The sequence below is a fragment of the Mycolicibacterium sp. XJ879 genome (genome assembly GCF_053483935.1).
Genome location: NZ_JBEFTH010000004.1, coordinates 1 through 57,671, shown reverse-complemented (window position 1 = coordinate 57,671; position 57,671 = coordinate 1). Strand labels below are relative to the sequence as shown.

Sequence of the window (57,671 nt, the reverse complement as noted above, 5' to 3'; positions counted from 1 at the left end):
AGGCACGCCGATATCTGGATTCCACCGCGGCGACCGCGCAGGATTTCGCCGAACTCACCGTGAAGAACCGTGGGCACGCTGCACTCAACCCGTTCGCACAGCGGCGCGATGCGCTGACCGTCGACGAGGTGTTGGCCAGCCGAAGCATCGCGGGTCCGTTGACATTGCCGATGTGTTCTCCGATCGGTGACGGTGCTGCCGCTCTGGTCGTGGCATCCCGCCGCGTCGCCGAACGAAGCCCAGCACCGTTGGTCAGGTTGGTTGCCTCATGCTTGGTTTCCGGGCAGACCGACGGTGCGTCGCCCAGCGCGGAACGCCGAGCCGCGAACGCCGCATATGCGAGCGCCGGGATCGGGCCCGGGGACGTCGATGTCATCGAACTACACGACGCGGCGGCCCCCGCGGAGCTCACCATCCTGGAAGAGCTCGGCATCTGCCCGCCGGGTGAAGCGGTACACCTGTCTCGCAGCGGTGCGACGCGGCTGGGCGGACGGATCCCCGTGAACACTAGCGGCGGGCTGGTGTCCCGCGGACATCCGCTGGGGGCCACCGGATGCGCACAACTGGTGGAGCTGGTGACCCAGTTGCGCGGCGCCGCTGGACCGAGGCAGATTGCCGGTGCACGGGTCGGCTTGGCCGAGAACGCCGGTGGCCACCTCGGCCCAGACCCGGCCGCGGTGTGCGTCACGATGGTGCAGAAAGTCGACCGTCGCTGACCGACGCAGACTCAGTACTTCATGGTGCCGCGGTCGACGGCGATCTGGCTGCCCGAGATCGTCGCCGACGCGTCACTGGCCAGCCAGGACACCACGTCCGAAACCTCTTCGGCCGTCATGAATTCCTGCAGCCCCTTCTTACCCTGATGGTTGACCGGGTGGTACGGCATCGGCGCGAAGCTGTGAATGAAGTTCGGGTGCTTGGCGAACAACGCCATCATCGCGTCCTTCTCCACCATCGGCGTGTCGATCGAATACGGGTGGATGGAGTTCACCCGGATCCCGAATTCGCCCGCCTCCAACGCAAGTGAGTTCGTCAGCGCGGTCAGACCATGTTTGGACGCCGCGTAGTGGGCGTTACCCGGGGTGGCCTTGAGCCCGGCCGAGGAGCTGACGACGACGATCGAGCCGCCGTTGCCCGCCTCGATCATCGCCGGCACCGCGGCGCGCAAGGTGCGCCAGGTGCCGTTGAGGTTCACGTCGACGACGGTGTTCCACTGCTCCTCGGACATCTCCCAGATCCGGCCCCAGCTCAGCACCCCGGCGTTGGCCACCACGATGTCGAGCCGACCGAACTGCTCGACGGCGTCGGCCACCACCTGCTGCAGCGCGGCCAGATCGCGCACGTCGACCTGGCGGGCCAGCACCTTGCGACCGGTGGCCTCCACCGCGCGCACCGTCTCGGCCAGTTCCTCCGGGGTGGCCAGCGGATAGGTGATGGTCTCGGAGATCGGACCGCAGATGTCGATCGCGATGATGTCGGCGCCGTCGCCGGCCAACCGGATCGCATGCGCCCGGCCCTGACCGCGGGCCGCCCCCGTGATGAATGCCACTCGCCCGTCGAGGGGCCCGCCCGTTGCCGTCACGGGACCAGGCTAACAGCAGAACTGAAACGTGTTCTAGTCGACAGGGTCGCGGACGATCGGACACGTTGTCCAGGTGCATGGCCGCCCGCAGCTTCGGCATACCTGCCACGATCACCTGTGTCGCGGCCTCTTAGGCGAACAGCTTCGCGGTGACTTGGGTGATGGCTTGACGCGGCGTGCGCCGGGCGAAACCTACAGATCGGCGAGAATGTCTCGGCGCTTGGCGGTGTACTCGTCATCGTTGATCGCGCCGGTGGCGCGTAGCGTCTCGAGTTCCTGAAGGCGTTGCGCGGTCGACGGTTCCGGCGGGGTCAGCAACGGGGTGGAGGCCGCAGCGGCCGGCGCCGGCTTCTGCTGAGCCGCTGCCCGCCGCACCACCTCTTGAACCTGGTGTCGCGCACCGGGGTTAGACCGCAGGTCGATCATGTTGTCGAGGCTGATGTTGTGCGCCTTGAGGATCTGCAAGATCTCCATCAGCGGCTCGGCCCGCCCGGTCAGGTCGTAGGTCGTGTTGTCTTCTGCGACAGTGAAGTTGGCGGGCATCATTCCGCTGATTAGACTGCTGCGCTCCCAATCGATTTGGTATTCACCGGTCATCGGGTCCACGATGGCGACCAACTTCCGGCTCGTGATCATCGGGAGCCGGGAGATCGATGCGAGTACCCGGTCCTGGCTGGCGAACGGCGCGATACCGGGACCGGAGATCTGCAGGTCGAGCTTCACCAGGGGCTGCTCGTTGATCCGCGTCCCGGTTTCCTGGATGCCGACGACTTGGGCCAACGCCAGCACACCGGTCTGCTCGAGCGCGGCGGTCTTGGCCGACGACTTCACCCCCGCCGCGGTGATGCCCAACGCGATCAACACGTCGGCTGCGGTGATCAGCAGGCCGGTCCAGAACAGCCACTGCAGCATCGGGTCGGCACCCATCGCGAAGTAGACGACCAGAAAGATCGGCCCGACGATGCCGCACAGCAGCACGAACGCTTGGATACGGAGATAACGCCAGAATGTGGACATGGCCGAGCTCCCGTCGTCGCGCTGTCTCGGGTGCCAAGATAACCGCCGATCCGGCGGATGTGAGCCGTATCGTCGATCGCTTTGACCGCTACGAAGCCGGCGTCGTCGCGCCCAACGGCGTGACCGACGGTGCCTCCGGTGCGCTGGGGGCCGGTCCGAGGAGGTTGTACAGCGGCTGTGTCCACCGGTATCCGCCTGCGGAGGTGGTGTAGCTGGTGTGGATGAGCGTGGCGGCCGTCGACACTTCCTCGGCCTCGGGGTCGAAGTCGCAGACCGCATCGCCGAGTTCGCACACGCTGATCGTGCGGCTGCCGACGGCGGGCGGCAGCGGTCCCGGAGCGCTGGCCAGGATGGGCCAGTCCTGCGCGACGCCCATTCCGGCGCCGGGGACCGAGGTGACCGAGCCGATGTTGAGGGTCGGGTCGGCAGGGCGGCGGTCGCCGTCGGCGATCAGCAACGCCGCCGCCATGTTCGGCTGCGTGCCGAGGGTGTGCAGGTTGCGGTGCACCACCATCGCGCCCTGGGAGTAGCCGGCGAGCACCACCTTTGTCGTGGGGCAACGCTGGGTGAAGGCGGCGTACTGGGCGGCGAGCGCTTCGGCGCCGACGTCGACGCTGTCCATGAAGTCCATCCAGTCGCCGACGCCGCCCTCGTCGGGTACGGGCACTGCGGGGTATTCGACGGCCTCGGCCGTCATCGTGCGCCCGTCGCGCTGCAGCAACCGTTGCAGGTCCAGGTAGGACTGGTAGACGTCGTCGCCCATGCCGGCGTTGGTGGTCAGGTGGCCGTCGCGCTGTCCGGAACCCGCCGCGCCGAACCAGTGCACGTCGGGGCACGACGCTGGCTGGGCCTGGGCGACGGACGCGCCGACGAGAGCGGCGCCGGCAACGACGGCTGCACTGGCGAGCGTGGTGATACTGCGGAACAACAAACCCCAACCCTTCCATCCCCCGAACGGGACATTCGGGTGGTTAATCGGTTCGGCGGCCGCGGTCGTTACGCCTGTACGCCTCGCGAAACGCACACCAGGGTCGTGGTCGTCGAGGGGAGCACAGCCCTCTTGTACGCCTCGCGAACCACAACTGCGAAAACGGCGCCCACCCGAAGGTGAGCGCCGTTTTGCGCAGAGAACTACTTGACGATCTTGGTGACCCGGCCGGCGCCGACGGTGCGGCCACCCTCGCGGATCGCGAACCGCAGGCCCTCCTCCATGGCGATGGGCTGGATCAGCTTCACCGAGATGTCGGTGTTGTCACCGGGCATCACCATCTCGGTGCCCTCCGGCAGCGTCACCACACCGGTCACGTCGGTGGTGCGGAAGTAGAACTGCGGACGGTAGTTGTTGAAGAACGGCGTGTGCCGGCCGCCCTCGTCCTTGGCCAGGATGTAGACCTGACCCTCGAACTCGGTGTGCGGGGTGGTGGTGCCGGGCTTGATGACGACCTGACCGCGCTCGACGTCTTCGCGCTTGATGCCGCGCAGCAGCAGACCGACGTTGTCACCGGCCTGACCCTGGTCGAGCAGCTTGCGGAACATCTCCACACCGGTGACGGTGGTCTTGGTACTGGTCGGCTTGATGCCGACGATCTCGACCTCCTCGTTCACGTTGACCACGCCGCGCTCGACACGACCGGTGACCACGGTGCCGCGGCCGGTGATCGTGAAGACGTCCTCGACGGGCATCAGGAACGGCTTGTCGGTCTCGCGGACCGGGTCCGGAATCTTCTCGTCGACGGCCTGCATCAGCTCGACGATCGACTCGACCCACTTCTCGTCGCCCTCGAGCGCCTTGAGCGCCGACACCCGAACCACCGGGGCGTCCTCGTCGAAGTCCTGGGCGGCCAGCAGCTCGCGGACCTCCATCTCGACGAGCTCGATGAGCTCCTCGTCGTCGACCGCGTCCGACTTGTTCAGCGCGACCAGGATGTAGGGCACGCCGACCTGACGGGCCAGCAGCACGTGCTCGCGGGTCTGGGGCATCGGACCGTCGGTAGCCGCGACCACCAGGATCGCACCGTCCATCTGGGCCGCACCGGTGATCATGTTCTTGATGTAGTCGGCGTGGCCAGGGGCGTCGACGTGGGCGTAGTGCCGCTTGTCGGTCTGATACTCCACGTGGGAGATGTTGATCGTGATGCCGCGCTGACGCTCCTCGGGCGCATTGTCGATCTGGTCGAATGCGCGCGACTCGTTCAACTCGGGGAACTTGTCGTGCAGAACCTTGGTGATTGCTGCGGTCAGCGTGGTTTTGCCGTGGTCAACGTGACCGATGGTCCCGATGTTGACGTGCGGCTTCGTCCGCTCGAACTTCGCCTTCGCCACTGTGGTGTCCTCCTGGACTGTGTTGGTGCTTGGTAAGCAGTGTTGATCTTTACAGTTGTGCGGTCCCGCCAAACCGGCGGGTCAGAATCTACTGACCCGTCGCCTTCGCGCCATTCATGGCTCGGCTCCGGCCCAGCTCCGAGCTCCCACCTTGGCCGGGCCTCCGGCCGCCGCAGATTCTCACTGACCCGTCGCCTTCGCGATGATCTCCTTCGACACGTTGGCCGGAACCTCGGCATACGAGTCGAACACCATGGAGTAGTTCGCCCGGCCCTGGGTCTTCGACCGAAGGTCGCCGACATAGCCGAACATCTCCGACAGCGGAACATGCGCCTTTACGACACGAGCACCGCTCCGCTCCTCCATGGCCTGGATCTGACCACGGCGGGAGTTCAGGTCACCGATCACTTCACCCATATAGTCCTCGGGTGTGGTCACTTCGACCGCCATGATCGGCTCGAGGATCACCGGCTGAGCAGCCTGCGCCGCCTTCTTCAGCGCCTGTGAACCTGCAACTTTGAACGCCATCTCCGACGAGTCCACCTCGTGGTAGGCGCCGTCGAGCAGGGTGAGCTTCAAGTTCACCAGCGGGTAGCCGGCCAGCACGCCGTACTGCATGGCGTCCTGGGCGCCGGCGTCCACCGACGGGATGTACTCCCGCGGGATCCGGCCGCCGGTGACCTTGTTCTCGAACTCGTAGGTCGCCCCGTCCTCGCCGGTGAACGGCTCGATCGTGATGATGACCTTCGCGAACTGACCGGAGCCACCCGTCTGCTTCTTGTGGGTGAACTCGACGCTTTCGACCTTGCGCTTGATGGTCTCGCGGTAGGCCACCTGCGGCTTGCCGACGTTGGCCTCGACCTTGAATTCCCGCTTCATCCGGTCGACCAGGATGTCGAGGTGCAGCTCGCCCATGCCGCCGATGACGGTCTGGCCGGTCTCCTGATCCAGGTGCACCTTGAACGTCGGATCCTCTTCGGCGAGCTTCTGGATCGCCGTGCCGAGCTTCTCCTGGTCGCTCTTGGTCTTGGGCTCGATCGCCACCTCGATCACCGGATCCGGGAACGTCATCGACTCCAGCACCACCTGCTGGTTCGCGTCGCTCAGGGTGTCACCGGTGGTGGTGTCCTTCAGCCCGATCACCGCGTAGATATGCCCAGCCGAGGCCCGGTCAACCGGGTTCTCCTTGTTGGCGTGCATCTGGAACAGCTTGCCCAGCCGCTCCTTCTTGCCCTTGGTCGCGTTGATCACCTGCGAGCCGGACTCCACCGTGCCGGAGTACACCCGCACGTAGGTCAGCTTGCCGAAGAACGGGTGCACGGCGATCTTGAACGCCAGCGCCGAGAACGGCTCGTCCACCGAGGGCTTGCGGAGGATCTCTTCGTCCTCCTTGCCGGGGACGTGTCCGCGCACCGACTCGACGTCCAGCGGCGACGGCAGATAGTCGATGACCGCGTCCAGCATCGGCTGCACGCCCTTGTTCTTGAACGCGCTGCCGCACAGCACCGGGTAGACCTCGCTGGCCACCGTCAGCTTGCGGATGCCGCCCTTGATCTCCTCGAGGGTCAACTCTTCGCCACCGAGGTACTTCTCCAGCAGTTCCTCGTCGGCTTCGGCGACCGCCTCGACCAGCTCATTGCGGTACTGCTCGGCCTTCTCGGTCAGATCGGCCGGGATGTCGACGACCTCGTAGGTCTCGCCGAGCTTGGTCTCACCGCGCCAGACCTTGGCGCGCATCTCGACCAGGTCGACGATGCCTTCGAAGTCGGCCTCGGCGCCGATCGGCAGCTGGATCACCAACGGCTTGGCGCCGAGGCGGTCCTTGATGGTCTGCACGGTGAAGTAGAAGTCCGCACCGATCTTGTCCATCTTGTTGACGAAGCAGATGCGCGGCACGTCGTATTTGTCGGCCTGACGCCAGACCTGCTCGGACTGCGGCTCGACACCTTCCTTGCCGTCGAAGACGGCGACGGCACCGTCGAGCACGCGCAGGGAGCGCTCCACCTCGACGGTGAAGTCGACGTGGCCGGGAGTGTCGATGATATTGATCTGGTTGTCGTTCCAGAAGCACGTCACGGCCGCGGAGGTGATGGTGATCCCCCGCTCCTGCTCCTGCTCCATCCAGTCGGTGGTCGAAGCGCCGTCGTGCGTCTCACCGATCTTGTAGTTGACGCCGGTGTAGTACAGGATGCGCTCGGTCGTCGTGGTCTTACCGGCATCGATGTGCGCCATGATGCCGATATTGCGGACCTTGTTCAGGTCGGTCAGCACGTCCTTCTGTGCCATGCATTCCCTCCGGGAACTAAAACGGACTGAAGTCTGTCGTTGTCTTAAGTGCTCGCTGCGCTCGCGCGCCAAAGCGGAGCTTTGGCGCTCACCAGCGGTAGTGCGCGAAGGCGCGGTTCGCCTCGGCCATCTTGTGGGTGTCCTCACGCCGTTTGACGGAGGCTCCGAGGCCATTGCTGGCGTCGAGGATCTCGTTCGCCAGACGCTCGACCATGGTCTTCTCCCGGCGCTGCCGCGAGAAGCTCACCAGCCAGCGCAGGGCCAACGTGGTGGACCGGTCGGGACGCACCTCGACGGGCACCTGGTAGGTCGCACCGCCGACGCGGCGGCTACGGACCTCGAGTGCGGGTTTGACGTTGTCGAGAGCGCGTTTGAGGGTGATGACCGGATCGGTGCCGGTCTTGTCCCTGGCCTGTTCGAGCGCACCATAGACAATGCGCTCGGCCAACGATTTCTTCCCTCGGACGAGAACTTTGTTCACCAGTTGGGTGACCAGCTGTGAGCCGTAGACCGGATCGTTCACCAACGGACGCTTGGGCGCGGGTCCCTTCCGCGGCATCAGCTCTTCTCCTTCTTGGCGCCGTAGCGACTGCGTGCCTGCTTGCGGTTCTTCACACCCTGGGTGTCGAGCGAACCGCGGATGATTTTGTAGCGCACACCCGGCAGGTCCTTCACACGACCACCACGCACCAGCACCATCGAGTGCTCCTGCAGGTTGTGGCCCTCACCCGGGATGTAAGCGGTGACCTCAACCTGCGTGGTCAGCTTGACGCGCGCGACCTTCCGAAGCGCCGAGTTCGGCTTCTTCGGGGTGGTGGTGTACACGCGGGTGCACACGCCACGGCGCTGCGGGCTGCCCTTGAGGGCCGCAACTCGCACCTTGCTCGGCTTGTCACGGCGGCCTTTGCGGACCAGCTGCTGAATGGTTGGCATCTACCGGCTTTCTGTGTTCTCTGCTGTTGTTAAGTCTCTGTACTGCTGTTATGCCCCGCTCACGTACCCCGCGACCGGGTGTGTCGCGCGCGTCCGCCGTGACAATTCAAGGCATTGCCTAATTCTCAGGGCATGGCGACGCGCGAATTTGCCCAGCGTGCAGGCATGCCTGCGGAAATTTCCAGCCGCAAGCGCCTTATCTGCCAGGCACGATCGTCCACAATACCAGGGCAGCCCGCGCCGAAACAAACTCGTCCGACGGCCCCTTCGTGCAGGTCAACAGACTAGCTCAGCGCCGTTCCATACCTGAAGCCAGCCGCATCACCATGTCGGTGAACACCGCGTCGGTGTCGATGCCGTCCATCGCCCCGGTCATCTCCAGCAGCACGAAACCGTGCATCGCCGACCAGAACTCCAGCGCTGCATAGAACGCATCCTCGCCGCCCAACCCGTAGGAGGCCAGCACGTCGATCACCGGCGCAGCGGCCGCCCTGGTGGCCGCGGTGAACTCGGGGTCGTCGCCGCCCAGCGGCATCCGGGTGAACGCCGAGTACCGGCCCGGGTGGTGGTGGGCGTAGCTGCGGTAGACGCTGGCCATCACCATCACCGCGTCGTCGCGGGTGCGGCCCTGTCCGGCGGTGTTGAGCATCTCGATGATGTCGCCGACGACCCGCATCCGCACGGTTCGGCGCAGGTCGTCCAGGCTGTGCACGTGGTTGTAGAGCGACGGGCCCTTGGTGCCGAGCTGCTGGGCTAAGGCGTTGATGGTCAACGCATCCCAGCCTTCGCGGTCAAGGAACGTCAGGGCGGCGTTGACGATGGAATCGCGGCTCAGCCTGGCAGGTCGGCGTCCCGTTGGGCGGGCCGGTGGAGCGTGCGGCTCCGGCTCGGCTGCCATGCGGTTCTCCTAGGTCGACGCGGAACCCCGAAAAAGGGGCAGCGCCAAACTAACACCTCTAGTTTTCACTGGTCCGGTGCAACTCAGTTCACCCGCTCTTGGCTCAGGTGTGCCAGTTGTTCGGTGACCGCGCACAGGTCGGGCAGCACTGCCGGGTTCATCGTCTGGACCGACCACGTGATGACGTCACCGCCCTTGGCCACGTAGATGCTGCACGCATTGCCGTCGTAGGCCTTGAAGCCCTTGTTGTCATCGACCGACAGTTCCTCGATGGTGCGGCCGGCCCGCTGTTCCAGCGACCGCTCGGTGTCCATGTCGCTGCCGCGGTACCACCACGTCGAGATGCCCATGCCGGCGCCGACGCTGCCGAACACCGTGTTCTCCTGCCAGAAGCAGCCGGCGTCGCTGACCACGGTTCTGGTGAACATCGCCGGGCCGACGGCGTGGCCGATGTCGGCGTCGGTGATGCCGTTGCAGTCGACGCTGTGAAAGCCGCTTTCTGACCCGGTGGCCGTGGCTGTCGGCGCCGCCGGCGGGTCATCCGCCCCGCAGCCGGCCAGCAGGACCGCCGCTGCCACCAGCACGCCCCGCAGTCCCCCACGCATGGTCACATCTCCGACTGCAGGGTCGCCGACAGCAGCTTTGCGGCGCCGACGCACGGGTCGCCGCTGGCCTCGTCGCGCAGTTGAACCCACCAGCTCAGCACCCCGGCGCCGGCGGCGGCGGTCGCCGAACAGGCCGCGCCGGTGACGTCGCGTCGGGACACGAACGCCGGGCGCCGTTCGATGACGGTGTCGGTGATCTCGGCCTCACGCTGGTCGGCCAGCGCCCGTTCGCGGTCCAGGCTGCCGGATTCGAACCAGGAGAACGTGACATCGATCACGGCGCCGCCGCGCATCAACACGTATTGGCAGACGGCGCCGCTGTAGGGGCGCACGACGGAATCGGCGTCCAGGATCTGCTGCACGGTGTCGTCGGCGAGCAGACCGCAGCGGTCGTTGACGTAGCCGTAGTTGCGGTCGGAATCGGGCACGCCAAGTCGGGCCCGCTGCGCGGTCCCGCTAACGGTCGAAGAGCAACTTGCAACGGTCATCGCCGCCGTGACCGCTACGACAGCAACCTGATTGACACGCCAACGCATCGCATCTCACGCTACCCAGCGCCGACGCCGATGGCGACTCGTGCGAACCGCCGTCGTTCACACCGCACGCCACGTACGCTTACCGACCATGATGTCGACTGTTGTGGCCAGGACACTGACGGCGAGCCTGCTCGCGGTGCCCGCGCTGATCGTGGCAGCGCCCGCGGCGTCCGCGGAGCACGGCGACACCCACGTGACGGGTCTGGGCGTCACGCAGACCATCGACTGCAACGACGCCACGTTGTTCGTCAACGGCGCCAACAACCGGATCACCGCGTTGGGATCCTGCCTTGCGGTGACGGTTCAGGGCAGCTCGAACTTCGTGGTGGCCGACAACATCGTCAATGACGTGACCGTGTACGGCTGGGATCAGACCGTGCTGTACAAGAACGGCTCCCCGATCGTGTGGGACCGCGGGCGAGAGCTGGGCATGACCAACCACGTCGATCGGCTGGTCGCATGAGCATCCGCCTGTTCGCCACCGCAGCAGCCGTGTCGGCTGCCGTCGTGCTCGCCGGCTGCGGTTCGGAAAGCGCCGACACCAACACGCCGACCGCGACCGCGGGCACCTCGGGCGCTCAAGTCGAGGTCGGTAACACGATCAACTACGGTTCGTTCGGCACAACGGCCGACATCGACTGCGCCGACGGTAAATCGCTGAACATCGGCGGCTCGAACAACACGTTGACCGTCAAGGGCACCTGCGCGAACGTCAACATCGGCGGCGCGGACAACAAGATCACGTTCGAGCGGATCGACAAGGAACTCAGCGTCGTCGGGCTCAACAACACCGTCACCTACAGCGACGGCGACCCGAAGATCAACGACACCGGCCGCGACAACCGGATCAACAAGGCCTGACGCCTCTTTTCTACGCGTCGGCCCCGTGCCGTCCGGCGCCTGCGGCGAACCGCGCGGCGCCTTCCAGCGATTCCGCGGCGACGCGCGACATGCTGCCGAACTCGAAGTCCATCGCCTCGGCTTCGGGCATGCCCCACTGGTTCAGCATCGAGAGCCGGTCGGCGCGCATGCACTGCTGCGGCAGCTTGGCCAGTTCGGCGGCGAGTTCCTCGGCCCGTTGCCGCGCTTCGCCTTTGGGCACCACGCGGTTGGCCAGGCCCATCGCCAGGGCTTCGGTGGCGTCGACGGCGCGGCCGGTCAGGATCAGGTCCATCGCGCGGCTGTGGCCGATCAGGCGCGGTAACCGCACGGTGCCGCCGTCGATCAGCGGCACACCCCAGCGTCGGCAGAACACGCCCATCACCGCGTCGTCCTCCATCACCCGCAGGTCACACCACAGGGCCAGCTCGAGCCCGCCCGCGACGGCGTACCCGCTGATCGCGGCGATCACCGGTTTGGACAACACCATCCGGCTCGGGCCCATCGGACCTGGGCCGGTGCGGTGCACCGGGTTGGAGTCCGGGGTGCCGAACGCCTTGAGATCGGCTCCCGCACAGAATGTTCCGTTGTCACCGCACAACACCGCGACGGCTGCGGAGTCGTCGCGGTCGAACGCGTCGAAGGCCTCGTACAGCTGGGCGGCCGCTGGGCCGTTGACGGCGTTGCGCGCCTCGGGCCGGTTCATGATGACCGTCGTCACCGCGCCGTCGCGTTCGACCCGGACTCCACCGCTCATGTCGCCTCCATCAGTTGTTCACGTCGCGTGAGCGACAATCCAGTACTGTCGCGCCGCGAACTCAACTCCGCGGCGAAGTTCGTGTAGGCCTCGCGCAGCGCCGCACCGGGCCAGCCCCCGGGCAGCAACTCGGCGGGCAGCACGGGATCGGTCAGCAGATGCCGCACGATGCCGGCCGCCGCGACGAACCGGCCGGGAATGTCTGTGGCCCTGTCGATTTCGTCGAGCAGCTGATAGCCCACTGCGGCCCAGCCCGACAGGTCCCACAGCTGTGCGGCGAGGGCGACCGGGTCGTCGTCGCGGGCCCGCAACACCCGCACACGGTCCAGCACGTCGGCCGGTGACACCAAGTCAAGGTTGTCGGGGCGCAGCCACACCCCTTCGCGTAGTTCGGCGAACCTGTTGTGCTGCAGTGCGGTCCGCAGACACGCGCGGGTGCGGGCGTCGATGCCGACGCTGGTGATCACCAGCGTCGTCCAGTCGCCGTTCCACTCGCGCAGTCGTGGGTTCAGCGCGTCGTCCTGGCGGCGCTGCCGGGCCAGCAGCCGCTCGGACAACCGGTAGCCCTCCGGGGCACGCACCAGGTCTTTCGCGCTGACCATCCGGGTCAACGCGACCCGTATCGTCGACTCTTTGATGCCGAAATCGGCGGTGAGACCGATCAGTTCACTTGCGGTGGCGCAGGCCGGATGCGCGCCGAGCAGGACGCTCAGCACGACGGAGCGGGCCGTCATCCGCGAAAGCTTCGGCATCGTTAGACGTCCGATGCCTTCCGGCCGTGATCGCCGAACGGTTCGTCGCGTTGGCGCACGGCCTCACGGAAGCCGTGTTCGCGCGACTGCGCAACGAACGCGTGCCCCTCGGGGGTGTGCCGTGCGATGCCGTCGAACACGGTCGAGATCATGGCGCTGTTGGCGGTGCCCTGGTGGTAGAGGGCGGAGTTCATCGCCAGCTTGACCATGATGAGCTGGTTGATCGGCACGGCGGCGATCCGTTCGACCAGCCGCTCGGTGCGTTCGTCGAGATCTTCGGCCGAGGGCGCCTCGACCGCGAGCCCCCATTCGGCGGCCTGCGCGCCGGTGATCGAATCACCGGTCAGCAGCAGCCGTTTGGCGCGCTGGTCGCCGAGCCGGTGCGCCCACATCCCGGCCGCAGGCACCCCCCACACCCGGGTCGGCGGATAACCGATCTTGGCGTCGGCCGCCGCGATCACTTGGTCGGCGTGCAGCGCGATGTCGGTGCCGCCGGCCACGCAGTAGCCGTGGACCTTGACCACGGTGGGCTTGTCGGCGTGCATCAGGCTGGAGAAGCCGCGTACGAACCGGCTCATCATCTGGTAGTCGATCATCGGGTCCCAGGGTTGATCGGGCAGGTGGTTGACCGCCTGCGTCTTACCCGACAGCACGGTGTCGCGGTAGGGGCTGCCAGTTGATCCACCCGAGCCCGCCGACGAGGAGCCCTCGGCGTATGCCGAAAGGTCGAAGCCCGCGCAAAACCCTTCGCCCCGACCGGAAACCAGGATGACGTGCACGTTGGGGTCGAGGTCGGCGCGCTCTACCAGCGCCGACAATTCCAGCGGGGTGTCGGCGACGATCGCGTTGCCCTTCTCGGGCCGGTTGAACGTGATGCGGGCGACGCGACCCGTCACCTCGTAGGTCATCGTCTTCAGGTTGTCGAAGTCGACGGGCCTGATCGCGTGGGTCATCCCTTGACCAGCGCCCGCTCGAGGATCGGCGCGAGATCCAGTCCGGTAGGCAGGGTTCCGAACGCGCCGCCCCACGCACCGCCCATACGCGTCGCCAGGAACGCCTCGGCGACGGCGGGGTGGCCGTGTCGCACCAGCAGCGAGCCCTGCAGCGCCAGGCTGATGTCCTCGGCGACCTTGCGGCCCCGGTATTGGATGGTCTCGAGGTCAGACAGCGCGGGCCGCAGCGTTTCGACGTGTGCGTCCAGCCGCGGATCGTTGCCTGCGGTGGTGGCCAGTTCGTCGAACAGCACGTCGATGCACTCCGGGCGAGTTGCCATGGCGCGCAGCGTATCCAGCGCGCTGACGTTGCCTGATCCTTCCCAAATGCCCATCAGCGGCGCCTCGCGGTACAGCCGCGGCATACCGGAGTCCTCGACGTAGCCGTTGCCGCCCAGACACTCCATCGCCTCGGCGGCGTGCGGGGTGGCGCGCTTGCAGACCCAGTACTTGGCGGCGGCCAGGCCGATGCGGCGCAGCAGCGTCTCGCGCTCGTCGCCGCGCACCGCGGCGTCGGTGGCGCCGGCCATGCGCATCGCGAGAATCGTTGCGGCTTCGGCCTCCACGGCCAGGTCGGCCAGCACGTTACGCATCAGCGGTTGGTCGATCAGGTATTCGCCGAACGCCTTTCGGTGCTGCGCGTGGTGGATGGCGCGGGTCAACCCGTTGCGCATGCTAGTCGCGCTGCCCAGGGTGCAGTCCAGCCGGGTGAGGTTGACCATCTCGATGATGGTCTTCACGCCGCGACCCTCCTCGCCGACCAGCCACGCGATCGCGCCGTCGTACTCGACCTCGCTGGACGCGTTGGCGTGGTTGCCGAGCTTGTCCTTCAGGCGCTGCAGGTGCATCCGGTTGCGGCTGCCGTCGGGCAGGATCCGCGGCAACATCAAACAACTGAGCCCGCCGGGCGCCTGCGCGAGCACCAGGAAGATGTCGCACATCGGCGCGGAGGTGAACCACTTGTGCCCGCGCAATGAGTAGCTGCCGTCGCCGTTGGGGGTGGCCTGGGTGGTGCCCACCCGCACGTCGGAGCCGCCCTGCTTCTCGGTCATCGACATGCCCGCGGTGATGCCGGCCTTGGTGGTCGGCACCTTGAGCTCGGGGTCGTAGGTCCGGCTGGTCAGCAGTGGTTCGTAGACCGCGGCCAGTTCGGGGTTGTGGCGCAGTGCCGGCACGACGGCATACGTCATCGAGATCGGGCAGATGTGGCCGGGTTCGGGCGTCCACACCGATGTCTTGGCGGCCCGCACGACGTGTGAGCCGGTGCGGTCGTCGGCCCACGGCGCGGCGTGCAGCCCGTGCCCGATCGCCACCGTCATCAGCTCGTGGTAGGCGGGGTCGTACTCGACCTCGTCGACGCGGTGCCCGTAGCGGTCGTGGGTGTGCAGGATCGGCTGGTTGCGGTCGGCCAGCTCACCCCAGCGCTGCGCCTGCCTGGAGGAGCTCAGCGCACCAACCTCGAAGACCTCGTCCAGGCCCCACTCACCGCCTTCGCGGATCAGCGCCTCGGTGAGTACTGGCGACGTGGCCGGGTTGTAGTTCTGCAGGGGTGGGACCTGGTTGGTGACGACGTGCGTGTCTGGCATATCACCACTATTACACTTTCTCGACAACTGCACAATGCATGTAATGTGTCGGGAAGGGTTACGTCTTTCGCGCGGCCGAGACATAGAGAGCGCGGCCGGGGGCTCCGCTCAGCCCGAAGGCGATCGTGCTCATCACCAACACGAGGTACCCGGCGGCCAGCACCGATTCGTTCACACCCGCGCGTTCGGATTCCAACGTCAGATAGAAGAGCGCAGAGACGCCCACTGGGCCGAACCAGCCCAGGTAGAGCGCGTCGCGGACGCGCAGCCGCAACGGACGTTGCAGCACCAACAGGATGGGGATGCGTCGCAGCAGCAGCACGCCTACCGCCAAAAGCACTGCGGGCCAACCGAGTTCGAACCAGGCCTGCCACGGCAGGGTGATCCCGACCAGGACGAATAGTGGCATCACCGCGAACCGGTTGATCGCCTCGTCGATCGACACCTCCATTGCCCGTTCCCGGCCGCTGCCCACCGCGTTGAAGACAAGACCACCGACGAAGACCGCGAGAACGCCATCGGTGTGCGCGAGCCCCGCCGCCCCGAGAATCCCGAGCGCAAGTACCACCGTGAAGAACAACGCCGGCGCGGCGTCGGTCGCGCCGTATTCGTCGCCCCACCTGAGCGCTTTGCCGCCGGCCCACCCGATGGCGGCGCCGATCACGACCGCCCCGAACACCTGCCACAGTGACTCCCGGATCGCGGCACCGACGCCCATTCCGCCGGCAACAGCGACGGCGACCAGAACGAGCGGCAACGCCAACCCGTCGTTGGCGCCGGACTCCAGCGACAGCATCTGGCGGTTGCGCGCCGGAAGGTCCCGTTCGGCGTCATCGCCGGTCACCACCGTCGAGGCCAGCACCGGGTCGGTGGGACATAGCGCGGCGCCCAGCAGGGCCGCCAGCGCGACGGGGATCGACAGCACGAGCCACCCCAAGGCGGCCGTCACGACCGCCATCACCGGCATCGCCACCAACAGCAGCACCGTCACCGGGCGCCACATGCGCCGGATATCGCTGATCGGATACCGCAGCGCCACGGCCATCACCGACACCGCCAACAGGATCCGGCTCGTCTGGTGCAGCAACGACTGCTCTTCGGTGACGAGCGGAATGCGCACCACGTCGAGCACCTGCGGCCCGATCAGCACTCCGGCGGCCAGGCCCAGCAGGGGCTCGGAGAGGGGTAGTCGACGCATCTTGGCCGACAGCGCCGCGACGACGACGCCCAGCACACCGACGACGGTGAGCAGGACGTCCGTTCCCACGTCAGCGGCTGTCGAGTTCGGCGACGACGTCGCGGCGGCGCGGCTCGGGATTCACCACAGGCTCGGGTTCAACTGCGGGCTCGGCGGGTCGGCCGTATAGCGGGACCATCTCGACCGAACGTTCCGCCGAGCGCAACGCCCTCCCCCGTCGCCACGCCTCGTAACGGTGGAGAAGGACGATGATCGCGGCGGCCAGCGCCCAGCCGAGCAGGATGTCGATGACGTAGTGCTCGGCGGTGTACACCAGCGTGAAGGCCATCAGCAGCACATAGGCCACCAGCAGTGGACGCCACGCTCCGTGCACGCGACGCCACAGGAAGGCCGCGACGGCCGCGGTCATGCCCGCGTGCAGGGACGGTATCGCCGCCACCAGGTTGACGCTGGCTTGGCCCGCGTCGAGCAGCGCGCTGGCGGTGTGCATGTTCAGGTTGCCCCAGCCGCGGCCGACAATCCGCTCGATCCACTGGTTCGCCCCGTCCTGGCTCGTTTGCATCGCGCCGAGGACACCGCCGTCGGGCACGCCGCGCGCCGAGCCGAACATGCAACGCGCGTAGGCCGGTCCGCCTTCGACGTCGGCGGGAGCGCACCGGGCTGCTGCCCACGGCGGCGCGGCCGGCACCACGGCGTAGATGGCCAGGCCCACGAAGTTCAGGCCGACGAACAGGCGAACAAACGCCTTCCACTCCGCACGGTCACGCAGCCACAGCACCCCGGCCACCACGTACGGCAGGATGAAGAACGACATGTAGACGCAGCTCAGAACCACTTCCCACCACGGCGGATGCCCCTGTTTGAGCTGCTCCTGAAGCCACACGGTCGGTACGGTGCCGAAGAACAGCCAACGATCGGCGTCGACGGGCCACTCCCACAGCGTCGGTCGCCCGATCATGTCCGCGGCGCCCCTGCTCAGGTCGTAGGCGATCAGGATCAACGCGAACGGCAGCCAGTCGCGGATGACATAGAACATGCGGCGGACCTGACCGATGCTCGCGGCCAGCAGACCGGTGGCGATGTAGAGCAGCACCAGCTCACGGTTGAACGCAAAACCGTCGGTGACCGTGCGATATAGAACGACCGCAGCCCATATCGCAACCGCGATCCAGCGCGCATATTTGAGTCGGCGTTCCCGCGTCTGGTTCGCCTCTGGGGCACGCTGCGACGCAATTGACGACTGGTCAACCGCAGACACTCCGTTGAATCTAGTTCACCGGACCGTTACCGCGGGTTCGACTGGGGTTCGGTTATCAGGTCGTGACGTGTTCGCGCAGAAAGGCGATGTCGTCTTTGCGGCCTTCGTCTGCGGTTTCGCAGATGACGGGGGCGCCGGCGGCCTGCACCACCGCGACCAGCAGTTGCGGGTCGATCTTGCCGGTGCCGAAGTTGGCGTGGCGGTCGGCGCCGGATCCCGCCGCGTCTCTGGAGTCGTTACAGTGCACCAGGTCGATGCGCCCGGTGATGGCCTTGATCCGGTCGACGGCGTCGATCAGCTTCTCCCCCGCGGCCCAGGCGTGGCAGGTGTCGAGGCAGAAGCCGATGCCCTTGTCGCCGATGTGGTCCCACAGCCGGGCGATGGTGTCGAAGTGGCGGGCCATCGCGTGGTCGCCGCCTGCGGTGTTCTCGAGGTAGACGGGCACGTCGGTTTCGAGGTAGTCGAGTGCCTTGACCCAGCGTTCGAAGCCGGCTTCCCAGTCTTTGTCGTCGGCGTGACCGCCGTGCACGATGACGGCCGTCGCGTTGATCTCCGACGCCGCGTCGCAGGTGTCCTGCAGGATCTTGCGCGACGGGATGCGCACCCGGTTGTTGGCCGACGCGACGTTGATCAGGTACGGCGCGTGGACGTAGAGCGGGACGCTGGACACCTTGAGGACCTCGGCGTCCTCGCGCGGCTTGGGTTTCTTCCAGCTCTGCGGGTTGCCGAGGAAGAACTGCACCGCGTCGGCGCCGTCAGCCTGCGCGGCGGCCAGGGGGTCGTCACCGTGGACGTGCGAACCGATGAGCACGACGCCAGTCTAGGTGGGCGGTCCGACAGACGGCCGCGTGTCACGGCCAACGGCCGGGCGGGTTCGCCGGCCTGGTAGCAGGTTCCGATATCAGTGCTAGGGGCGAGATTGCAGCCAGGGCTGCTGACGAGGACCAACAGCCCTGAGCGCATTCTCGGCCGTAGCAACAAATTCCGTTGGTGACGCCAACGGCGGGAGGCGCACCTTGCCTGCCGGCGCCCGCCCGCGCTATCGTCGAACCGTACCGTTCGGTTCGGCTCCGCGGGAGGTTCGGGATGCCCCAGGACGACATCAAGGTCCACCAGATCAGGGCGGCCGCGCACACGTTGTTCCTCAAACACGGCTTCGCCGGCGTGAGCACCGCGGCGTTGGCCAAAGCGGCCGGGGTCTCCAAGGAGACGCTGTACTCCCGCTACCCCAACAAGGACGCCGTGCTCGCCGATGTGCTGGAGCACCTCATCGCGCTCGGCCAGCTCGACGCCGACGTGGACATCCCCGCACCGGCCAGCATCGCCGACCTGCGCGACGCACTGCGGTCGCTCGCGACCGAACTCGGTGAGCAGCTCATCACGCGCGACTACATCGAACTGGTACGCATCGTGATCGCCGAGACCCCGCGACTGCCGCACGTCGGCGAAATCTTCCGACAGTCGGTGCCGCGGCGGGCCTTTCAGCTGACCGGCGCGCTGCTCACTGCGGGCAAGGACGCCGGCCTGATCGGTGACATCGACGTCTTGACAGCGGCGCGAATGTTCCTGGGTCCGCTGGTTTTACACACGCTGATCAACGTGTTGCTGGTGGCTCCCAGCGAGGACTCGGCTGTGCAGCCCATCGACGTCGATAGCCACGTGGACCTGCTCCTCGCGGCGATCACTTCGCCAGACTTCAAGGAGAACTCATGAACTCCGATGTACTCGTCGTCGGTGCCGGCCCGACGGGCCTGACGATGGCGGCCGAACTGGCCCGTCGCGGTGTCAAGGTGCGCGTCATCGACGCCGCCGCTACCCCGACCACCGAGACCAGATCCCTTGGCGTGCAACCCAGAACCCTCGAGCTGTTCGAGCGCCTCGACTTGACCGACGCCGCGGTGGCAGCGGGAACGCGCGTCACTGACTTCAAGGTGTTCAGCGAAGGTAAACAGTTCCTGCACCTGAACGTGGACGGCTTGGACAGCCCGTACCCGTATCTGCTGATGCTGCAGCAGCCACGCGTCGAATCGCTGCTGCGGCAGCGCCTCGACAGCCTCGACGTCTGCGTCGAGCACAGCACCGAGCTCACCGCGCTGAGTCAGAATTCCAGTGCGGTGCAAGCGACGCTGCGACACGGCGACGGAACCACGGAGACGACGCGGACGTCGTGGTTGATCGGCTGCGACGGCGCCCACAGCACGGTGCGCCACCAGCTCGGCGTGCAGTTCGTCGGCGCCGCGTTCGAGGAGAACTTCGCGGTGGCCGACGTCCGCATGGACTGGGCGCTGCCGCACGACGTGTTTCACGCGTTCCTCAACCGCGGAAACTTCGCCGCCTACTTCCCGATGCCCGGTGGACTGCACCGGCTCACCATCGCCTACCGCCCCGGCGAGACCCCGACCGGCGACGTGACCTACGACGAACTCCAAGCCGCCGTCGACCGCGGCGCACCTCCGGGCGCGCGCATCGCAGAAATCCACTACGCGGGTCGCTTCCAAATCAACCAGCGCAAGGTCGCCCGCCATTCGGTGGGCCGGGTCTTCCTCGCCGGCGACGCAGCACATGTGCATTCCGTGGTCGGCGGCCAGGGCATGAACACCGGCATACAAGACGCGTTCAACCTGGGTTGGAAGCTCGCCGCGGTCGTCAACGGCCATGCCCACCGCCGGCTGCTGGATTCCTACGCCGACGAACGCTCTCCGGTCGCGCGGCGGTTGGTCAAGGGTACGCGGCGAGCGACACGGATGACATTGTTGCGCAATCCAATTGCTACGGCTGCGCGACGCCACATCGCCCCGCACATCACCCCGCGCCCGGCCCTGCAGCGTGTGTTGCGTCGCGCACTGACCCAGCTCGACGTGTCCTACCGCGACGGCAGCGGCGGCAGCAACGACGACCGCATCGCCGTCGGCGACCGGTTCCCCGACATCGGGCTGCTGCACCCAACGAAGTTCACGCTGCTGGTACACGGCACTGTACCGCCCCGGTTGGCCGACTACTCCGCGCTGGTCGACGTACGCCACGTTTCCGACGGTGTTGGGCTGACGCTGGTCCGGCCCGACGGCTACATCGCCGTGCTCGCCGACGACGCGGATGCGGTATCGGCCTATCTCGAAACGACCCTCGGACAACGGAGTTTCGTATGAAGGCGATCAGGATGCACGGCTACGGCGCCGAAGCGCACCGCGCTATCGGTGACCGAAACGCCGTCGGCGCCACGGTCCTGGTGCCGTACGAAGAGGAGTCACCGCGGCCGCAAATCGCAGCGCCTCTACCGGACCCCGCTGTGGGCGTTTCGGCGACAGGGCGGTTTCGTCATCGCCTTGACGTACGGCTTTGAGGCCGACTGGGTGCGCAATGTGCTGGCGGCCGACGGCTGCGAGATCGAGGCCCGCGGCCGTCGTTATCAGGTCGGGTCGCCGCGCGTCTACCACGACGAGAACGCCACGGATATGCCCGCGTTCATCCGCTTCATGCTGCATCGTGCGCGAATCCGGATAACCCGGGTTCGACGCGCGCCCCTAGGCTCGGAGCGTGGCATCTGGAAGCGACCGGGCACCGTTCTCGTCGTGGGCTGACACGGTCGCCTCCGCCCGTTCGACACTGCAACGACGCGCACTATCCAATCTGTCGCGTGCGCCCCGACCTGCGCGGCAGGCCGGCCGGCTGATCGTCCGCACGGTCAACGACACACTGCGGGACCGGGTACCCGGGCTGGCCGCCGAGGTCGCGCTGTTCTCGCTGATCTCGCTGCCGTCGCTGCTGATTGCGGTGCTCGGCTCGCTGGGGTTCATCGCGGGAGCGCTCGGCCCGGAAGGCACTGAGCAACTGCACCGGCTGCTGCTGGAGGTGCCCAGCTCCTTTCTCGCCGAACGAACCTTCGAGTCATACCGTCGCGTGGTCGAGGCCGGGCTTGCCCAGTCGCGCGGAAGCGTGATCTCCATCGGCATCCTGCTCAGCCTGTGGACGGGCTCGCGGGCGGTGAACCGGTACCTGGAGACGATCACCATCGCCTACGGGGTCGAGCCCCGGCCCGCATGGCGGCGACGGCTGCTGGCGATGGGGCTGACCATCGCCGGGCTCCTCGGTGCCGTGGCGATCCTGCCGCCGCTCGTCCTGGGACCCGACCTCGTGGCGTGGGTGACGCCCGACCCGTTGACCGACAGCACGTTGCGCACATTGGATCTGCTGTTCTGGCCGGGGGTGGCGCTGCTGATCCTGGTCGGGCTGGTCACGCTGTATCACTTCGGTGTGCCGTGGCGAACCCCTTGGCGCCGCGACATACCCGGGGCGGTGCTGGCGATGGTCCTGTGGCTGGTGGCCTCGGCAGGCCTGCGCGCCTATCTGGCGGTCAGTGCGCGCGACGACGCGGTCTACAGTCAGCTCGCCGTGCCGATCGCCGTTGTCCTGTGGCTCTACATCACGGCTTTCGCGGTGTTGCTCGGCGCGGAGTTCAACGCCGAGATCGAAAAGATGTGGCCGCACGACAAGCATCCGTGGCGGCTGCGCCGACGCCGAAATGCAAATTAGCCCGCCGAGTGTGGGCGCGCGTAACGCGAAACCGGCTCGGGGCGTGCGGGTAACCCACGTTCGCGCCCCCCTGCCGCCGAAGCAACGAAAACCCCCGGGGCGAACCCCGGGGGTTTTCGCGTCAACAACTACCGGTAGTCGCTGTAGCCATAGTCGTCCAACGGCACCGCCGCACCGGTGGCCTGGCCGAAGTCCGGGCTGTAGTACTGATCCTCGTAGGACGGGATCGTGTACGCAGCGGCGCGGGCCTCTTCGGTCGGCTGCACCTGGATGTTGCGGTAACGGTTGATACCCGTACCGGCCGGGATCAGCTTGCCGATGATCACGTTCTCCTTCAGACCCATCAGCTTGTCGCTGCGGCAGTTGATCGCCGCATCGGTCAGCACGCGAGTGGTCTCCTGGAACGACGCCGCCGACAGCCACGAATCGGTGGCCAGCGACGCCTTGGTGATACCCATCAGCACCGGACGACCGGCCGCGGGCTCGCCGCCCTCGGCGACCACCCGACGGTTCTCGGACTCGAACTCGGACCGCTCGGTCAGCGAGCCGGGCAGGAACTCCGTCGCACCCGAATCGATGATCGTCACGCGCCGCAGCATCTGCCGGACGATCACCTCGATGTGCTTGTCGTGGATCGACACGCCCTGAGCACGGTAGACCTCCTGGACCTCCTTGACGAGGTGGATCTGCACCTCGCGCGGGCCCTGGACACGCAGCACCTCGTGCGGGTCGGCGGAGCCTTCCATCAGCTGCTGGCCCACCTCGACGTGGTCGCCGTCGGCGAGCAGCCGCTCGGTGCCGTCCTCGTGCCTGAACACCTTCAGGCGCTGACGACGAGACAGCTTGTCGTACACCACTTCTTCGCCGCCATCGTCGGGAATGATGGTGATCTTGTAGAAGCGCTCGCCCTCCTCGAGCTGTACCCGACCCGAGACGTCGGCGATGGGCGCCTTGTCTCGCGGGATGCGCGCCTCGAACAGCTCCTGCACGCGTGGCAGACCACCGGTGATATCGCTACCGCCGGTGACGCCGCCCTGGTGGAACGTACGCATGGTCAGCTGCGTGCCGGGCTCGCCGATGGACTGCGCGGCGACGATGCCGACGGCCTCGCCGATGTCGACGAGCTTGCCCGTCGCCATCGAACGGCCGTAGCACTTGGCGCACACGCCGGTGCCGGTGGCGCAGGTCAGCACGGAGCGGACCTTCACCTCGGTGATACCCGCGGCCAGCAGTGCCTCGATGGCCGGGTCGCCCAGGTCGTGGCCGCGCTCGACGACCACGTTGCCCTTGGCGTCGACGGCGTCGGTCGCCAGCGTCCGTGCGTAGGCCGACGTCTCGATGTGCTGATCGCGCACCAAGCCCGCATCCTTGCCGCTGCCCTGCAGTTCGGCCAGCGTGACGTTGATGCCACGCTCGGTCTCGCAGTCGGTCTCGCGAACGATGACGTCTTGGCTCACGTCCACCAGACGGCGGGTCAGGTAACCCGAGTCGGCGGTGCGAAGCGCGGTGTCCGCCAGACCCTTTCGGGCGCCGTGGGTGTTGATGAAGTACTCCAGCACCGTCAGGCCCTCACGGAACGAGGACTTGATCGGACGCGGGATGAACTCACCCTTCGGGTTGGTCACCAGACCCTTCATGCCGGCCAGCGTGCGGGTCTGGGTGAAGTTACCCGTGGCGCCGGAGTCGACGATCAGGATGATCGGGTTGTCCGACGGGTAGTGGCTACGCAGCGCCTCACCCACCTCTTCGGTGGCGGTCTGCCAGATCTTGACCAGCTCGCCGTTGCGCTCCTCGTGGTTGAGCTTGCCGCGCTGGTACTGCTTTTCGATCGCGTCGGCTTCCTTCTCGTAGCGCTCGAGGATCTCCTGCTTCTCCGGCGGCACCAGCACGTCGGCCATCGACACGGTGACACCCGAGCGGGTAGCCCAGTAGAAGCCGGCGTCCTTGAGCTTGTCGACGGTCTGCGCCACCACGATCATCGGGTACCGCTCGGCCAGATCGTTGACGATGCGGGCCTGCACCTTCTTGTGCATCTGCTCGTTGACGAACGGATATTGCACCGGCAGAAGCTCGTTGAACATCACCCGGCCCAGCGTCGTATCGGCCGTCCAGGCATCGCCCGGATTCCAGCCGTCGGGAAACAGTTCGGCCTCGATATCGGCGGGCGGACGCAGCTGCGTCAACCGCACCCGGATCTTGGCGCGCACCGACAGCGCACCGCGGTCCATCGCCATGATGGCCTCGGCGGGTGAGCTGTACACACCCGACTCCGGGGAATCCTTGGCGGCAGGCGTGTATTCGCCGGCCTCGCCGTCGATCATCGTGGTCAGGTAGTACAACCCGGTCACCATGTCCAGACGCGGCATGGCCAGCGGGCGGCCCGACGCCGGCGACAGGATGTTGTTCGAGGACAGCATCAGGATGCGAGCCTCGGCCTGCGCCTCCGCCGACAGCGGAAGGTGCACGGCCATCTGGTCGCCGTCGAAGTCGGCGTTGAAAGCCTCACACACCAGCGGGTGCAGCTGAATCGCCTTGCCCTCCACCAGCTGTGGCTCGAACGCCTGGATGCCGAGGCGGTGCAGCGTCGGTGCGCGGTTCAGCAGCACCGGATGCTCGCCGATCACCTCTTCGAGCACATCCCACACCTGCGGACGCTGACGCTCCACCATCCGCTTGGCGCTCTTGATGTTCTGCGCGTGGTTCAGGTCGACCAGACGCTTCATCACGAACGGCTTGAACAGCTCGAGTGCCATCAGCTTGGGCAGACCGCACTGGTGCAGCTTGAGCTGCGGGCCGACCACGATGACCGAACGGCCCGAGTAGTCGACGCGCTTGCCGAGCAGGTTCTGACGGAACCGACCCTGCTTACCCTTCAACAGGTCCGACAGCGACTTCAGCGGGCGGTTACCCGGCCCGGTGACCGGACGGCCGCGCCGGCCGTTGTCGAACAGCGCGTCTACCGACTCCTGAAGCATGCGCTTCTCGTTGTTGACGATGATCTCGGGCGCACCCAGGTCGATCAGCCTCTTGAGCCGGTTGTTGCGGTTGATTACGCGGCGGTACAGGTCGTTGAGGTCCGACGTGGCGAACCGGCCACCGTCGAGCTGCACCATCGGGCGCAGCTCCGGCGGGATCACCGGAACCGCGTCGAGCACCATGCCCATCGGCGAGTTGCTCGACTGCTGGAACGCCGCGACCACCTTGAGCCGCTTGAGCGCACGAAGCTTCTTCTGCCCCTTGCCACTCCGAATCGTCTCGCGCAGCGAATCGGCCTCGGCCTCGATGTCGAAGTTCTCGATCAGCCGCTTGATGGCCTCCGCACCCATCGCGCCGGTGAAGTACTCGCCGTAGCGGTCCTGCAGCTCGCGGTAGAGCAGCTCGTCGACGATCAGCTGCTTGGGCGCCAGCTTGGTGAAGGTGGTCCAAATCTCCTCGAGCCGGTCCAGCTCACGCTGGGCGCGGTCGCGAAGCTGACGCATCTCGCGCTCGCCGCCGTCGCGCACCTTGCGGCGCACGTCGGCCTTGGCGCCTTCGGCCTCCAGCTCGGCCAGGTCGGCCTCGAGCTTCTGCGCACGGGCCTCCAGATCCGAATCACGCTGGTCCTCAACGGCCTTGCGCTCCACGGCCATTTCGGCCTCGAGCGTCGACAGCTCGTTGTGGCGCATCTCGTCGTCGACCTCGGTGATGACGTAGGCCGCGAAGTAGATGATCTTCTCGAGATCCTTGGGCGCCAGGTCGAGCAGATAGCCGAGCCGCGACGGCACACCCTTGAAGTACCAGATGTGGGTGACCGGTGCGGCCAGCTCGATGTGGCCCATCCGCTCACGACGCACCTTGGCGCGGGTCACCTCGACGCCGCAGCGCTCACAGATGATGCCCTTGAAGCGGACCCGCTTGTACTTACCGCAGTAGCACTCCCAGTCCCGAGTCGGTCCGAAGATCTTCTCGCAGAACAGGCCGTCCTTCTCCGGCTTCAGCGTGCGGTAGTTGATGGTCTCCGGCTTCTTGACTTCACCGTAGGACCAATTCCGGATGTCCTCCGCAGTGGCAAGGCCAATCCGGAGCTCATCGAAGAAGTTGACGTCTAACACGTAACTCCCTTTCCCCTTGCGGGTTTAGAAACTAACTAACTAGTGCCCGCGGCGGTGCCGCGACTGTGCTCAATGCTCTTCGCGCAAGCGCTCATCGCTAAGCCAAGTCCTCGACAGAGGCAGATTCGTTGCGCGACAGGTTGATTCCCAGGTTCGCCGCAGCGCGCTCCAGGTCCTCGTCGTCGCCGTCACGCATCTCGATCGCCGCGCCGTCACTGGAGAGCACCTCGACGTTGAGGCACAGCGACTGCAGTTCCTTGAGCAGAACCTTGAACGACTCCGGAATGCCCGGCTCGGGGATGTTCTCGCCCTTGACGATCGCCTCGTACACCTTGACCCGGCCGACGGTGTCGTCGGACTTGATGGTCAACAGCTCCTGCAGCGTGTACGCCGCGCCGTAGGCCTGCATGGCCCAACATTCCATCTCGCCGAACCGCTGACCGCCGAACTGCGCCTTACCGCCCAGCGGCTGCTGGGTGATCATCGAGTACGGCCCGGTGGAACGCGCGTGAATCTTGTCGTCCACCAAGTGGTGCAGCTTGAGGATGTACATATAGCCAACCGTCACCGGGTACGGGAACGGTTCACCGGAGCGCCCGTCGTACAGCATCGCCTTGCCGTCGGAGTCGACCAGCTTCTCGCCGTCGCGGTTGGGCAGCGTCGAGGCCAGCAGGCCCAGCAGCTCGTCACCGGTGGCGCCGTCGAACACCGGGGTCGAGACGATGGTGTTCGGCTCGGCCTCCATCAGATCGTCGGGCAACTGGTCGGCCCAGTCCGGCTTACCTTCGACCTTCCAGCCGCTGTGCGCGGCCCAGCCCAGATGGGTCTCCAGGATCTGGCCGATGTTCATCCGTCGCGGCACACCGTGGGTGTTGAGGATGATGTCCACCGGCGTGCCGTCGGGCAGGAACGGCATGTCCTCGACGGGCAGGATCTTGCCGATGACGCCCTTGTTGCCGTGGCGTCCGGCGAGCTTGTCGCCGTCGGAGATCTTGCGCTTCTGCGCGACGTAGACGCGCACCAACTCGTTGACGCCGGCGGGCAGCTCATCGTCGTCCTCGCGGGAGAACACGCGGATCCCGATGACCTTGCCGGACTCACCGTGCGGCACCTTGAGCGACGTATCGCGGACCTCGCGGGCCTTCTCACCGAAGATCGCGCGGAGCAGCCGCTCCTCCGGGGTCAGCTCGGTTTCACCCTTCGGGGTGACCTTGCCGACCAGGATGTCGCCGTCGCGGACCTCGGCGCCGATGCGGACGATGCCGCGCTCGTCGAGGTCGGCCAGCACCTCATCGGAGACGTTCGGGATGTCCCGGGTGATCTCCTCGGCGCCCAGCTTGGTGTCGCGGGCGTCGATCTCGTGCTCCTCGATGTGGATCGAGGTGAGCACGTCCTCTTCGACCAGGCGGTTGGAGAGGATGATCGCGTCCTCATAGTTGTGGCCCTCCCACGGCATGACGGCGACGAGCAGGTTCTTGCCCAGCGCCATCTCACCGTTCTCGGTGCACGGCCCGTCCGCGATCACCTGGCCGGCCTCCACCCGGACGCCGGCGTCGACGATCGGGCGCTGGTTGGCGCAGGTGCCGTGGTTGGACCGGGCGAACTTACGCATCCGGTAGGTGTGCCGGGTGCCGTCGTCGGCCATCACCGTGATGTAGTCGGCGGAGACCTCCTCGATCACGCCGGCCTTGTCGGCGACGACGACGTCACCGGCGTCGATCGCGGCACGCAGTTCCATGCCGGTACCGACCAACGGGGCCTCGCTGCGCACCAGCGGAACCGCCTGGCGCTGCATGTTGGCACCCATCAGGGCACGGTTGGCGTCGTCGTGCTCGAGGAACGGGATCATCGCCGTCGCGACCGACACCATCTGGCGCGGTGAGACGTCCATGTAGTCGACCCCGCTCGACGAGATCTGCTCGACCTCGCCGCCCTTACGACGGACCAGCACGCGCTCCTCGAGGAAGCGACCCTTGTCGTCGATCGGCGAGTTGGCCTGCGCCACGACGTGGCGGTCCTCCTCGTCGGCGGTCAGGTACTCGATCTCGTCGGTGACGATGCCGTCGCGCACCTTGCGGTACGGCGTCTCGATGAAGCCGAACGGGTTGACCCGCGCGTACACCGAAAGCGACCCGATCAGGCCGATGTTGGGACCCTCCGGCGTCTCGATCGGGCACATCCGGCCGTAGTGGCTGGGGTGCACGTCGCGGACCTCGAGGCCGGCGCGCTCACGGGACAGACCGCCGGGGCCCAGCGCCGAAAGGCGGCGCTTGTGGGTGAGCCCGGACAGCGGGTTGTTCTGGTCCATGAACTGCGACAGCTGGCTGGTGCCGAAGAACTCCTTGATCGCCGCCACGACGGGACGGATGTTGATCAGGGTCTGCGGCGTGATCGCCTCGACGTCCTGGGTCGTCATCCGCTCGCGCACGACGCGCTCCATGCGCGACAGGCCGACGCGGATCTGATTCTGGATGAGCTCGCCGACCGTGCGCAGACGACGGTTACCGAAGTGGTCGATGTCGTCGACCTCAACGGGCACCTCGGCGCCGCCGGGGACCGTCATCGTCTGATCGTTCTGGTGCAGGCGCACCAGGTACTCGATCGTGGCGACGATGTCCTCTTCGGTGAGCGTGGTCGTGGTGATCGGCTCGCCGGGGTTCAGGCCCAGCTTCTTGTTGACCTTGTAGCGGCCGACGCGGGCCAGGTCGTAGCGCTTCTCCTTGAAGAACAGGTTCTCCAGCAGGGTCTGCGCGGATTCCTTGGTCGGCGGCTCGCCCGGACGCAGCTTGCGGTAAATGTCGAGCAGCGCCTCGTCGGTTCCGGCGGTGTTGTCCTTCTCCAGCGTCGACATCATGATCTCGGAGAAGCCGAACCGCTCGGTGATCTGCTCGCTGGTCCAGCCCAGTGCCTTGAGCAGCACGGTGACGGGCTGACGGCGCTTGCGGTCGATGCGCACGCCGACGGTGTCGCGCTTGTCGACGTCGAACTCCAGCCACGCGCCGCGGCCGGGGATCACCTTGACGCTGTGCAGCGTCTTCTCGGTGGACTTGTCGATCGTCTCGTCGAAGTACACGCCGGGCGAGCGGACCAGCTGGGACACCACGACACGCTCGGTGCCGTTGATGATGAAGGTGCCCTTCTCGGTCATCATCGGGAAGTCACCCATGAAGACCGTCTGGCTCTTGATCTCGCCGCTCTCGGCGTTCATGAACTCGGCCGTGACGAACAGCGGGGCCGCGTACGTCATGTCCTTGTCTTTGCACTCGTCCACCGACGCCTTGACGTCGTCGAAGCGCGGATCGGTGAACGTCAGCGACAAGTTGCCCGCAAAGTCCTCGATCGGCGAGAGCTCGGTGAGCACCTCTTCGAGGCCACCGACCGGGTTCACGTCGCCGCGGCCCTTGGCCTTTTCTTTCCACTCATCCGAGCCGATCAACCACTGGAACGACTCGGTCTGCACATCAAGAAGCCCCGGAACCTCGAGCGGTTCATGGAGCTTGGCAAAGGTAATTCGGTTGGGTGCTCCTGGGACGGAGTTATTGGGGTTAGCTACAGCTGTCTTGTTTGGGCGGGACCCTGCCAAGATGCATCCTTCCAGCACCTCATGCGACTATCTGGAAGACCGGTTGAGCCGGTTTTCCCGAACGGCCGCGATATCTGCATCGGTTCGGCTGGCCTCTCCAGGAACCACAGCCTCCCGAACAAGCGGCACGCGACTAGATCACCGAGCGGAGCTCAGGCTAGGACAGCGGTGTCAAGTGCGGGTTTAGGTGGGCAGGACGCAGCCAGCGCAACGTCCAACAATAGCGCAGGACGGCGCATTCCTCAACCACCGTGTGCGTAATCACAGGGGTCGCTGGCTGGCGTCATAAACCCTTGCACACATGCTGTCCAACAGACTGGCGCGTCGTGGCCTTTCCGTCAAGAGATAACGCGGTGTTTGGTGTGGAGTTTTGGGTTTCAAGCGTGCTGGAGTACCACCCCGTTGTGCGTGCTATGACCGAGATTGATGTGAGGGCTGTGCGCAACCCTGGGCGCAATCTCGCCCATAGCAACCCGGACAGCACATCAGGCAATCACGCGGCAATCGAGGACGAGCACGATTCCGCCGCCGCCGCACCACCGATGGAGGCGGCGGTGCACGCCGGGCTGAAGCGGAAGATGCCGTCACCCAGCTGGACGAACGGTTGCAGCAGGTTGAGCGGGAACAGCTTGGTCAACGGGTTGGGCAGCCCGACCATGACGGCCAGGCCGCCAGGGTTCCGCATCTCCAGCCGCTCACCGGGCCCCAGGTCATAGACCCCCGTGGCCTGGTCGCCGGCGAACATGTCGTTTGCCCAGGTCACCATCAGGTGCCGGGCCGCCGCCACGTTGCGCGGCTGGGAGAACCCGGACACCGCCTGCTGGGCGAACTGGATCAGCGGGTTGCCGCCGCGCATCGTGTCGACGTGCGAGCCGCCTTCCAGCGTGACGCCGACGAACTGACCGGGCCGGGCGTCCAGCAGCGCGGTGCTGCCGACGCCGAACTGGTTCCAGAAGTAGCGCGGTGCGGCGATCTGATAGATCGGGATGTCGAGCGGCACCTTCCGCAAGGCGTCGGTCATCGAATCGTCCAGACCGACACCGTCGAGCAGCACCACACCGGCCAGCCGGTCGGCCGTGCCGTTGTCGGCCATGTAGCCGGCCGCTCCCGACACCGCGCCGCCGCCCAGCGAGTGGCCCATCAGCACCACCCGGTCGGGAACCGGCCCGGTGTAGCCGGTGCGCGCGACGCTTTCCGCCAGCGCGGTGTTGTCCTCGTTGAACAGGTCGGCGATGGCCTCGTGCATCGACGGGGCGCCGAGCCAGCAGGCGTCGGCGGCCAAGAAGTTCGAGGTGATCGACGGCGCGACGACGATGCTGTCGGTCTGGGTGGCCAGCGCCGCCGCGGTGTAGCTGTACCACGGGCCCGCGGCCAGGAAGCCGTGCTGCAGGTAGATCATCCGGTCCGGCGGACTCTCCTCGGCGCCTTCGGGGAAGTACCAGTCCACCGGCACATTGGTGCCCTCCCCCGGCGCGCAGCCGCAGTCGATCCGCAGCGTGGTGCTGCGCACCGTCACCGAGCTGCCTAGCGGAAGCGTCGCCGATCCACCGAACACCCGGATCGCCGCGGCATAGATGCCGAAGACGACGGTGCCGATGAAGTCGAGCACGGTGGTCAGCGGGTTGCGGAACGCGGTGGCGCTGACGGCAGGCGCCGCGGCGGCGAACGTGATCGCCTCGACCTTCGGGATGGCCTTGAGCTCCGCGGCGACGTCCTCGACGACGACGGTGGCGCGCTGTGCGGCCGCCGGTGCGACGTCGGTTTCGGCGGCCTCGTCGTCCTCGGCGGCGACGGCGGTGCTGTCCTCGCGCTCGGTGTCGACGGGGGCTTCTTCTTCGGGTGCCTGCTGGGCCACGGGCCGGGTCGTGGGTTGCGCGGCCGCGGAGGTGTCGACGCCGCGGTCGTTGTCGGAGCGGTCGTCGGCACGCTCTTCCTCGACGACGGGCTCTTCCTCGTCGACGAGCTCCTCCTCGTCGACGGCCGGCTCTTCCTCGTCGACGACGGCGGGCTCGTCGTCGGACGGCTCCTCGTCGACGGCAGCGGGCTCCTGCTCGGTGGGCTCGCCATCCTCGGTGTCGGCCGCCGAATCCTCGCTATCTTCAGTCGAACTCGACTTCGACGACTCCGAGGTGCTGGTCGAACTCGAGGTAGTACCGGAGTCGTCGTCGGCGACCGCTGCGCCCGCGCCGGCGAGCATCGCCGCCACCATCGCGCTGGTCACCACGCCCGCGCCGAACCATTTCAAGATCGAGTCGCCCATGGGTAGCAAATCTATTGCGCGCAACGACGCCGAAAGGGACAAACGGGCGGAAAAATGCGAGTAGATCTCGCCTCTTCGTCGGTCTCCGGTCGGGGTTAGGCCCAGCTAGGCCCGCGTGACGCGCACCGGCACACCGGTCAGCCTCGCCATCCCGGCCAGGCTCTCGATGTCGTCGGGGTCGCTCGACATCAGCTTGTTGACGTTGGCGCCGCCCGCATCGTTGGCCAACCGCCACCCGCCCGAGCCCGGATGCCCCCAGCCGTGCGGGACGGCGACCACACCGGCGACGATGTCCTTGGTGACCATCACCGGCAGTTCGATCTCACCGCTGACCGAGGCGATCCGCACGACGTCCCCATCGGCGATGTCGGCCGCCGCGGCGTCGTCGACGTGCATGCGGGCGTGCTGGGTGCGTTCGCCGCGCATCAACAACGGTGAGTTGTGCATCCACGAGTTCTCCGACCGAGCCTCCCGCATCCCGATCAACCGCATCGGATAGCCAGCAGGCGCGCTGCGTCGCGTCAACTTCGAGACTTCGGCGCTGATCTCGTCGTGGCGCAAGTGGACTCGTCGGTCGCGATACACCACGACCTCGCGCAGCACCCCGGCGCGCAGGTTGGCCGCCAACACCTTCCCGTGCGGGTGTGCCCGCGTCAGCGCCGCGAAGCTCAACCCGCCGCGCCGCAGTCCGAACCGGTCGCCGCCTTCCCCCAGCCGGATCAGCGCATCGACCAGCAGCCGCGGTGAAAGCCGAACACCGAAGACTCCCACCGCTTTTCGCGCCAACGCCAGCATCGCCAAACCAGGTGTGCGACGCCACAACCGCCGGGTGAGCTCGTCGATGATCTCCCACTCTGCGCGCGCCTGCCCCACCGGCGCGATCACCGCCTCGGTGGCCTGCCGAAACGGCGTGGGCTGCAGCGGCTGGAACGGAAGCGGGAAGTCGTCGCGTTCATACATGCTGGCGGCGGGCAACACATAGTCGCAGTGTGCCAATGTCTCGTTGACGTAGAGGTCGATGCCCACCATCAGATCCAGTCCGGCCAACGCGGATTCGAGTTCGTCACCGTCGGGCACCGACAGCACCGGGTTGCCCGCGCTGACGAACAACGCCTTGACCTGCCCGCGCCCGGGCGTGGTGATCTCCTTGGCCATCACCCCGGCGGGTTCGGACCCGAGCACCGAAGGAAACCCGCCGATGCGGGAACGCCTGCGGTGATAGACGGAGCGCAGCAACGCCGCACCTGCCTTGTTCAGCCACCGCTCCGCAGGCAACCCGTACCGGCCGAACATAGCGCCGCCGGGCCTGTCGAGGTTACCGGCGACCAGGTTCACCGCATCGAGCAGATACGTTGTCAGCGTGCCGTTTTCGCCGGTGCTGGTGCCGACGCGCCCGTACACCGCGGCACGTTCGGTGCGCACCAGATCGTGGGCCAGGGTGCGTACCGTATCCGGGTCGATCCCGGTGTGCAGCGCGGTGACCTCTGGGGCGAACGGTCGGGCGAGTTGCTCGAGCCAGACGACGCCGTCGGCCTGACGCGACAACCGGCCCCGGTGCACGAGGTTCTCGGCGAACATCACCTGCAGCAGTGACAACAGCAGGTAGGCGTCGCCGTCGGGCACGATGCCCAGCCATTCGAACGCCGCCGCGGTTTCAGTCTTGCGCGGATCGATCACCAGCACCCGCCCGCCACGCTTGACGACGTCCTGCATGCGGTCCTTGATCCTCGGCAGGGTGAGCACACTGCCATGGGACACAACGGGATTGGCGCCGATCACGACGAACAGGTCGGCGCGCAGCACATCCGGCACCGGCAGCGCCAGCGGGGTGCCGTACAGCAGTTGGCTGGCCACGAAGCGGTTGTTGACGTCTTGTGAGCCCGCGGTGAACAGATGCATGCGCGGGCCCAAGCCGAGCATCAACGAGGTGAGGCTCAACGTGTGCGAGTAGCTGAACGCGCCGGGATTGCCGAAGTACCAGCCGATGGCGCCCGCGCCGTGCGCACGACAAAGATCGGCGAGCCGCCGCGTGATGTCGGCCATCGCCGCATCCCACGACACCGGCTCAAAGCGGCCGTCGGCGCGCTTGCGCAGCGGGGTGGTGACGCGGTCGGGGTCGTTGACAACTTCGGTGAACGCGATGCCCTTCTGGCAGGCAAAGCCTTTCGAGACCGGATGGTCCTTGTCGGGGCGCAGTTCGACCAGCCGCCCGTCCTCGACGGTCGCGATCATGCCGCACAGCGGCTCGCAGATCCGGCAGAACGTGGGCAGGTACTGGCGGGTCATTCCGACCCCGTCGTGGGGCTACCTTTCGGCGGTGGGGATGGCGCCGGTCGGGGCGTCGTCCTCGACGGCATGATGGCGGGCGGTCTCGGTGTCGCCGAACTCGCTGGCTGGGTACTGGTGCGTGCCCTCGAGGTCGTCGCGGATGGCCTGCTGCGCCTTGGGCGGCAGGGTGTGCAGGATCTCGCGCACCCGAGCCTGGCGGCGGCCCACGGCGCGACGCTCCGGCATACCCGGCGTCGCCTGGATCTGCGGCGGCACGCCTTCGATCTCCTCGACACCGCCGTCGTGGTGGCCGGCGTCGAACATGGCCTGCTCTTCGGCCATCGTCGACTCGTCCTTCTCCTCCGACATACCGATCGGGCCGATCCGGCGGCCGTTGAGGAACTGCTTGACGACGGGCTCATCGCTGGTCAGCAGCACTTCGCGCGGCCCGAACATGACCAGCTTCTTACGGAACAGCATGCCCATGTTGTCCGGCACGGTGCGGGCGATGTTGATGTTGTGCGTGACGATCAGGATCGTGGCGTCGATCTGCGCGTTGATGTCGATCAGCAACTGCGACAGATAAGCAGTACGGACCGGGTCCAGACCGGAGTCGGGCTCGTCGCAGAGGATGATCTGCGGATCGAGCACCAGCGAGCGGGCCAGCCCGGCGCGCTTGCGCATACCACCGGAGATCTCGCCGGGGAACTTGTTCTCGTCGCCGGCCAGACCGACCAGCTCGAGCTTCTCCATGACGATGTTGCGGATCTCGCCTTCCTTCTTCTTGGTGTGCTCACGCAAGGGGAAAGCGGTGTTGTCGTAGATGCTCATCGAGCCGAACAGCGCGCCGTCCTGGAACATCACACCGAACAGCGTGCGGATCTCGTAAAGCTCTTTGGCGGTGCACTGGATGACATCGGTGCCGTCGACGATGATCTTGCCGCGCTCGGGGCGCAGCAGTCCGATCAGTGACTTCAAGAAAACCGACTTACCGGTACCCGACGGGCCCAGAAGCACGCTGACCTCACCCGGCGGCACTTCAAGCGTCACGTCTTCCCAAATTCGCTGGGGGCCGAAGGACTTGGTCAACCCTTCGACCTGAATGCCAATGCCCACGCGAGATCCTTCCGCCCTATTTTTGCGCCACACGGCTCCCACCTGTGGCTTGAGTCACTGTAGCGCACGTCGGTATCCGGCACTGCGGTTGTGTCCCGACCAATATCACCGCCTCCGGCGATCGACACTCTCGACACGTACACCCGCCCCGGAAATTCCATGCTAAATCGTTTGCTGAACCGGCTCCACCATGTCAATTTACTGGTACGTCAATGCGTTCGGTACGTTGCCACGCCGGCCCGGATTCCCAGCACGGCGGCGTGGCGACCCCACCGGGTGCGGTCCTCGACGTAACGAATCGCGCCCCGTTCGACGGCCGAACTGATCTTGCTAGCCGCTCGGTTGAATGCTCAGTACGCAGCGCCAAGCTCGGCTAATATCCGCGGTGCGGTGGATCACAGTCGGGCGCACTCCATGAAGCGCATCACATATTGACGGGCTGGTCGGCGCATGAATTCGGGGGTCCGATCGGTGCGCCGCGGTAGATCGGAGCCGACCAGAGGGAGACGCATCGTTGTCGCAGCAGTCCGTGTGTGACCCGCCCGGGGTGCCCGAGCGTGCCGTCGTCGCCGACTCCGTGCGCGGCTACGTGCGCACCCACCCCGTCGCCGCGATCGAGACCACCGGCAACCAGGTCGTCCTCGGGCTGCGCTGCCTGCAGTACCTCTTTCTCGACATCGTCACCGGCCGCTTCGCCTGGCGCGAGTTCGTCCGACAGGGCGCATTCATGTCGGGCACCGCAGTCATTCCGACGCTGCTGGTGGCGATACCGATCGGCGTGACGCTGTCCGTGCAGTTCGCGCTGCTGGCCGGCCAGGTGGGCGCGACGTCGTTGGCCGGCGCGGCGAGCGGGCTCGCGATCGTCCGGCAGGGCGCGTCGCTGGTGGCCGCGGTCATGATGGCCTCGGCCGTCGGCTCGGCGATCACCGCCGACCTCGGCTCGCGCACCATGCGCGAGGAAGTCGCCGCGATGGAAGTCATGGGGGTGTCGCCCATCCGGCGCCTCGTCGTCCCGCGCGCGGCCGCGGCGATGTTGGTGGCCGTCGGGCTCACCGGCACGACGTGCTTTGTGGGCTTCTTCGCCAGCTACCTGTTCAACGTCTACTTTCAGCACGGGGCGCCCGGAAGTTTCGTCAGCACGTTCTCCGCATTCGCGACGGTCGGTGACCTGATGCTCGCCTTGTTCAAGGCGGTGCTGTTCGGGTTGATCGTCGCGGTGGTCGCATGCGACAAGGGTCTGCGCACCAAGGGCGGGCCCGCGGGCGTGGCCAATTCCGTCAACGCCGCGGTGGTGGAGTCGATTCTGGTGCTGATGCTGCTCAACGTGGCGATCACCCAGGTCTACGTGCTGATGGTGCCGCAACATGGGCTGTGATCCGTGACGCCCTCGACGTATCTCGTCCCCGGTACCCGACCGCTCGTGGCATCCGTCCGTGCAGTCACGCGGACGGTGCGACGGCTCGGTCACATGCTGTCGTTCTTCATCGAGTCGATCGCGTCTATCCCGATTGTGTTGCGCCACTACCGCGCCGAGTTTCTCCGGCTGCTCTCCGATGTCACCTGGGGTAACGGTTCGGTCGTCGCGGGCGGCGGAACGGCGGGCGTCGCGGCGGTGCTCGGTATCGCCGCGGGCGCGATGATCGGCATCGAGGCCTACAACATGCTCGGCATGATGGGGCTGGGGCCGGCGACCGGCTTCGTGTCCTCGCTGGTTTCGACGCGCGAGCTCATTCCGATGATGGCGGCGCTGGCGTTCGCCATGCAGTCCGGCTGCCGGTTCACCGCCCAGCTCGGCGCGATGCGCATCAACGAAGAAATCGATGCCCTCGAGGCGCTCGCCATTCGGCCCATCCCGTTCCTGGTGTCCACCCGGATGCTGGCCTCGGCGGTGGCGGTGGTGCCGCTGTACGTCATGTGCCTGTGCCTGGGATATCTGACCGCACAGGTGGTGGTCAGCCTGTCCGGTGGCGGCTCGACAGGGGCTTACCTGCACTACTTTTCGTTGATGCTCAGCGGCGCCGACATCATCTACTCGGTGCTCAAGGCGGTGGTGTTCGTCTGGTTGGCGTCGACGATCCAGTGCTACTTCGGCTATTTCGCCGCCGGCGGACCCGAGGGCGTCGGCGTCGCGGCCGGACACGCGATGCGGGCGGCGGTCACCACCGTGGTCGTCGTCAACATGCTTCTCACGATGGCGATTTGGGGCGCTGCCTCCGGTGCGAGGTTCGGCGGCTGAGCATGGGAAACTCGATCGAACCCAACGGCCGCGGCTGGTCTGACCGCCAGCTTCTGGTCGGCGGCGTGGTCGTGCTGGTGGCCGCGACGTTGATCACCGGCGTGCTGTTGGCCAAATCGCAGGGCCACCTGGATCGCCATGTCCGGGTGACGGCCGAACTGGTCAACGTGGGCGACGGCTTACCGGAGCGCGCCGACGTCAAGTTCCGCGGGGTGCTGGTCGGGGCGGTCAGCAGCGTGGCACCCGCGCTCGACGGCCGACCCAACATCGTCACGATCAACCTCACACCCGATGCGGCCCAGGGTATTCCGAGCACCGTCACCGCCCGGGTGGTGCCGAGCAACGTGTTCGCCGTCTCCTCGGTGCAGCTGGTCGACAACGGCGGTGCGCCGCCGCTGCACAACGGCGCCGTCATCGCCGAGGACACCAAACTGCCCACGGTGCTGTTCCAGACAACGATCGACCGGGTGCGCCAGATCCTGGCGGCCACCCAGCGCGACGGCACCGACCCGCCGGTCGGGATGATCAACCTGCTCGCCGAGGCCACCGATCACCGCGGCGACGCGCTGCTGAGTTCGGGGGCGCGCGTGCAGCGCATCCTCACCGAGCTGAACCGGTTGATCGCCCGCAGTTCCGATGAGCCGTCGACGGTTTCAGCGCTGAGCGAGATGGCCGACACATTGTCCGCGACGGTTCCCGGGCTCCTCGACTCCATGGACAACGCCGTGGTGCCGATGCGCACACTCGCCGAGAAACAGGCGGAGTTGCGCAGCCTGCTCGCCGCCGGCCTGGACACGTCGGCGACCGCGGCCACCGCGTTCGACAACCACGCCGACCGACTCATCGGCATCACCACCCATCTGGAACCGGTCCTCGGCGTGCTGGCCATGAACCATGACGAGTTCCTGCCGATCGCCACCCGGCTCACCCGCCTTTCCGAGAAGGCCATGACCGACGCCTGGGACGCCGAACAGCAGGTCTTCAGCGGCAACTTCATCGTGTCGTTCACGCCGCTGCGCACCTATGTTCGCGCCGACTGCCCGCGCTACGGCCCGCTCGAGGGACCCAGTTGCCACACCGCTCCGGAGACGCCGCAGAAGTTCGACATTCCGCAGGTGCTGCTGCCCGAAAGCTACGAGGCCCCGCCCGGCCTGGCTCCGCCGCCCGGAACGCTGCCGGCGTCGTACGGTGGCAACGTCGGGCCTGTCGGCAGCATCGGTGAGCGCGAACAACTTTCGACGATCCTGGGCGAGGACGCGAACAGCGCCCAGCAGGTCCTGCTCGGACCGGTGGCGCGCGGCACCGCCGTGACGGTCAGCCCCGCTCCCGACGGCGACGGTGGCCGATGAGGTTCCGTGGCGCGCTGATCGGGTTTTCCGCATTCATGGTGGTGGCCATGGCGCTGACCGTTCTCGTGTACGGCACCCTGCGTCGCGACCCCGACGGTCCCACGGACCGCTATTCGGCGTTGTTCACCGACGTCACCGGTCTGCGCGGCGGCGACGACGTCCGCGTCGCCGGCGTGCGCGTCGGGCGCGTCGACGCGGTCACCCTGGCCGGTGACGTCGCGCAGGTCACCTTCCAGATCGACAGCGAACAGTCGATCTACCCGGACACCGTCGCCTCGGTGATGTACCAGAACATCGTCGGCCAGCGCTATCTCGGGCTGTCCCGCGACCGCAGCAACGCACCCGCACCGCGACTAGCCCCTGGCAGCCAGATTCCGTTGCAGCGCACCGAACCGTCCTTCGACGTCGGCGCCCTGCTCAACGGTTTCGAGCCGCTGTTCACCCTGCTCGATCCCGCGCAGGTGGACCGGTTGACCACCGCCATGATCGACGCCTTCCAGGGCGATTCGGTCGACGTCGCCCAGTTCGTCGCCCAAACCGCCGAACTCACCGCCACTTTCGCCGGCCCCGACGAAATCCTGGGCGATGTGATCGACAACCTCGACACCATCGTCGGCGACCTCGCGGCCCGGGACGCCAACCTCGACGGGATGATCACCTCGGCGCACGCGATGGTGTCCGAACTCAACCACCGGCGCACGCACCTCATCGCGTCGGCCGGCCCGTTGAACCGCACCGCCGCCCGGATCGCCGCGATCGGGGACGCGGTCTACCCGCAGATGTCCGAACTGCTGCACCGTGAACCGGGTTTCGCCCAGCACCTCGCCGGAATGCCCGACCAGTTGGCCTATCTCGGCTCGAACACGCCGCTGCTGCTCAAGGGCCTGGCGCGGATGTCCGGCGACGGCGCGTACGCAAACGCTTACGGCTGCAGCGTCAACCTGATGGGCTTCTTCCCCGGCCTCACCGAGCTGGTGCCCAAGATCGTCGAACTGGCCTCGCCGGGCAACGACGTGCAGAACTCGCCGAAATGCAGGCCCACCCGATGAAACTGAAGACACGCACGCCGCGGCTGGAGTCCTACCACCCATTCTGGATCGGGCTGGTGGCGCTCGTGATGGCCGCCGTCGTGGTCGCCGCCCTGCTGATCGCGCGCACGGCAGGGTTCGGATACACCAGCTACCGCGCGGAATTCGCCCAGGCCGCGCAGCTGCGCGTCGGCGACAACGTCAGCATCGCAGGCATCAGCGTGGGCGAGGTCAGGTCCGTCGCGTTGGCCGGTGACCGCGTCATCGTCGCGCTGCGGGTACGCGACGACGTCACGTTGGGCGCGCACACCCGGGCGGCGATCAAGCTCACCACGCTGCTGGGATCGCGCTACGTCGAGCTGCGCCCACGGGGGGAACAACCGCTGCAGGACAAGTTGATTCGCTTGGAGTACACCGAGGTCCCCTACGACCTGCAGGCGCTGCTGACCGACTCGACGTCGACGTTCGAACAGGTCGACACCGATCGGCTCGCATCCGCGCTGACCGTGCTCTCCGACCAACTCCACGGGTTGCCCGAAGCGTTGCCGCAGGCCATGACGAACCTGCAGAATCTGTCGGGGATCATCGCGGCGCGCCGCGACCAGATCGGCACCCTGCTGCAGGCCAGCGCCACGCTGACCGCCACGCTGCGCCGCCAGCAGGCCAACCTGGGCCAGCTGGTCTTTCAGGGCCGGGACCTGTTGGCGGAGTTCGTGTCCCGACAACAGTCGTTCCGGCAGCTGATGGCGTCGCTGACCCAGCTCGTCGACCTGTTGAGCAGGGCCGTGGTCGCCGACCGGCCCGCCGCCGAGAAGCTGGTCGACGACCTGCTGGAGCTCAGCGCGATGGCCGCCGAGCACGACGATCTGTTCCGCAACACCCTGCAGGCGCTGCCGATTCCGATCCGCAACCTCACCAACGCCACCGGTACCGCGCCGGCGGTCGACATCTTTCCCGCGAACGGCATCCTGATCGACGACTGGATGTGCGCGATCAGCGGCCGCGCCACCCAGTTCGACCTCGTCGAGTACTTCAAGGACTGCGGATGAAGAAGTTCATCCTCGCCTGCGTCGTCGGGGTGCTCGCGGTGGCGGCCATCGGCTACCTCACCGCGGCGAAATCGGGCATTGCGTCGCGGCCCATCACCGTCACCGCCCACTTCGACGAGGCCTCCGGCCTGTACCCGGACAACGCCGTCGAGGTGCTCGGCATGCAGGTCGGCACGGTGCAAAGCGTCACCGCCAAGGGCTCCTACGTCGAGGTGGTGCTGAACATCGACGAGGACGTCCAGATACCGGCCGACGTAATGGCCGCGACCATCTCCAGTTCGATCCTCACCGACCGCCGGGTCGCGCTGTCCCCGGCCTACACCGGTGGTCCCGTGCTCGAGGACCACGACGTGATCCCGCTCAACCGGACCCGCACACCCGTCGGCTTCGACCGCGTACTGGCCACCATCGACCGGCTCATGGCCGCCATGCACGGCGACGGTCACGGCGGCGGGCCGCTGGCCGATCTGGTCAACATGGGCGCCAAAACCGTTGCGGGCAACGGCAACGACATCAAGGGCGCACTCGATCAGTTGTCGCAGGCGTTGCGGATGACCTCCGACGGCGCGCAGACCGAAGATGACCTCACCACGATCGTCACCAGCCTGAGCGCGTTGGCCAAGGCGGCGTCGGACAACGACGCGACGATCCGCGAGTTCGGTTCGTTGGTGCGCGCCACCAGCGCGGTGCTGGCCGCCGAGAACTTCGGTTCGGGCACCACCGGGAGTCGGGCCAACGAGGTGCTCGAGGCCGCCGCCGATCTGCTTGAGGAGAACCGGGACACGATCCAACAGGCCGTCACCAACAGCGATGTGTTGCTGACCGCGACCAACGACCACAACCGTGAACTCGCCGAGACGTTCGACCTGCTGCCGTTGTTGTTGGACAACGTCTACAACGCGATCGACGCGAACAACGGGGCGATCCGCGCCCATGCCCTCGTCGACAAGATGATGTTCGACAGCCAAATGACCAAAGAGGTCTGCAACATGATGGGTCTGCGCCAACTCGGCTGCAGCACCGGCACATTGCAGGACTACGGTCCCGACTTCGGGTTGTCGTACATGCTCGACGGCATGGCACGGATGGGGCAGCGATGACCCTGCGACTTCGCCGGTGCGCCATCCTCGGCCTCAGCGCTGTGCTGGCCCTCAGCGGTTGCGCCGCACCGAGTCTCGACCGCATTCCGCTGCCGGCACCCTCGGTGGGTGCGGAGTCATACACGTTGACCGCGACGTTCGCCAACGCGCTGAACCTGCCGCTGAAGGCCAAGGTGCGCCTCGGCGGCGCCGACATCGGCCAAGTCGTGTCCATGAAGTCCGAGGACTACACCGCGGTGGTCACGATGGAGATCCGAAAAGGGGTGCAGCTGCCCGTCGGGTCGATGGCCGAGCTGCGCACCGCCACCCCGCTCGGCGACGTCTACGTCGCGGTGCAACCGCCAGAAACCCCGGGGCAGGCACTGCTCGCCGACGGGGACAACCTCGGGTTGGGCTCCACCGGGTCCGCGGCGACGGTCGAGGGAGTGCTCAGCTCGGCGGCCGTCCTGGTCAACGGCGGCGTCGTACGCAACCTGACCAAGTTGGTCAACGGCATCGGAAGCGCCGCAGGTGACAACGGCGACGCCTTCCGCGACCTGGTGCGCCAATCCAACCAGCTCACCGAGACACTCAGCGCACGCTCGCAACAGATCCGGACCTCCCTGGACAACACCGCAACGCTGATCGACACGGTCAACAGCCGCCAGCACAGCATCAACGAACTGCTTGCCGCGTCGTCGCCGGCGATCGGCGCCGTCGACACCCGCGAACTGATCGGCCTTCTCGACACCACCGGTGCCATGTCGCGCCAGCTGTCGCGGTTCCCGTCGCTTCAGGGCACCGACACCCGCAGCATGGTCGCCGACATCAACGCGCTCTCAAGCGCTTTCAACGACGTGGTGGTCAGCCCGGACACCAGCATGCTCGCGATGAGCCGGATGCTGCCGCCGTTCGTCAAGGCGACCTCGGGTACCGCGATCGCCGGGAAAGGCAACCTGGCCAAGCTGGCTCTCGGCAGCATGCCGGATATCGGCTACCTGGGTGACCCGCAGTTCCACGGTCCCAAGCGGGCCGACTGGCACTTCATGGTCGGCAGCCTGAAGTACACCCTGTTCCGGTTGCAGGAACGCGTCGTCGGGCAGGGACCGTGATCGACCGGGCCGCCGCGGTGTGGTTGACGACGTGGGTGGCGGTCCGCCGCAACCGGTTTGCGCTGTCGGGGCTGTCACTGGTCGTCATCTTCGTCGTCAGCGTCGCCTACCTGACGTTCGGCGCGCTGCGGATCAACCCGGCCCGCACCACGATCCAGGTGCGGGTTCCGCTGACCGAATCGGGTGGGCTGCTGCCGAATCAGGACGTCACCGTGCGCGGTGTGCCGGTCGGACGCGTGGAATCGGTCGTGTTGGCCGACGGCGGGGTGACCGCGGTCGCCTCGATCGACGCGCGGGCGAAGATCCCGGTCGACAGCGCGGTGCGGGTGTCGGGTTTGTCGGCGGCCGGTGAGCAGTATCTGGACTTTCGCCCGCTCGCCGATTCCGGCCCGTATCTGGCCGACGGCAGCGTGGTCGACCCGGACCGCACATCGGTGCCGGTGACGTTGGCGCAGGCGTTGGCCAACGCGAACGGCGCTCTGACACAAGTGGATCCGGACAAGTTGGCGGTCATCCGCCGCGAACTCGGTGTCAGCGCCGAGGGCCCGCAGAAGCTGGCCGACATCCTCGACGGCGGAACGTTTCTCATCTCGGCGCTGGACGGGGTGCTTCCGGAGACGGTGAGCCTGCTGTCCACCAGCCGGGCGGTGTTCACGACGGTGGCCGACGTCGACCCGGGGTTGGCCGCCACCGGGCAGAGCCTGGGCGCGCTGTTCGCCGGGATGGCCCGGATGGACGGCGGATTCCGCACGCTCGTCGCGCGCGCCCCCGACAACCTGCGGGGCATCGACCACCTCTTCGCCGACAACTCCGAGACCATGGTGCGGCTGTTGGGCAACCTCGCCACCGTCGCCGAACTGTCGTATGTGCGGGTGCCCGCGTTGCACGCGCTGTTCCCCGACCCCGCCGTTCGCGGTTCGATGCTGGAGAACATGTTGACGGTCTTTCACGACGGCGCCGCCTGGGGTATCGGCGATATGTACCCGCGCTACGCATGCGATTACCAGGTGCCGCGCCATCCGCCGTCGTCCGCGGATTACCCGGAGCCGCGCCGATACACCTACTGCAACGACCCGGACCCGTCGGTGCTCATCCGCGGGGCGCGCAACGCGCCGCGGCCCGCCGGCGACGATACCGCCGGGCCCCCGCCGGGCGCGGATCTGGCCGCGACCACTGATCCCACCCCGCGCGGGCGGTGGACGATCCCGACGCCGTACGGGGGTCCGCCGTTACCGCTGGCGGTTCCCGGCGATGCGCCGCTACCGCCGGGCGCCCCGCCGCAGCCCCCGGGTTGGCCGATCCAGGTGCCCTAGAAACGCCGAACCGCCCGGGATCGTGGTGATCCCGGGCGGTGCGAACCGTTGAACTACTTGACGGTGACCGTCGCGCCGGCGGCCTCGAGCTTGGTCTTGGCCTCCTCGGCGGCGTCCTTGGCGACCTTCTCCAGCAGCGGCTTGGGCGCGCTGTCGACCAGGTCCTTGGCCTCCTTGAGGCCCAGGCCGGAGACGATCTCGCGGACAACCTTGATGACGCCGATCTTCTTGTCGCCGGCGCCCTCGAGGATGACGTCGAACTCCGACTGCTCCTCGGCGGCCTCGGCGGGCGCGCCGGCAGCAGCGCCGGGAGCGGCCGCCACGGCGACCGGGGCGGCAGCGGTGACGTCGAACGTCTCCTCGAACTTCTTGACGAACTCGGAGAGCTCCAGCAGCGTCAGTTCCTTGAACGCGTCGAGCAGCTCGTCGGTGGACAGCTTGGCCATGATGGGTCCTTCCTAGTTTGTTGCGATTTGTGGAGTCCTGGCCGCGCTCAGCGCGGTTGCGGCTCCCCAAGTTGGGTGGTTACGCGGCTACGCCGCCTCTTCGGAGCCAGCTTTCTTCTCTTCCAGTGCGGCAGCCAGCCGGGCGACCTGCGACGCCGGAGCGGCGAACAGGCCGGCGGCCTTGGACAGGTTGGCCTTCATCGCGCCGGCCAGCTTGGCCAGCAGCACCTCGCGCGACTCCAGGTCGGCGAGCTGCTCGACCTCGGCGACGGACAGCGGGCGGCCGTCCATGTAGCCGCCCTTGATGACGAGGGCCTTGTGGTCCTTGGCGAACTTCTTCAGCGCCTTGGCGGTGTCGACGGCCTCGCCCTTGACGAACGCGATCGCGGTGGGTCCGACGAACAGCTCGTCGAGCCCCTCGATGCCCGCCTCCGCCGCGGCACGCTTGACCAGCGTGTTCTTGGCGATCCGGTAGCTGGCGGAATCCCCGAGCGACCGCCGCAGCTCGGCCAGGTTGGCGACCGAGAGCCCGCGGAACTCGGTGACGACCGTGGCCGTCGACGAGTTGAATCGCTCGACGATGTCGGCAATCGCGGCGGCCTTGTCCTCCGTGGCCATGCATGCCTCCTCGTGGTTGGTGTTGGGCGTTCCGCCTCAAACCGCCCCGAGAATGACGAACGCCCCGACGCAGACAGGTCGGGGCGCACACGAATACAGCGTTAGCCTCGTCCTCCTGCGTGGGCCGCCGGGTAATCCCGGACCTTCAACCGATTGCTCCTGCTCATCGGTGACCGACGGTCTTCGGTGGAACCGACACAGAATAGCCTGCCGCGGGCCGATCAGCCAAAACGGCGATTTCGGCGCGCTCGCAACCCGTCACGGTCCGTCAGCGCGCCAAAATCACAACATCAGGCCGATCACCAGCAGCACGTACAGCGCGACGAGCAGGAAAACCCGCCGCCAGTGCAGCCGATCCCACAGCCGGGCCTCGTCGCGGGATACGTCGGCGGCCCCTGACCAGCGGCCGATCCGGTTGTTGATCGGCACCATCAGGATCACGGTCATCAGCACGACGACGGCCATCACCGCGGCGGCCGTGACGATGAACCAGTTCTCCCAGGTGAGGACGGCCGTCGCGATCAGCACCAGCAGGGTGCCGACGTACCAGAACGGCATCACCTTGCCCAGCACCCGGCTGCCGTCGCTGCGGGCCTGCGCGAACCCGTCGTCGGGCAGCCGGCCGAAGACCGGGTTGGTGAACGCCGCGACCGCGATCTCCACGCCGACCAGCGGGCCGGTGATCAACAGGGCCAGGGCTCCCACGGTTGCGTCCATGCCTTCGACCCTCCCACCTTCGCGAGTTCGGCGCGCAAACCAGCGCTCAGCGCGGGTTACCGCACCGAAATCGCCAAGGCGGCCGCGCCGACGAGGCCCGCCTCACCGCCCAGCTCGGCGGGTACCACCCGCAGGTCGTGCAGGAACTCCAGCCCGGCATAGGAGCCCAGCGCCTCACGGACCGGGTCGAAGAGCAGCGCGCCGGATTTCGCCACGCCGCCGCCGATGACGACGAGGTCCAGATCGCACACGGCGGCCACCGACGCGATCATGGCGGCGACGGCCGTGGCCCCGCGCCGAAACGTCCGCAGCGCGATGGGGTTTCCGGCGTTGGCGGCGTCGGCGAGTTCCTTGGCGTCGGCGCCGACGGGTGCGTCCCAGCCCTGCGCGCGTGCCCACTGCGCCATCCGCGGGCCCGCCGCGATGGTCTCGACGCAGCCGTGTCCGCCGCAGCTGCACCGCGCGCCGCCGGGGTCGACGACGACGTGGCCGACGTGCCCGGCGTTGCCGGTGCGCCCGCCGTAGGGTGCGCCGTCGAGCACCAGCCCGCCGCCGACACCGGTGGAAACCACCATGCCCAGCAGAAACTGCGCGCCCCGGCCCGCGCCGCGCCACCGCTCCCCCAACGCCATGCACACCCCGTCACCGTGCATGCGCACCGGGGCGCCGACCATGGCGGCCACCCGGTCGACAATCGGGAAGCGTTGCCACTCAGGGATATTGATCGGGCTGACAGTGCCCGCCGCCAGGTCGATCGGCCCGCCGCACCCGATGCCAACCCCGCGCACCCGGCCGCCCGCCACCGCGAGCGCGCCGGTGACCAGCGATTCGACCGCCGCCCACACGGTCTCGGCGTCCCCATCCGGCGTCGGCAGCCTGGATTGGTGGACGAGGGTGCCGTCGTCGTCGACCAGACCGACGGCGATCTTCGTACCGCCGATGTCGATCGCCAGCGTGGTCATCAGTGCCGGTGGGTGTTGTCGGGCTGACGCGGGTCGCCGGGGTGCTCGTATCCCGGGGCGAGTTCGACGACGGCAGCGCAGCGCGCATCCAGCCAGAGCCGGAACGCACGACGACGGGCCACCCCGCGCAGATGCTCGGCGACTTCGTCGGCAGCCTTAAACCGCAACGGGTTTCGCTGCCGGTACGACGCGACGTCCTCGGCGGTGACGTCGACGCCGGCGGTGACGCTCGCGAACACCGCGCGCGCCACCGGGTCGGCGAGCACCGACGCCGCGATGCTGCCGATCTCCATCCGGGTCACCGTGTCGGGCAGCAGTTCGTCCTCGGTGGGCGCATCGTCGGCGCTCAGCCCCGACGCACCGGCTTCGGCGGCGACCACGCGTTCGGTCACCAGCAGCTGGGTCAGCCAGCGGCGCAGTTGTCGTCCCTCGCTGGTGCCGGGCCGCGGCAGCGACGCCGCCAGGCGGGTGGCCCGCAGTTGCGCCTCCCGCGCATCGACGTCGTCGACGGTCACCGGGATTCCGTCGACGGTCGCCGCGTTCATCGCACCACCACCTTCACCGCGGGCGAGTACAGCAGGCTGCCGGCGCCCGCGATGCGGATCAACGCCCACCATTCGCCGGGTTGCACCCATGGCGGCGGGGTGACGTCGAAGCCCAGTTCGACTGTGCCGCGGGCTGATATCCCGGCACCGCGTGCAGCCGGGCCGATCCACTCCCAGGTGCCCCACGGGCTGATGAGATGTGCCTCGACCGCGATGTCGGCGTGCGCCTCAGTGCCGACGGTGACGCCGAGGCGGGCTGTGTCACCGGCTCTGACGTCGACCCCCAAGGGTTCGGTGACCAGTCGCAGCAGCCGGTCATCGGGCGGTGCGTCGACCGACACCACACAGACGTCCTCGACCGTCTGCCGCCACGCCTCGGGTATATGGCTGCCGGACAGCGTCAACTCCGCGCGCACCGGATACAGCCCGGGCGCGACGGCTGGTGGTGGCGTCAACGTCACCTCGGTGTCGAGGTACTCCCCCGGCGGCAACATGAACGACAGCTCGGCGGGGTCGGCCGTCCAGCCGGCCGGGCAGCGCAGCCCCGCCCTGCCGTGCAGTACCGCATCGCTGCAGTCGCTGGCCGCGGTAAGCCGAAGCGACACAGTCTGGTTCGGCTCTGCATCGATGGTGTGCGGATGCAGGTGCGCGACGACGGGCATGCCGCCCAGCGCAGCGGGTCCGCGGTTGTGCAGCCAGTACCGCGCATACAGCGGTTGGGCTGCTTCTTCGTCGGGCGCCAACGCGGTGTGGTCGGCGTCGAGTGTGCGCGGCAAATTGAGCTGGGCGCGCAGCGTAGCGATCTCGTAGCCGTGCATCTGAAGCTCATCCGTTGCCGGGGATTGCCGATGTTCGAGCAGGTCGACCCGCACCGCCCCCGACACCCGCTGCAGCCCCGACTGCACGGTGACATCGGCTGCTGCACCGCAGGTCTCGACCAGTCGGATCACCACGCCGTCGGACGGATCCACCCGCTGGCTGCTCCCGGACTCCAGCGGGTTGCCCGCCGCTTTCAGCGCACCGAGCTGCACCTGGCCGGCCGGCTCGATCTCCAGCAGTGACCCGGTCGCAGGCAACCGCCCTGTTGCATAGGGCTTTTCGGTGACGGCTTGCAACGGGTGGGAGAACTCCGCGCTGCGCGCCGGCAAATCGGACTGACGCCAGTCACCGTCGCCCGAGACGAGCGCGTAGTCGAACGTGTGCGTCCAGTGCTGCAGTTGAAAGTTGGAGCCGTCCGGCGCGGTGCGCCGCGGCGGGTCGATCCAAGTGCCCGATGGCCATCCGGTACACGACCGCATCAGCGACATGTGCAGCGTGCCATCCGATTCCACTGCGAAGCCGGGTAATCCGCGGTTGAGCACCGCGACCGTGCGCGCCTCGAACGGCTCGAGTTCGGACGGCACCGCCTGCTCGACACGGATCTCGAAATCGCCGAGATCCTCGACCACCGCCGGGATCGCCGACCCCGCCACGATAAGAACGGGCAGCGCCCGCACATCACGCAGATCGGCGCCGGGCACCCACACGTCGGCCAACGGTGCGGTCGGCGGCACCCACACCCGGGCCGCCCCGGTGGCATACAGCTGGCGCTTGAGCTCCTCGCGATACACCGGATCAGCTTCAGCCAAAACCTCTGCGGTGAACGCGTTTTCGTCCGGACCGCCCAGCGCGATCCGCGCGTCGGGCAGGTTGGAGTCGACGGTGAGATCGCCGTAACGCGGCTTGTCCGCGCTGCTGCAGGTGGCGGTGACACCGGCGCGCGCCAGCGCCGCCACCAGATCACGTGCCTGCCCATCGTCCGTCGGCGCCACCACCTCGGCGACCGAGACGGCTCGCACACCGTCGCCGACGCGCACCCGCACCGCCGACGACAGCCCGAACCAGCCGTAGGCCGGGTTGTCCAGTGTCCAGGGGTGTTTCGCCGAGTCGACGGCGGACTCGGAGCCGTCGTGGAACAGGCCGAAGCCGCGCCCGATCACCGCGTCACCGACCTCGCTGACCGGAAGCGCACCGGGCACCGGGCAGGGCCAGCGCACCCGCAACAGGTGATCGGCGCCGGTGAACTCGTCGATCGTGGTCTGACACTCCACCCGCGCCACGCCGTGCCAGAGCGTCAGCGTCTGCGTGTAGCGCAGCACATCGCCGATGCGGCCGCGCACCACGATCCGCTGCCCCAACGATCCGCAATCGGCCTGCACCTCCGCCGTCCCGGCCGACGAGGCGACCACGGGTCCCTTCGGCAGCAGATGCCACGGCCCTTCACCGGCCTCGGGGTGCGCGGAATACTCGTCGTAGACGGCCAGTTCGTTGCCGACCCGGCCGTCGGCGATCAGCTCGCGGCCCTCGGTGATCAGCGACGACACCCCGCCACCTCGAACCGGGTCCACGGTAAGCCGGTAGTGCTCGTTGCCGATGGTGTTGCCGTCCAACGGCTCCCAGCAGCCCGCCGCGTCATCGGCCTCCAGCCGATACGACTGCCAACCCAGTGACGGCACATCGCGCGCCAACCAACTGACGCAACGGCCCGAGACGTGGGTCGGCAGCGCCGTCCCGTCGACGTCCAGCACCCGCGCCCCGGCCGGCGCCGGCTCGGCGAGCCGGGCAGTGACGATGTCGGTGCGCTTGTGCGCCAACGTATTCCACACCACGAGAGGTTCGTCGACCGCGCTGGACAGCAGCGCCAGCGCATTGTCGCGGGCGGTGGTGCCGAGTTCCCAGGCGTCGCGCCAGCTAGTCAGCAGGTCGAGGTACACCTGGTCGGATTCCGAGCCGGTGATCGCGTCATGGTGGGCGCCGTAGGCCAGCTGCACCCACGCCTTCGCCAGCGCGGCGTGCGGATAGGTCGCGCCCCCGAGCAATCCGGCGAACACCGCGAACTTCTCCGCGTCCAGCACGGCGTCCTCGGCGGCGCGGTTGGCCTGTTTGGTGTCGATGTAGGACACGTGACAGCCGGTGTAAATCGGGTTCATGTCGCGGGTCTGCGGCGACGCGTCGACACCGCGTTCGGCGAGTTCGGCGCGCACGGCGGCGAAGAACTCGCGCGGCAGCGCGCAGACGAACCGCGGCCAGGTGTAGCGGGTGTTCCAGTCGCGGTGAATCTCGGTGACCCACTTGTTCGGTGGCGTGTAATCGGTACCCACCGGCAGCAGCACGTTGCGGGTCAGCGCGACCTTCTTCAGCGAGGCGAACAGCTCATACGTCGCTGCCTCGGCGTCCGAGAGCGTCGCGGCCGAATCCATCCACCAGCCCGCCGAGTAGTGCGCGGGCATGTAGTGCGTGAGCAGCCCGCGCCCGGACGGGGCGATCCATTCGAACTCACTGCAGAACTGCATCCGCTCGGGATCGCCGCCACCGGCCATCGGGCCCCACTGGTGATGCGGTCCGCGCGCCCAGGAACTCGACGTCAGGCCGGCGTCGGCGGCCATGCCGGGGAACTGCGGGTCGTGGCCGAACGCGTCGAGCTGCCAGGCAGTTTCGGGCGAAGCACCCAGCACGCCGCGTTGAAAACCCACGCCGGCCACGAAGTTGCGGATCGTCGTCTCGGCGCTGGTGAGGTTGGTGTTGGGTTCGTTGTAGGTGCCGCCCATGATTTCGATACGACCGTCGGCGAGGAAGCGGCGCAGGTCGGCGCGGTCCTCGGGGTGGGTGTCCCAGTACGGTTTGAGGTAGTCGACTTCGGCGAGCACGAACTTGTATTCCGGTTCGCGGCGGGCCATTTCGAGGTGCGCGCGCACCAGGTCGAAGCCGTTGGTCTGCCGGGCGCGCCCGGGCGGATCCTCGGTCCACACGCTGGTGTAGGCGGCTTGGGTGTTCCACCACACCGGGTCGTAGTGAAAGTGGCTGACCATGTACATGGTCCAGCCGGGTTCGGCGACGGTGAACGTGAACGGGATGTCGGCGACGCGGGCGTCACGCTGCTGTCCCACGACCGGGTCGGTGACCGTCACCGGGACCTCGACGCTGCCGTCACCCGCGGGGACCGAGGCCTGGCCGCTCAGGGCGTCGCCGTCGACGCGCACCGTGCCAGCACCGTCGGTGTAGGTCACGCGCACCAGTTGCAGCGGCGCGTCCGGCGGCCCGACGAACAGATCCGTCGACTCCGCCGAAATCACCCGCACGCCAAAACCCTACGGAATTTATTGGATTCGCGCGGTGAGTCAGCGACCGCCCGTGCGGCGAGCAGACGCAAAAGCGTGTCGACACGCCGAGCGGAACACGATTCTGCGTCTGCTCGCCGGGGAAACCTCACGCCCGCGACACGTCGACCACCAGCGCGCGGTGATCCGACACCGGCAACAACGGCGCGCAGCACCGCTCCACGCGCCACCCAGAGTCGCCGGTCAGGATGTGGTCGAGCTGCCGCGTCGGTGCCTCGGTGGGAAACGTCATCCCGTGCGCCAGCGCCCGCAGCCCGCTCCAGCGTCGCACCGGCCCCGGCGTCATGTTCAGATCGCCCATCAGCACCGACGGCTTTGGGAGCCCCCGCAGATCCCGCAGCAGGTGCCTCAGCTGCACTCGGTTCCACCCCGGCACGAACGACAGATGCGTGTTCGCGACGGTCAACGGGCCCAGCGGCGTGTCCAGCCGGCCCACCATCGCCGCCCGCGGCTCCTCGTCGACCACCTGCACCCGCTTCGGCCCCGGCAGATACATCGGGAACCGCGTCGGGATCCGCGGCAGCCGCAGCACCTGCCAGTTCTCCGCGGGAAACCGCGACAGCAGCGCGATGCCGTAGGCGGCGGTGCCGGGCTGCTCGTCGCCGGTCGCGGCCATCCACGTCGCGCCCGGCGTGCCGGAGATCGCGGCCACGAACCGGTGGCTCAGCGCGCCCATCGCCTCAGCGGCCACCGCGGTCAGATCCGTTTTGTTCGACCGCGGCTGATCGACGTCGACCTCCTGCAACGCCAGGATGTCGGCGTCGAGCTCGCGTACGGCTTCGACGAGTCGGTCCTGCTCGACGACGCCGTCGTGCACACTGCGCCCGTGCAGGATGTTGAACGTCGCCATCCGCATGGGTACTCAAGTACCCACAATGTCCGCCGAGCCCTACAGGAGACCCGTGCCCGCACGAAATGACGATCTGCGCGACGCGCTCCGACGGGCCGCGTCGGCGCTGCGCGACCACGGGCCCGATTTCGCCCTGGGCGGCAGCTACGCGCTGTGGGTGTTCGGCGGTCCCGAACCCGTGCACGACGTGGATTTCGTCGTCGCCGAACCCGACACCGAAGCCGCCGCGCTGACGCTGGAGAAAGCCGGCTTCACCATCGAGCGCACCCCCGAGGACTGGTTGTTCAAGGCCTGCGTCGAGGACGACTTCGTCATCGACGTGCTGCACCGGCTCAACGGCGTGGCCGTCGACGCCGACACCATCGCCGCCGCCGAGGAGTACGACGTCCTCGCGATCCGGATGAAAGTGTTGTCCCCGACGTACGTGCTGGTGGAAAAGCTCAACGCCCTCAACGAGCACAACTGCGACTTCTCGGCGCTGCTGCCCGCCTTCCGCGCTGTCCGTGAGCAGCTGGACTGGGGGCGCCTCATCACCGACACCTCCGAAAACCCGTTTGCGGCTGCCTTTTTGGTGCTCGCCGACAAGCTGGAGATCACCCCTTAACTTTGCCGCCGAGTGTGGCGTCAAAGCACGTCTCGAGCGCCCGAGGTGTGCGGGTAACCCACGTTCGGCGCCAAAGAGCGCAGGCGCTGCGCGACGGCCGCCACCGCAGCCACCACCTCGGGAGGTTCGAGCACCTCGAAGTCGTAGCCGACCGTCGCGAAGTACAGCACCATCCGCTCAGGGTCGTCGGCGCCGGCGGTGACGATACAGGCGTCGGGGCCGTCGGGTTCGATCGTCGCCGAAGCAGGTGGAAAGTGCTGGGCCACAGCATCTTCCGACGCCAGATAGCGCACCCGGGCGACGTAGCGGTACGGCGAGCTGCTGATCGAGCGTCGCACATAGGTGGCGGCGTCGGGCGCCTCCCGCGCGACGAACGTTGTCCCCAGCGCGCGCACATCCGACATCCGGTCCAGCCGCAGGCTGCGCCAGTCGCACCGATCGCGGTCGTAGGCCAGCAGATACCAGCGCCGCCCGGTGGTCACCAGTTGGTAGGGCTCGAGCCGACGCTGGGTGGCGTTGCCGCGGATGTCGACGTAGCCGGCGCTGACGTGTTCGTGGTCGCGGCTGGCGCGGGCCAACGTCATCAACACGTCGGGTGCGACGGGCGCAACCGACGACGGCGACGTCAGCGTGACGGTCGCGTCGTGCAGCGCGGAGACCTGCGAGCGCAGCCGCGACGGCATCACCTGGTCGAGCTTGGACAGCGCGCGCAGCGCCGATTCGCCGACGCCGGCCACCGTGCCGCCCGCGGCCAGCCGCAGGCAGACGGCCATCGCGACGGCTTCGTCGGGGTCCAGCAGCAGCGGGGGCAGGGCCGCACCGGCGCCGAGTTGGTATCCGCCGCCGTGGCCCTTGCTGGCGTGCACGGGGTAGCCCAGGTCGCGCAGCCGTTCGATATCGCGGCGCACGCTGCGGGTGGTCACGCCCAGGCGCTCGGCGAGCTCCTCGCCCGTCCACACCCGCCGCGACTGCAGCAAACCCAGCAGCTGCAGCACCCGGCTCGTCGTCTCCGCCATATGCCGACCCTGTCGCAGTTATAGGACCGAAACTGTCCTATATAGATGTCAGCGTAATCGTATGGACCTGACCGCGTTGATCGCCGACCAGCTCGACTTCCACTGGACGCACCAGTTGCGGCCCCGGCTGGATGGCCTAACCGACGACGAGTACTTCTGGGAGCCGGTGCCGGACTGCTGGACGGTGCGCCGCGACGGGTCGATCGACTTCGCCTATCCGCCGCCGGAGCCGGAGCCGTTCACGACGATCGCGTGGCGGCTGGCGCACGTCATCGTCGGCGTGCTCGCGGTGCGCAACTACTCGCACTTCGGCGCGCCGCCGGCGAGTTATGAAACGTGGTCGTACGCTACCGACGCCGCGACGGCACTGGGTCAGCTCGACGCCGCGTACACCCGCTGGGCCGCCGGGGTGCGCGGCCTGTCCGACGACGACTTGGGTCGCCCGGTCGGGCCGGCCGAGGGGCCGTGGGCCGAGCACCCGATGGCCGAGCTGGTGTTGCACATCAACCGCGAAGTGATTCATCACGGCGCTGAAATAGCCTGTATCCGAGATCTTTACATCCATACGAAAGGGAACTGATATGCCAGGATTGCCCGCACCTGCCCGCGACGAGCGCGAGGCGCTGTTGGAGTTTCTGGCGTTTCAGCAGAACGCGTTCTTCGCGGCGGCATACGGCCTGAGCGATGAGCAGGCGCGTTCAACGCCGTCGGTGAGCGCGCTGTCGATCGGCGGGCTGGTCAAGCACGCCGCCGGAGTGCAGAAGGGCTGGACGGACCGCGCCGCCTATGCGCCGGAGTTTCCGCCGAAGGATGAGCGGCCGATGGCCGAGATCATGGCCGAGTACGCCGATCAGTACGCGATGCGCTCCGACGAGACGCTCGACGGGCTGTTGGATCAGCTCAAGCGGCAGAACGCGGAGACGCTGCGGGTGCTGGGCTCGGTTGCCCTCGACACGCCGGTGCCGGTGCCGCACGAGGTGCCGTGGTTCCCCAAGGACATCGACCACTGGGACGTGCGCTGGGTGGCGCTGCATCTGATCGAAGAGCTGTCCCGGCATGCCGGTCACGCCGACATCATCCGCGAATCGGTCGACGGCGCAACGATGTACGAGTTGATGGCCGCCAACGAGGAGTGGCCGGAGACCGACTTCATCAAGCGTTGGAGGCCGTCGTCCTAAGTTCGCCGAGCGCACGGTTGTTCGCGCCCTTACTCGGCGTTTGCGTACAACAACCGTGCGCTCGGCGCCAAAGCAGCCAAAGCAGCTACCGCAGCACCATCCGCACCGCGTAGTCGACCACCGCATCCAGATCCGTGCCCAGCCGGCCGGCCAGCCACTGCTGCGCCAACTCGGCCATCGCGCCGGTGTACATCGCCGCGCCCACCTGTGCGGCCACCGGATCGAAAGACGGGTGCAGACGCCAACCCTCCGTCAGCACGCCCTCGCGCAACTGATCCTGCGTCGCCGCCCGCCGCGCCGCCAGCACCGGGTTCGACCGCGCGTCCGTGAACAAGACACGTCCGCGCCGCGGATCCGCCGAGCTGAACCCCAGCACCGCCGCGATCCCGGCCCGCGTCCTGGCCCGAAGCGACTCGCCCGCGCCCTCTATCGCTGACGCCACCTCGGAAGCCAACCCCGCGCTCACCTCGTCGTACACCGCACCCAACAGATCGTCGACGTCGGCGAAGCTCTCGTAGAAGTAGCGGGTGTTCAACCCGCACGCGCGGCACACCGACCGCACCGACACCGCGGTCTCCCCACCGGAGCCGAACAGCTCGAACGCCGCAGCCACCAACTGCGCGCGACGCTCCGCGCGCCGGTCGGTCAACGGCACACCGGCCCATCGGGTGGGACTGGACATGGCCTTCAGGGTAAGCCGTCTCTGGTCACAGATGTAACCAAAGTTGTATTCTGGTTACAGCCGTGACCAAACCTGAAAGAGGTCAGCCTTGTTCCTGCCGCACCAGATCGTCGGTCAGATGCTCAACAAACGCTTCGACCAGGGCATTCGTCGCAACTTCTTCAAAGGTATGGAGTTCGCGGCCCCGGTGGGCGACCCCGGCTGGTTCGGGCCGGGCAGCGCGGTCTGGCATGTGCACTCGCACATGTATTCGCTGATCTTCGGTCTGCAGTGCGCGGCCTACATGGAGCGGCTCGACCCGTCGATCTACTGGATGGGCATGCACCATTCGCGGCTGGTCCAACGCGACGAGAACGGGGTGGCGGTCCCGAAAATCGACCCCAAGGGCGCCCTGGTGCGACTCGGCCACTCCGTCGCGTTCTTCATCGGCACCGCCTATGGCTCGACCGAAACCGCCGAGCGACTGGCCCAGAGCGTGCGCGCCATGCACCACACCATCAAGGGCACCCGCCCCGACGGCGCCGCCTACGACGCCGACGATCCCGACTGGCTGCGCTGGAACTACGCGACCGTCGTCTGGGGCCTGGCCACCGCGCACGAGCTCTATCACCCGAACCCGTTGCGCGGCAAGAAACTTGACCAGTACTACGGCGAGTTCGTCCGCGTCGGCCATGCGCTGGGCGGCACCGATCTGCCGACCACCAAGGCCGAGACCGCCGAGTGCCTCGAAAGCTACCTACCCAAGCTCGCCGTCACCCACGGCACCGCCATGGCCACCGGCTCGAACCTGCCGATGCCGCAGGCCGCCGTCGACTGGGCCATCCGCGACACCATGCCGAAATGGGCCAAGCAGATGATCCAGCACACCGACCCCAACATCATCGAGCGCACGGCCCGACGCGCCACGGTGTGGGGCATCATCAACGGCCTGCAGACCGCCGCCGGCATCCCACCGGAGTTCCGTCAGGCCAAGGAGCGGGTCAAGTCGGGAACGACCGTCAAGCACACGCTGCCGACGTACCACCCGGGCGACGATCCGGTGCGCAGCCGCGACGAGATCGAGCACAGCTTCGCCTAACTCCTTCTGCCGCGAGACTGCATTCCAGCAGGAAAAGTGCGAGTAAGGCCCTGCGAAAACGCAGTCTCGCAGCACAGCGACGCAACGTGTCAGTGCGCGTCGCCAATATCGGCACATGGGGGACGTCTTCATCGGACGAGAAGCCGTCGAGCGCGGCATCGTCACGCGCCATGAATTGCAGCGTTGGTATGCGCCCATTTATC

At 67.4% G+C, this 57,671-nt stretch carries 50 protein-coding genes and 1 pseudogene (1 of these 51 running past the window's edge); 20 read left to right on the top strand and 31 right to left on the bottom strand.

Going from position 1 to position 57,671, the window contains the following annotated elements; genetic code table 11:
* Window positions 1-716, top strand: the 3' portion of a protein-coding gene (locus ABQF13_RS10790; RefSeq protein ID WP_083042331.1) for a thiolase family protein. 490 nt of this gene lie to the left of the window's left edge; only the last 716 of its 1,206 coding nucleotides appear in the window; the start codon falls outside the window, past its left edge; the stop codon is at window positions 714-716.
* Between the two features lie 11 nt (window positions 717-727).
* Here the strand turns inward: ABQF13_RS10790 and ABQF13_RS10785 are convergent, their stop codons facing one another.
* The 10 genes from ABQF13_RS10785 to ABQF13_RS10740 all read right to left on the bottom strand — a co-directional run bounded on the left by ABQF13_RS10785 (window position 728) and on the right by ABQF13_RS10740 (window position 10,179).
* Window positions 728-1,582, bottom strand: coding sequence for a mycofactocin-coupled SDR family oxidoreductase (locus tag ABQF13_RS10785; RefSeq protein ID WP_448392748.1), 855 nt, complete (start codon window positions 1,580-1,582; stop codon window positions 728-730).
* Window positions 1,583-1,774: 192 nt separating this feature from the next.
* Window positions 1,775-2,599, bottom strand: a complete 825-nt coding sequence (locus tag ABQF13_RS10780; protein WP_448392747.1) for an SHOCT domain-containing protein — start codon at window positions 2,597-2,599, stop codon at window positions 1,775-1,777.
* 88 nt (window positions 2,600-2,687) lie between these two features.
* Window positions 2,688-3,527 carry a cutinase family protein gene (locus ABQF13_RS10775; protein WP_448393124.1) on the bottom strand — a complete coding sequence of 280 codons (840 nt, stop codon included), beginning with the start codon at window positions 3,525-3,527 and terminating at the stop codon, window positions 2,688-2,690.
* A gap of 203 nt (window positions 3,528-3,730) precedes the next feature.
* Window positions 3,731-4,921, bottom strand: coding sequence for an elongation factor Tu (tuf, locus tag ABQF13_RS10770; RefSeq protein WP_448392746.1), 1,191 nt, complete (start codon window positions 4,919-4,921; stop codon window positions 3,731-3,733).
* A 180-nt stretch (window positions 4,922-5,101) separates the two neighbouring features.
* Complete coding sequence (gene fusA / locus ABQF13_RS10765) at window positions 5,102-7,207, bottom strand: elongation factor G (protein ID WP_448392745.1); 2,106 nt, start codon at window positions 7,205-7,207, stop codon at window positions 5,102-5,104.
* Window positions 7,208-7,295: 88 nt separating this feature from the next.
* Window positions 7,296-7,766, bottom strand: coding sequence for a 30S ribosomal protein S7 (gene rpsG / locus ABQF13_RS10760; RefSeq protein WP_448392744.1), 471 nt, complete (start codon window positions 7,764-7,766; stop codon window positions 7,296-7,298).
* Window positions 7,766-8,140: a 30S ribosomal protein S12 gene (rpsL, locus tag ABQF13_RS10755; protein WP_448392743.1), complete on the bottom strand. Its 375-nt coding sequence runs from the start codon at window positions 8,138-8,140 to the stop codon at window positions 7,766-7,768. Before rpsL ends, rpsG begins: the two co-directional genes overlap by 1 nt.
* Window positions 8,141-8,429: 289 nt before the next feature.
* Entirely contained in the window at window positions 8,430-9,038 is a 609-nt protein-coding gene (locus tag ABQF13_RS10750) for a TetR/AcrR family transcriptional regulator (RefSeq protein WP_448392742.1), read from the bottom strand.
* An 83-nt stretch (window positions 9,039-9,121) separates the two neighbouring features.
* Window positions 9,122-9,643 (bottom strand): DUF3558 domain-containing protein, encoded by a 522-nt coding sequence (locus ABQF13_RS10745; protein WP_448392741.1) that lies wholly within the window; start codon window positions 9,641-9,643, stop codon window positions 9,122-9,124.
* Between the two features lie 2 nt (window positions 9,644-9,645).
* On the bottom strand, window positions 9,646-10,179 hold the full coding sequence (locus tag ABQF13_RS10740) for a DUF3558 domain-containing protein (RefSeq protein WP_448392740.1): 534 nt from the start codon (window positions 10,177-10,179) through the stop codon (window positions 9,646-9,648).
* 88 nt (window positions 10,180-10,267) lie between these two features.
* Between ABQF13_RS10740 and ABQF13_RS10735 the strand changes: the two genes are divergently transcribed.
* Together ABQF13_RS10735 and ABQF13_RS10730 are read left to right on the top strand one after the other, a co-directional pair.
* Window positions 10,268-10,642 (top strand): DUF3060 domain-containing protein, encoded by a 375-nt coding sequence (locus tag ABQF13_RS10735; RefSeq protein ID WP_448392739.1) that lies wholly within the window; start codon window positions 10,268-10,270, stop codon window positions 10,640-10,642.
* Window positions 10,639-11,040 carry a DUF3060 domain-containing protein gene (locus tag ABQF13_RS10730; protein ID WP_448392738.1) on the top strand — a complete coding sequence of 134 codons (402 nt, stop codon included), beginning with the start codon at window positions 10,639-10,641 and terminating at the stop codon, window positions 11,038-11,040. The genes ABQF13_RS10735 and ABQF13_RS10730 overlap by 4 nt, the downstream gene beginning before the upstream one ends.
* A gap of 10 nt (window positions 11,041-11,050) precedes the next feature.
* On the opposite strand, the gene ABQF13_RS10725 is transcribed toward ABQF13_RS10730, so the two are convergent.
* From ABQF13_RS10725 to ABQF13_RS10695, 7 genes are read right to left on the bottom strand one after another with little or no spacing between them, the layout of a single operon-like run.
* Window positions 11,051-11,815, bottom strand: a complete 765-nt coding sequence (locus ABQF13_RS10725) for a crotonase/enoyl-CoA hydratase family protein (protein WP_448392737.1) — start codon at window positions 11,813-11,815, stop codon at window positions 11,051-11,053.
* Window positions 11,812-12,549, bottom strand: a complete 738-nt coding sequence (locus ABQF13_RS10720; RefSeq protein WP_448392736.1) for a PaaX family transcriptional regulator C-terminal domain-containing protein — start codon at window positions 12,547-12,549, stop codon at window positions 11,812-11,814. Before ABQF13_RS10720 ends, ABQF13_RS10725 begins: the two co-directional genes overlap by 4 nt.
* A gap of 20 nt (window positions 12,550-12,569) precedes the next feature.
* A complete protein-coding gene (locus ABQF13_RS10715; RefSeq protein WP_448392735.1) occupies window positions 12,570-13,520 on the bottom strand; it encodes a crotonase/enoyl-CoA hydratase family protein in 951 nt (316 codons plus the stop codon).
* Window positions 13,517-15,145, bottom strand: a complete 1,629-nt coding sequence (locus ABQF13_RS10710) for an acyl-CoA dehydrogenase family protein (RefSeq protein ID WP_448392734.1) — start codon at window positions 15,143-15,145, stop codon at window positions 13,517-13,519. Before ABQF13_RS10710 ends, ABQF13_RS10715 begins: the two co-directional genes overlap by 4 nt.
* Before the next feature lie 58 nt (window positions 15,146-15,203).
* Window positions 15,204-16,412, bottom strand: coding sequence for a cation:proton antiporter domain-containing protein (locus tag ABQF13_RS10705; protein ID WP_448392733.1), 1,209 nt, complete (start codon window positions 16,410-16,412; stop codon window positions 15,204-15,206).
* 1 nt (window position 16,413) lies between these two features.
* Window positions 16,414-17,601, bottom strand: coding sequence for a phosphatase PAP2 family protein (locus ABQF13_RS10700; RefSeq protein WP_448392732.1), 1,188 nt, complete (start codon window positions 17,599-17,601; stop codon window positions 16,414-16,416).
* Between the two features lie 55 nt (window positions 17,602-17,656).
* The gene (locus ABQF13_RS10695; protein WP_448392731.1) at window positions 17,657-18,412 is read right to left on the bottom strand and encodes a deoxyribonuclease IV; all 756 of its coding nucleotides are present in this window, start codon (window positions 18,410-18,412) and stop codon (window positions 17,657-17,659) included.
* A 275-nt stretch (window positions 18,413-18,687) separates the two neighbouring features.
* Here ABQF13_RS10695 and ABQF13_RS10690 point away from each other — a divergent pair, with 275 nt between their 5' ends.
* Genes ABQF13_RS10690 through ABQF13_RS10675 form a run of 4 tightly spaced genes read left to right on the top strand, consistent with a single transcriptional unit; the run spans window position 18,688 to window position 22,131 of the window.
* Window positions 18,688-19,314: a TetR/AcrR family transcriptional regulator gene (locus ABQF13_RS10690; protein ID WP_448392730.1), complete on the top strand. Its 627-nt coding sequence runs from the start codon at window positions 18,688-18,690 to the stop codon at window positions 19,312-19,314.
* Window positions 19,311-20,747, top strand: coding sequence for an FAD-dependent oxidoreductase (locus tag ABQF13_RS10685; RefSeq protein ID WP_448392729.1), 1,437 nt, complete (start codon window positions 19,311-19,313; stop codon window positions 20,745-20,747). The genes ABQF13_RS10690 and ABQF13_RS10685 overlap by 4 nt, the downstream gene beginning before the upstream one ends.
* 48 nt (window positions 20,748-20,795) lie before the next feature.
* On the top strand, window positions 20,796-21,179 hold the full coding sequence (locus tag ABQF13_RS10680) for a PNPOx family protein (RefSeq protein WP_448392728.1): 384 nt from the start codon (window positions 20,796-20,798) through the stop codon (window positions 21,177-21,179).
* Window positions 21,136-22,131 carry a YihY/virulence factor BrkB family protein gene (locus ABQF13_RS10675; protein ID WP_448392727.1) on the top strand — a complete coding sequence of 332 codons (996 nt, stop codon included), beginning with the start codon at window positions 21,136-21,138 and terminating at the stop codon, window positions 22,129-22,131. Before ABQF13_RS10680 ends, ABQF13_RS10675 begins: the two co-directional genes overlap by 44 nt.
* 128 nt (window positions 22,132-22,259) lie before the next feature.
* Here ABQF13_RS10675 and ABQF13_RS10670 read toward each other — a convergent pair whose 3' ends face one another.
* The 5 genes from ABQF13_RS10670 to ABQF13_RS10650 all read right to left on the bottom strand — a co-directional run bounded on the left by ABQF13_RS10670 (window position 22,260) and on the right by ABQF13_RS10650 (window position 35,449).
* On the bottom strand, window positions 22,260-26,222 hold the full coding sequence (locus ABQF13_RS10670; RefSeq protein ID WP_448392726.1) for a DNA-directed RNA polymerase subunit beta': 3,963 nt from the start codon (window positions 26,220-26,222) through the stop codon (window positions 22,260-22,262).
* 97 nt (window positions 26,223-26,319) lie between these two features.
* A complete protein-coding gene (rpoB, locus tag ABQF13_RS10665; RefSeq protein ID WP_448392725.1) occupies window positions 26,320-29,823 on the bottom strand; it encodes a DNA-directed RNA polymerase subunit beta in 3,504 nt (1,167 codons plus the stop codon).
* Window positions 29,824-30,298: 475 nt separating this feature from the next.
* Window positions 30,299-32,065, bottom strand: coding sequence for an alpha/beta hydrolase (locus tag ABQF13_RS10660; RefSeq protein ID WP_448392724.1), 1,767 nt, complete (start codon window positions 32,063-32,065; stop codon window positions 30,299-30,301).
* A gap of 105 nt (window positions 32,066-32,170) precedes the next feature.
* Entirely contained in the window at window positions 32,171-34,351 is a 2,181-nt protein-coding gene (locus ABQF13_RS10655) for a molybdopterin-dependent oxidoreductase (RefSeq protein ID WP_448392723.1), read from the bottom strand.
* Between the two features lie 18 nt (window positions 34,352-34,369).
* On the bottom strand, window positions 34,370-35,449 hold the full coding sequence (locus ABQF13_RS10650; RefSeq protein WP_448392722.1) for an ABC transporter ATP-binding protein: 1,080 nt from the start codon (window positions 35,447-35,449) through the stop codon (window positions 34,370-34,372).
* A gap of 529 nt (window positions 35,450-35,978) precedes the next feature.
* On the opposite strand from ABQF13_RS10650, the gene ABQF13_RS10645 reads away from it, so the two are divergent.
* From ABQF13_RS10645 to ABQF13_RS10610, 8 genes are read left to right on the top strand one after another with little or no spacing between them, the layout of a single operon-like run.
* Entirely contained in the window at window positions 35,979-36,824 is an 846-nt protein-coding gene (locus tag ABQF13_RS10645; protein WP_448393123.1) for an MlaE family ABC transporter permease, read from the top strand.
* Window positions 36,825-36,827: 3 nt separating this feature from the next.
* The gene (locus ABQF13_RS10640) at window positions 36,828-37,685 is read left to right on the top strand and encodes an MlaE family ABC transporter permease (RefSeq protein ID WP_448392721.1); all 858 of its coding nucleotides are present in this window, start codon (window positions 36,828-36,830) and stop codon (window positions 37,683-37,685) included.
* Window positions 37,686-37,687: 2 nt separating this feature from the next.
* On the top strand, window positions 37,688-39,034 hold the full coding sequence (locus tag ABQF13_RS10635) for an MlaD family protein (RefSeq protein ID WP_448392720.1): 1,347 nt from the start codon (window positions 37,688-37,690) through the stop codon (window positions 39,032-39,034).
* On the top strand, window positions 39,031-40,083 hold the full coding sequence (locus tag ABQF13_RS10630) for an MCE family protein (RefSeq protein ID WP_448392719.1): 1,053 nt from the start codon (window positions 39,031-39,033) through the stop codon (window positions 40,081-40,083). Before ABQF13_RS10635 ends, ABQF13_RS10630 begins: the two co-directional genes overlap by 4 nt.
* A complete protein-coding gene (locus ABQF13_RS10625; protein ID WP_448392718.1) occupies window positions 40,080-41,111 on the top strand; it encodes an MCE family protein in 1,032 nt (343 codons plus the stop codon). Before ABQF13_RS10630 ends, ABQF13_RS10625 begins: the two co-directional genes overlap by 4 nt.
* Window positions 41,108-42,211, top strand: a complete 1,104-nt coding sequence (locus ABQF13_RS10620) for an MCE family protein (protein ID WP_448392717.1) — start codon at window positions 41,108-41,110, stop codon at window positions 42,209-42,211. The genes ABQF13_RS10625 and ABQF13_RS10620 overlap by 4 nt, the downstream gene beginning before the upstream one ends.
* A complete protein-coding gene (locus ABQF13_RS10615; RefSeq protein WP_448392716.1) occupies window positions 42,208-43,302 on the top strand; it encodes an MlaD family protein in 1,095 nt (364 codons plus the stop codon). The genes ABQF13_RS10620 and ABQF13_RS10615 overlap by 4 nt, the downstream gene beginning before the upstream one ends.
* The gene (locus ABQF13_RS10610; RefSeq protein WP_448392715.1) at window positions 43,299-44,615 is read left to right on the top strand and encodes an MlaD family protein; all 1,317 of its coding nucleotides are present in this window, start codon (window positions 43,299-43,301) and stop codon (window positions 44,613-44,615) included. The genes ABQF13_RS10615 and ABQF13_RS10610 overlap by 4 nt, the downstream gene beginning before the upstream one ends.
* A gap of 53 nt (window positions 44,616-44,668) precedes the next feature.
* Here the strand turns inward: ABQF13_RS10610 and rplL are convergent, their stop codons facing one another.
* The 7 genes from rplL to ABQF13_RS10575 all read right to left on the bottom strand — a co-directional run bounded on the left by rplL (window position 44,669) and on the right by ABQF13_RS10575 (window position 52,916).
* On the bottom strand, window positions 44,669-45,061 hold the full coding sequence (rplL, locus tag ABQF13_RS10605; protein ID WP_448392714.1) for a 50S ribosomal protein L7/L12: 393 nt from the start codon (window positions 45,059-45,061) through the stop codon (window positions 44,669-44,671).
* Between the two features lie 87 nt (window positions 45,062-45,148).
* Window positions 45,149-45,679, bottom strand: a complete 531-nt coding sequence (gene rplJ, locus ABQF13_RS10600) for a 50S ribosomal protein L10 (protein ID WP_448392713.1) — start codon at window positions 45,677-45,679, stop codon at window positions 45,149-45,151.
* A 282-nt stretch (window positions 45,680-45,961) separates the two neighbouring features.
* Window positions 45,962-46,396 (bottom strand): anthrone oxygenase family protein, encoded by a 435-nt coding sequence (locus tag ABQF13_RS10595; protein ID WP_448392712.1) that lies wholly within the window; start codon window positions 46,394-46,396, stop codon window positions 45,962-45,964.
* A 56-nt stretch (window positions 46,397-46,452) separates the two neighbouring features.
* Window positions 46,453-47,358: an ROK family protein gene (locus ABQF13_RS10590; RefSeq protein ID WP_448392711.1), complete on the bottom strand. Its 906-nt coding sequence runs from the start codon at window positions 47,356-47,358 to the stop codon at window positions 46,453-46,455.
* Window positions 47,358-47,903 (bottom strand): DUF7158 domain-containing protein, encoded by a 546-nt coding sequence (locus ABQF13_RS10585; protein ID WP_448392710.1) that lies wholly within the window; start codon window positions 47,901-47,903, stop codon window positions 47,358-47,360. Before ABQF13_RS10585 ends, ABQF13_RS10590 begins: the two co-directional genes overlap by 1 nt.
* A complete protein-coding gene (locus tag ABQF13_RS10580) occupies window positions 47,900-52,021 on the bottom strand; it encodes a glycoside hydrolase family 38 N-terminal domain-containing protein (RefSeq protein ID WP_448392709.1) in 4,122 nt (1,373 codons plus the stop codon). Before ABQF13_RS10580 ends, ABQF13_RS10585 begins: the two co-directional genes overlap by 4 nt.
* Before the next feature lie 127 nt (window positions 52,022-52,148).
* A complete protein-coding gene (locus ABQF13_RS10575; protein ID WP_448392708.1) occupies window positions 52,149-52,916 on the bottom strand; it encodes an endonuclease/exonuclease/phosphatase family protein in 768 nt (255 codons plus the stop codon).
* Between the two features lie 46 nt (window positions 52,917-52,962).
* Here ABQF13_RS10575 and ABQF13_RS10570 point away from each other — a divergent pair, with 46 nt between their 5' ends.
* A complete protein-coding gene (locus ABQF13_RS10570; protein ID WP_448392707.1) occupies window positions 52,963-53,514 on the top strand; it encodes a nucleotidyltransferase in 552 nt (183 codons plus the stop codon).
* A gap of 20 nt (window positions 53,515-53,534) precedes the next feature.
* Here ABQF13_RS10570 and ABQF13_RS10565 read toward each other — a convergent pair whose 3' ends face one another.
* Window positions 53,535-54,530 (bottom strand): helix-turn-helix transcriptional regulator, encoded by a 996-nt coding sequence (locus ABQF13_RS10565; protein ID WP_448392706.1) that lies wholly within the window; start codon window positions 54,528-54,530, stop codon window positions 53,535-53,537.
* A 61-nt stretch (window positions 54,531-54,591) separates the two neighbouring features.
* Between ABQF13_RS10565 and ABQF13_RS10560 the strand changes: the two genes are divergently transcribed.
* Window positions 54,592-55,110, top strand: a complete 519-nt coding sequence (locus tag ABQF13_RS10560) for a DinB family protein (RefSeq protein ID WP_448392705.1) — start codon at window positions 54,592-54,594, stop codon at window positions 55,108-55,110.
* 1 nt (window position 55,111) lies between these two features.
* The gene (locus ABQF13_RS10555; protein WP_448392704.1) at window positions 55,112-55,708 is read left to right on the top strand and encodes a DinB family protein; all 597 of its coding nucleotides are present in this window, start codon (window positions 55,112-55,114) and stop codon (window positions 55,706-55,708) included.
* Between the two features lie 85 nt (window positions 55,709-55,793).
* Here ABQF13_RS10555 and ABQF13_RS10550 read toward each other — a convergent pair whose 3' ends face one another.
* On the bottom strand, window positions 55,794-56,390 hold the full coding sequence (locus ABQF13_RS10550; RefSeq protein ID WP_448392703.1) for a TetR/AcrR family transcriptional regulator: 597 nt from the start codon (window positions 56,388-56,390) through the stop codon (window positions 55,794-55,796).
* A gap of 88 nt (window positions 56,391-56,478) precedes the next feature.
* Here ABQF13_RS10550 and ABQF13_RS10545 point away from each other — a divergent pair, with 88 nt between their 5' ends.
* Complete coding sequence (locus tag ABQF13_RS10545) at window positions 56,479-57,468, top strand: oxygenase MpaB family protein (RefSeq protein WP_448392702.1); 990 nt, start codon at window positions 56,479-56,481, stop codon at window positions 57,466-57,468.
* Between the two features lie 115 nt (window positions 57,469-57,583).
* A pseudogene (locus ABQF13_RS10540) lies at window positions 57,584-57,671 on the top strand (hypothetical protein); the annotation flags it as partial.

What these genes read in the sequence shown, in the direction of transcription:
- ABQF13_RS10780 (WP_448392747.1), bottom strand. Translation starts at nt 2,599, where the DNA reads ATGTCCACATTCTGGCGTTATCTCCGTATCCAAGCGTTCGTGCTGCTG.
- fusA (WP_448392745.1), bottom strand. Translation starts at nt 7,207, where the DNA reads ATGGCACAGAAGGACGTGCTGACCGACCTGAACAAGGTCCGCAATATC.
- rpsG (WP_448392744.1), bottom strand. Translation starts at nt 7,766, where the DNA reads ATGCCGCGGAAGGGACCCGCGCCCAAGCGTCCGTTGGTGAACGATCCG.
- rpsL (WP_448392743.1), bottom strand. Translation starts at nt 8,140, where the DNA reads ATGCCAACCATTCAGCAGCTGGTCCGCAAAGGCCGCCGTGACAAGCCG.
- ABQF13_RS10750 (WP_448392742.1), bottom strand. Translation starts at nt 9,038, where the DNA reads ATGGCAGCCGAGCCGGAGCCGCACGCTCCACCGGCCCGCCCAACGGGA.
- ABQF13_RS10745 (WP_448392741.1), bottom strand. Translation starts at nt 9,643, where the DNA reads ATGCGTGGGGGACTGCGGGGCGTGCTGGTGGCAGCGGCGGTCCTGCTG.
- ABQF13_RS10740 (WP_448392740.1), bottom strand. Translation starts at nt 10,179, where the DNA reads ATGCGTTGGCGTGTCAATCAGGTTGCTGTCGTAGCGGTCACGGCGGCG.
- ABQF13_RS10735 (WP_448392739.1), top strand. Translation starts at nt 10,268, where the DNA reads ATGATGTCGACTGTTGTGGCCAGGACACTGACGGCGAGCCTGCTCGCG.
- ABQF13_RS10730 (WP_448392738.1), top strand. Translation starts at nt 10,639, where the DNA reads ATGAGCATCCGCCTGTTCGCCACCGCAGCAGCCGTGTCGGCTGCCGTC.
- ABQF13_RS10725 (WP_448392737.1), bottom strand. Translation starts at nt 11,815, where the DNA reads ATGAGCGGTGGAGTCCGGGTCGAACGCGACGGCGCGGTGACGACGGTC.
- ABQF13_RS10720 (WP_448392736.1), bottom strand. Translation starts at nt 12,549, where the DNA reads ATGACGGCCCGCTCCGTCGTGCTGAGCGTCCTGCTCGGCGCGCATCCG.
- ABQF13_RS10715 (WP_448392735.1), bottom strand. Translation starts at nt 13,520, where the DNA reads ATGACCCACGCGATCAGGCCCGTCGACTTCGACAACCTGAAGACGATG.
- ABQF13_RS10710 (WP_448392734.1), bottom strand. Translation starts at nt 15,145, where the DNA reads ATGCCAGACACGCACGTCGTCACCAACCAGGTCCCACCCCTGCAGAAC.
- ABQF13_RS10690 (WP_448392730.1), top strand. Translation starts at nt 18,688, where the DNA reads ATGCCCCAGGACGACATCAAGGTCCACCAGATCAGGGCGGCCGCGCAC.
- ABQF13_RS10685 (WP_448392729.1), top strand. Translation starts at nt 19,311, where the DNA reads ATGAACTCCGATGTACTCGTCGTCGGTGCCGGCCCGACGGGCCTGACG.
- ABQF13_RS10660 (WP_448392724.1), bottom strand. Translation starts at nt 32,065, where the DNA reads ATGGGCGACTCGATCTTGAAATGGTTCGGCGCGGGCGTGGTGACCAGC.
- ABQF13_RS10655 (WP_448392723.1), bottom strand. Translation starts at nt 34,351, where the DNA reads ATGACCCGCCAGTACCTGCCCACGTTCTGCCGGATCTGCGAGCCGCTG.
- ABQF13_RS10635 (WP_448392720.1), top strand. Translation starts at nt 37,688, where the DNA reads ATGGGAAACTCGATCGAACCCAACGGCCGCGGCTGGTCTGACCGCCAG.
- ABQF13_RS10630 (WP_448392719.1), top strand. Translation starts at nt 39,031, where the DNA reads ATGAGGTTCCGTGGCGCGCTGATCGGGTTTTCCGCATTCATGGTGGTG.
- ABQF13_RS10625 (WP_448392718.1), top strand. Translation starts at nt 40,080, where the DNA reads ATGAAACTGAAGACACGCACGCCGCGGCTGGAGTCCTACCACCCATTC.
- ABQF13_RS10620 (WP_448392717.1), top strand. Translation starts at nt 41,108, where the DNA reads ATGAAGAAGTTCATCCTCGCCTGCGTCGTCGGGGTGCTCGCGGTGGCG.
- ABQF13_RS10615 (WP_448392716.1), top strand. Translation starts at nt 42,208, where the DNA reads ATGACCCTGCGACTTCGCCGGTGCGCCATCCTCGGCCTCAGCGCTGTG.
- rplL (WP_448392714.1), bottom strand. Translation starts at nt 45,061, where the DNA reads ATGGCCAAGCTGTCCACCGACGAGCTGCTCGACGCGTTCAAGGAACTG.
- rplJ (WP_448392713.1), bottom strand. Translation starts at nt 45,679, where the DNA reads ATGGCCACGGAGGACAAGGCCGCCGCGATTGCCGACATCGTCGAGCGA.
- ABQF13_RS10595 (WP_448392712.1), bottom strand. Translation starts at nt 46,396, where the DNA reads ATGGACGCAACCGTGGGAGCCCTGGCCCTGTTGATCACCGGCCCGCTG.
- ABQF13_RS10590 (WP_448392711.1), bottom strand. Translation starts at nt 47,358, where the DNA reads ATGACCACGCTGGCGATCGACATCGGCGGTACGAAGATCGCCGTCGGT.
- ABQF13_RS10585 (WP_448392710.1), bottom strand. Translation starts at nt 47,903, where the DNA reads ATGAACGCGGCGACCGTCGACGGAATCCCGGTGACCGTCGACGACGTC.
- ABQF13_RS10575 (WP_448392708.1), bottom strand. Translation starts at nt 52,916, where the DNA reads ATGCGGATGGCGACGTTCAACATCCTGCACGGGCGCAGTGTGCACGAC.
- ABQF13_RS10565 (WP_448392706.1), bottom strand. Translation starts at nt 54,530, where the DNA reads ATGGCGGAGACGACGAGCCGGGTGCTGCAGCTGCTGGGTTTGCTGCAG.
- ABQF13_RS10560 (WP_448392705.1), top strand. Translation starts at nt 54,592, where the DNA reads ATGGACCTGACCGCGTTGATCGCCGACCAGCTCGACTTCCACTGGACG.
- ABQF13_RS10555 (WP_448392704.1), top strand. Translation starts at nt 55,112, where the DNA reads ATGCCAGGATTGCCCGCACCTGCCCGCGACGAGCGCGAGGCGCTGTTG.
- ABQF13_RS10550 (WP_448392703.1), bottom strand. Translation starts at nt 56,390, where the DNA reads ATGTCCAGTCCCACCCGATGGGCCGGTGTGCCGTTGACCGACCGGCGC.